We start from the raw sequence: 57223 nt of genomic DNA, 5'->3' as shown, positions 1-57223 counted from the left end.
GCATCCAGCGGACCTTCGCCTTCGTGAAAGCCGCCGACGGCTGGCGCTGCCGCGAGGACGAGCTGGCGCCGGTGAATTCCGGCAACGCTGGCGGGGGATCGTAGGCTGTCTTCTTCCTTCTCCCCTTGCGGGAGAAGGTGGCGCGAAGCGCCGGATGAGGGGTTCTCACCACGCGCAAGTCTGCTCGTGAGGATAGATACCCCTCACCCGGCTCGCCGCTTCGCGTCGATCCACCCTCTCCCGCAAGGGGAGAGGGTGCACCGTCCTCGCGGCGAAACATCAAAACATCAGATTGTCCTTCACGAGCACCCAGCGACCGCCCTTGACCTGCTGCACCTGGGTGATGGTGTTGGCGAGGTGGTCGGTCTTGGAGAACTTGGTCGGCGGCGAGTTGAAGATGTCGAGGAACTTCTCACCCGACTCCAGTGAATCGAGCATCTTCTGCCCGGTGAGGTCCTTGCCCGCCTTGTCGGCGTAGAAGGCGAACGTCATCACCGCGTTGTAACCGATGATCGCCTGCGGATTGGCGTCGGTGCCGAACATCTTCTTGTAGTTGACGACCCAGTCCTTCACTTTTCCCTTGGCGGTGTCCTCATAGGGAATCTCGAACAGGCTTGCTGCGTAGAGCCCTTCGACGGCGTCCTTGCCGAGCGCCGGCACTTCGGGGACGTTGGTCGGCGAGGCACCGAGAAAGGTGACATCCCAGCCGAGCTTCTTCGCCTCGCTCATCGCGCCGATGGTCTCGCGAAGGATGGTGCCGAGCACGACGAGATCGCAGCCGTCCGACTTCATCTTGGCGACCTGCGCACTGAAGTCCGACGCACCACGCTTGTAGCTCGTGATCGAAGCAGGTTGCATCTTCATTGCGGCAAGCTGCTGGTTGAAGCCGTCGAGCACGTTCTTTCCGTACTCGTCATCCTGATACATGAGGCAAGGCTTCTGGAAGCTCTTCCACTGCACCATGTATTTCAACGCGGCGCGCGTACTCTCGACATAGGGCAGCAGATTGTTGAACTTGAGCCGCTCCTGCGGCTTCGCCGGATCGAACTTGTAAGTGAACTCGGCCGCCGTCAGCGGGAAGAGCTGGAATACACCCGCATCGAACAAAATGTCCTGGGCAGCGAGCGTCGGCGCCGATCCCATCGAGCCGATCATCGCGAAGATCTTGTCGCGCTCGACCATCTTCTGCGACGCCAGCACGCCCTTCTTGGGATCATAGCCGTTGTCCTCGAGGATCATCCTGATCTTGCGGCCCTGGACGCCGCCGGCCGCGTTGACCTCCTCGACCGCCATCTTCATGCCGTTGGAGACAGGCACGCCCCAGCCCTTGATCGGGCCAGACAGATCCTGATGGGTACCGATGACGATCTCGCTCGCCGAGACGCCTTCATTGGTGACCTTGGTTTGGGCAGCGGCCGGCAGACAGGTGAGCGCCACCGCACCCACCGCAAGGCCGAACGCTTTCAACGATCTCGACATTGACGTCTCCTCTCCTTGGGCCCGTATGACGCGAAGGGCGAGGGCCATCACCGCTTCGCTGTTTGATATGCGCATCTGCTAAGCCACCGCCCGCGCGCGATACATCGCGTCGATCTCGGCGGCATAGCGCTTGTTCACGAAATTGCGCTTCAGCTTCATGGTCGGCGTCAGTTCCTCGTCCTCCAGGGTGAGCTGGCGTTCGATCAGGTAGAATTTCTTGATGGTCTCGACGCGGGCGAAGTTCGCATTGACGCCTTCGATCTCGTGCCAGATCAGATCCTGGATCTCGCCGGCCCGGCACAGGCTGGCGTAATTGGTGAAGGGGATGTCATGGTCCTGGGCGAACTTCTCGACATTCTCCTGGTCGATCATCACGAGGCAGGTGAGATAGGGGCGCTTGTCGCCGATCACGACCGCATCCGAAATGTAGGGCGAGAACTTGAGCTGGTTCTCGATCTCCGACGGCGTGATGTTCTTGCCGCCGGAGGTGATGATGATGTCCTTCATCCGGTCGGTGATGCGGACGAACCCCTCATTGTCGATGGTGCCGACGTCGCCGGTGTGCAGCCAGCCGCTGATATCGATGGTCTCCGCCGTCTTCGCAGGCTGGTTCAGATAGCCCATGAACAGGAAGTCGCCCCTGATCAGGATCTCGCCATCGGGCGACAGCGCGACCTCGCCCCAGGGCACCGCCGTACCGACCGAGCCGAGCTTGATGCGCGCTCCGGGCATCATGGTCGCGACGCCGCAGTTCTCGGTCTGGCCGTAGACCTCGTGGATGTCGATGCCGAGCGCAAGATACCAGCGGATCAGATCCGGCGCGATTGGCGCAGCACCCGTAAAGGCGATGCGGCAACGGTCGAGCCCGATCATGCGGCGGATGTTGCGGAAGGCCAGCTGGTAAGCGACCCGGTTGGCGACACGCAACGCCGGCGACGGCGCCTTGCCCTCGATCCGGCAATCGACCATGCGATAGCCGATCTCGATGGCGCGGCGATAGACCCATTGCTGGAGCGGAGTCGCATCTTTCAGCGCGATGGTGATGGCGGAATAGAATTTTTCCCAGATGCGCGGCACCGCGAGGAACACGGTCGGCTGCACTTCGCGCAGATTGTCCGGCACGGTCTCGGGACTCTCGGCAAAGTTCATGACGGAGCCGAGCGCGACCGAGATGTAGTAGCCGCCGATGCGTTCGGCGACGTGGCACAGCGGCAGGAAAATCAGCCGGTCCTCGTCCTCGCGCGCCGGAATGAAGTCGTTGGCGTGCCGCATCTGGTGGACGACGCTGCGGTTGGCATGCATCGCGCCCTTCGGCGGGCCCGTGGTGCCGGAGGTGTAGACGAGAACGGCAAGATCGCCGGCACTGCGGCTGTTGATCATCTCCTGCCACAGCGCGTCGCGGCCGACCATGCTATTGCGACCGAGCGCGCGAAACTCGTCGAGCGACATCACCATGTCGTCGGAGAAGCCGCTGAGGCCCTCGATGTCGAACACGATGATCCGTTGCAAGTTGGGACAGCGCACCCGGCAGGCCAGGATCTTGTCGAGCTGCTCCTCGTCTTCGGCGAAGATCACCCGCGTTGCGGAATCATTGATGAGATATTCGACCTGCGCCGCGGCATCGGTTGGATAGATGCCTGACGAGACACCGCCGGCGCAGAGGATGCCCATGTCGGCGTAGATCCACTCCGGGACCGCGTTGGCGATGATGGAAGCGACGTCGCCGGGCATGAAGCCGATGGCGCGAAGGCCGTAGGCGATTTCTTTCGAGACCTGCAGCCATTCGCGCCAGCTCGTCGGCTGCCAGATGCCGAACTTCTTCTCACGGATCGCAGGCCTGTCGCCGCGCACCTCTGCTGCGCGCAAAAAGCTCCTCGCGATCGTATCAGCGACCGTCAGCACCGCCGGTCGGGCCATGCGCGTCTCCTCGTTGCCGTCCTAACGCAGTTTCTTCATCTCCAAGTTCTTGAGCAGTAAGTTCTTCATCTCCAAGTCTTCTTCTTTTTCCAACGCCGCTCGCCGCGTGCGCCTTGCTCCTTGGCGCCAAGGTAGAATTCCTGGATGTCCTGGGAATGCATCAAGCGGTCGCAGCTGTCGTTCATCACGACGCGGCCGATCTCCAGCACGTAACCATAGTGCGCCGTCTCCAGCGCCACGCGCGCATTCTGCTCGACCAGCAGGATCGACATGCCCTGCTCCTCGTTGACGCGGCGGATGATGGTGAAAATCTCCTTCACCAGGATCGGCGACAGGCCGAGCGAGGGCTCGTCGAGCAAGAGCAGCGTCGGCCGGTTCATCAGCGCGCGCCCGATCGCGAGCATCTGCTGCTCGCCACCGGAGAGCTGGCCGGCCGGCTGGTTGATACGCTCCTTCAACCGCGGGAAATAGCCGTAGACCCGCTCCAGGTCCTCCGCCACGCCGTCGCGATCGCGGCGCGGATAGGCGCCCATCATCAAATTCTCGCGCACCGAGAGGAACGGGAACACCTCGCGCCCCTCGGGCACATGGCTGAGGCCGAGCCGCACGATGCGGTCGGCCTCCATGCGCTGGATCGGCTTGCCCATGAACTCGATCGAACCCTTTTGCGGATCGAGAATGCCCGAGATGGTCTTCAGCACCGTGGTCTTGCCGGCACCGTTGGCCCCCAGCAGCGTGACGATGCGGCCGCGCGGCACCTCCAGCGAGATGCCGCGGATCGCCATGATCGGCCCGTAATAGCTCTCGATGTTGGAGAGTCTCAGGATGATGTCGGGCGCCGGGGTCGCATCCATGCATCACGCTCCCAGATACGCGGCGACGACGTCGGGATGCTGCTGCACCTCGGCCGGCGAGCCCATCGCCAGCACGCGGCCGTAGTTCAGCGCGATGACGCGGTCCGAGACGCGGCTGACCAGCGACATGTCATGCTCGACCATCAGCACGGTGACGCCGAGCTCGCTCTTCATGTCGCGGATCCAGAACGACATGTCGTCGGTCTCCTCGACGTTGAGGCCCGAGGACGGCTCGTCGAGCAGGATCAGTTTTGGTTCCGAGCACAGCGCGCGCGCCAGCTCGATCACCTTGCGTACGCCGTATGGCAGGCCCGAGATCAGCTTGTCGCGGTAAGGCTCGAGGTCAAGGAACTCGATCACCTGTTCGACCCGGCGGCGATGCACCTTCTCGTTGGCGCGCACGCTCGGCAGGAACAGCAGTTCCTGCCACAGCTGCGTGGTCGAATGGCGGTGGCGGCCGACCAGCAGGTTGGACAGCACCGTCGCGTTCTCGAACAGCTCGATGTTCTGGAAGGTGCGGGCTATGCCGAGCTTTGCGATATCGTAAGGCGGTTCTTCGGTGATGTCCTGATCCTCGAAGAAGATGCGGCCCGAGGTCGGCCGGTAGATCCGCGAGATCAGATTGAAGATCGAGCTCTTGCCGGCGCCGTTCGGCCCGATGATCGAGAGGATCTCGCCCTTCTCGACCGCGAACGACACCGCATCGACGGCCCTGAGGCCCCCGAAATGCAGCGACAGGTTTTCGGCGCGGAAATAGCTCATCGGTTCCGCTCCGACTTCACGTAGATCTTCTGCCGCTTGAAGGTCGCGCGCTTGTAGAGCGGGAATAGCTGGAAGAAGAGTTTGATCTTCAGCCAGCGGCCGTAGATGCCGAGCGGCTCGAACAGCACGAACAGCATGATGATGATGCCGTAGATCGCGCCCTTCAGCCCGTTGAGCGAGGCAAAGGCCGCGACCTTGGACTGGATGTTGGCCACAGTTGCTGCGCCCGCCCCAAAGGTCGCGGCAACACCGGCGATAATGCCGGGCATATCGTCCTTCAGATAAGTGAGGAATGGATCGATCATCACGATGAAGATCGCGCCCAGCACCGCGCCGTGCAGGCTGAAGGTGCCGCCGATCAGGATCACAATGATGAACTCGATCGAGAGCTGCAGCGTGAACATCTCCGGCGAGATGAAGGAGAGCTTGTGCGCGAACAGCACGCCGGCAAAGCCGGTGATCGCCGCCGAGATCGCAAACGATTTCACCTTGTAGAGCGCGACATTGACGCCCATGCTGCGCGCCGCCGTCTCACTGTCACGGATCGCGACGAAGGCACGGCCGGTCGGGGAGCGCAGCAGATTGAGCGTACCGACGATGGTCAGCACCAGCACCGCAAGGCAGAGGAAATAGAAGGTCGGACTGTCGCGCGAGACCGTCACGCCGAGCAGCGACACCGCCTTGATCCGCAGGCCCTCGTTGCCGTTGGTCACGCTTTCCCAGCGCGCCAGGATCTCCTCGACGATGAAGGCGAAGGAGATGGTGGCGATGACGAGATAGATGCCCTGCAGCCGCAGCGCGGGGAAGCCGACCAGTGCGCCGATGCATCCGGTCAGGACGCCGGCGGCGAGGAAGTAGACCGGGAACGGCACGTTGTATTTCTGCAAGTAGGCGGCCGTGTAGGCGCCGATCGCGAGGAACGCGGCATGCCCGAGCGAGGCCTGCCCGGTAAAGCCGGTCAGGATCATCAGTGCCACGCCGACGGTCGCATAGATGCAGACGAAGACGAGCTGGCTCATCAGATAGCTGGAGAGCACATAGGGCGCGATCAGCAGCACCGCGAGCAGCAGGCCGTATGAGACCACATAGCCGGAATGCGGGAAGAGCCTGATGTCGTCCTCATAGTCGGTCTTGAACAGGAAGCGCATGCGCTCAGACCTTCTTGCGGGCGTGAAGGCCGAACAGGCCTTCGGGCTTCAGCAGCAGCACGGCCAGCAGCACGAGGTAGGGCGCGACATCTTTCCAACCCTCGGCCAGATAGAATCCGGCCATGCTCTCGATCACGCCGATCAGCACGCCACCGACGACCGCGCCGGGGATCGAGCCGAAGCCGCCGAGCACCGCGGCCGGAAATGCCTTGAGGCCGAGCACGAGGCCGACATTGGAGTGGATGAAGGTGATCGGCGCCAGCAGCACGCCGGCGCAGGTCGCGACCGCCGCGCTGATGGCCCAGACGATCGACACCACGCGCTTGACCGGGATGCCCATGTAATAGGCCGCAAGCATGTTCTCGGAGCTGGCGCGCATCGCGGTGCCGAGCGTGGTCTTGTTGAAGAACAGCCAGAGCAGCGTGCAGAGGATGATCGTCGCGGCGATCACCGAGAGCTTGTCATGCGCGAGCACCAGCGAGCCGATGCGCAGCACGCCCTGGCTGAACGGCGTCTCGATCTTGAAATCGTCGGTGCCCCAGATCATGCCGGCGACCGAGCGCAGGAAATAGCCCAGCCCAATGGTGGCCATGATGATGGAGAACTGCGGATAGCCGAGGATCGGCCGCACCACGATCCGCTCCGCCAGCATGCCGAACAGCGCCATCGCGGCCACCGCACCGGCAAAGCCGATCCAGTAGTTCAGGCCCATCATGCCGATGAAGGTGAAGGCGAAGAAGCCGCCCAGCATCATCAGGTCGCCCTGGGCGAAATTAACGACTTCGGTGGCCTTGTAGACGAGCACGAAGCCAAGTGCGATCAGGCCGTAGACACAGCCGAGCGCAACACCGCTGACCAGCTGCTGAACGAAATCCAGCATCGCCGCGTCCTCCCGATGCAACCAGCGGTTCTTGACGACCGCCTTGCCGCATCTTGTGTCCAGCCGCTACGCAGTCGTTTCGCCGCGTGAGCCGCCATTTGTCCCGTCACCAATTCAGCCTGAACGCCCCTGCCCTGTCAACAAACGGTGACTTGCTAGGGGGCCTTGCCTTTAGTCCAAGATGGATGCCGGAATTTACGGCAGCGCGATTCACCGTGCCGAAACATCTTCGGGTCATGGTCGCGACCGATGCAAAACCGGATGGTGTGGCCGTCATGAAGCCGGACAGCTCGGCACTGGAAGTCCGAGGGTTAACGAAGCGTTTTGACCGTTTGGCGGTCGACAGCCTCGATCTCACCATCCATGCCGGCGAATTCTATGCGCTGGTCGGCCCCAACGGGGCCGGCAAGACCACCACTTTGCGCATGGTTGCAGGCCTGCTGCGGCCCGACGACGGCGGCGTCTCGATCTTCGGCATCGATGCGCTCAAGAATCCGGTCGCGGCCAAGCAGGTGATGGCGTGGGTCTCCGACGAGCCCATGATCTATGACAAGCTCACCCCGCTCGAATATCTCGAATTCGTCGCCGGCCTCTGGGGCATCGCACCGTCCACCTCAAAGCCGGTCGCCGAGGAACTCCTGAGCTCGCTCGGGCTCGAGCCGCACCGGCACGAACGCTGCGAAGGTTTCTCCAAGGGCATGCGCCAGAAAGTGGCGCTCGCCGGCGCGCTGGTGCACGATCCCCGTCTCATCATCCTCGACGAGCCGCTGACGGGCCTCGACGCCGTCTCCGCCCGCCATGTGAAGGGCCTGTTGAGCGAGCGCGTCCAGGCCGGCTGCACCATCATCATGACCACGCATATTCTCGAGGTGGCGGAACGCATGGCCGACCGCATCGGTGTGATCGCCGCGGGCCGCCTGGTCGCCGAGGGCACGCTGACCGAGTTGCGCCAGCAGAACGGCCATGGCGACACCAGCCTGGAAGACCTCTTCATCGCGTTAGTGACGCTCCAGGAAGCTGCATGAGCTCGGCGACCGCCCTGTCGTGGTTTGCCCGCCACGAGCTTCGGCTCGCCTGGCGCGAATGGTTCGCCATGATGACGGGCGGCCGGCGCCGGCGCGCCCGCGCCGCCGTGGTCGGCCTGCTGTTCTTCGCCGCGCTGCTGCATGTGCCGGCCTGGGCCGTGATCGGCCGCTTCGCCAATCTGCAACTGCCGCTCGACAAATCCTCGCTAATCGTGATCTCGGCGACGATCTTTCTCGCCTGGACCTTGATGCTGTCGCAGGCGATCGAATCCGTGACGCGGGTATTTTACGCCCGCGCCGATCTCGACCTCATCATGTCGTCACCGGCGACACTGGCCAATCTGTTCTCGGTGCGTATCGCCGCGATCGCGCTCACCGTCACGGTGATGGCGCTGTTGTTCTCGACACCCTTCATCGACGTGCTGGTGATCGGCGGCGGCGCACGGTGGCTCGCCGCCTTCGGCGTCGTCATCGCGATGGGCCTGTCGGCCGCGGCGATCGCGATTGCCGTCACCATCCTGCTGTTTCGCCTGATCGGCCCGGCGCGCACGCGCTTCGTGGCCCAGATCCTGGCCGCGATCATCGGCGCGGGCTTCGTCATCGCGCTCCAGGTCGCGGCGATCATATCCTACGGCACACTGTCGCGCTTCACCATCCTGACGTCAGGCACCCTCGCCGCCCATGCGCCCGACGTCGACAGCATCTGGTGGTGGCCCGCGCGGGCGACCATGGGCGACAGCGAGGCGCTGCTGTTGCTCCTCGCGCTCGGGCTGGTGCTGCTCGGATGCGTCATGGCGATCTTCTCGGGCCGCTTCGCCGATACCGCGATCGATGCCGCGGCCTACGGCACCTCGAACCGCAAGCGCGCGAAGGACCGTCCGTTCCGCGGCGGATCGCGGCAGCAGGCGCTGCGGCGCAAGGAATTCGTGCTGCTCTGTCGCGATCCCTGGCTGATCTCGCAGACCCTGATGCAGCTGCTCTATCTGGTGCCGCCGGCGCTGTTGCTCTGGCGCAGCTTCGGCGACAGCTCTGCCGCGCTGACGCTGATCTCGCCCGTCATCGTGATGGCCGCGGGTCAACTCGCAGGCGGGCTCGCCTGGCTGACGATCTCCGGCGAGGACGCACCCGATCTGGTCGCGACCGCGCCGCTGACGCCTGCGAGCGTCATCCGCGCCAAGATCGAGGTGGTGCTGATCGCGATCACCGTCATCTTCGGCCCGCTGGTGGTCGCGCTCGTCTTCGCCTCGCCATTCCAGGCTGCCGTCACGGCAGCTACGATCCTGATCAGCGCGGCCTCCGCCACCGCGATCCAGCTTTGGTTCCGCGTCCAGGCCCGGCGCAGCCAATTCCGCCGCCGCCAGACCTCGTCGCGGCTCGCCACCTTCGCCGAAGCTTTCTCCTCGATCGGCTGGGCCGCCACCGCCGCGCTGCTGCTCACGCTTCCGACCGCCGGCATCGTCAGCGGCCTGATCACGGCAGGCCTGGTTGCGATCACCTGGAGGTTCAGCCCGCGCAGGGAGTAAGGGTGCGACACTGACGCGCTGTTGATCGCGTCGTGTTGGCCACGCGCTGCATTGCACGCTAGACTTTCCCCTGGAAGTCATCGGGGACTGGATATGTGGCGACTAGCTTCGGCGGCGTTTGCGCTGTTCAGCGCATGTCTCTCACCTGCCCTCGCCCAGCAGCCACCTCAACGCAGCGAGTGCCTGGCGATGGCGAACGCTGCGCCCCGCGCCATGCCGGTCGCTCTCCGACAGGCGGCTGCCGCGGCCGAGGTCGAGATCACCTATGCCGGCCATTCCACCTATTTCATCGACACCCCGGGCGGCGTGCGCATCGCGACCGATTACAGCGGCGCCTACCAGGTCGGACGGCTGCCCGATGTCGCCACCATGAACCGGGCCCACAGCACGCACTATTCACTCAATCCCGACAAGCGCATTCCCCATGTGCTGCATGGCTGGGGCGAGGACGGCAAGCCCGCCATCGTGTCGGAACGCATCGGCGACACCTTCATCCGCAACGTCACGACCGATATCCGCCGCTACTTTGGTGATGATTCCGGCGCGGACATGATCCGCGACGGCAACTCGATCTTCATCTTCGAGGTCGCGGGCCTCTGCATCGGACATCTCGGCCATCTCCACCACAAGCTCGACGACAGTCATTTCGCCCAGATCGGACGGCTCGACATCGTGATGGTGCCGATCGACGGCACCTACACCATGTCGCTCGACGGTGTCTCGGAGATCACCAAGCGGCTGCGCGCCTCGGTGGTGTTGCCGATGCACCGCTTCGCCACCCCGCTCGACGAGTTCATGCAGCGCATCGGCAAGCAGTTCGAGATCGACCGCCGCACAGAACGCACCTTGCGAATCTCGCGGGACACGCTGCCGACGACGCCGACGGTGATCATCCTCGACGGGGTCTGACGCGCAATTTTCTCCAAGTCGACCGCCGACCGGTCGTGCTGATCTCCTTGGCAACAGGAGATCGACATGACCGACTTTGCGAGATTGTTGCACGCGGACGGACCCAACCCCGAGCACGCGGCGGCGCTCCAGCTCTACGGCCGCTTCGTCGGCGACTGGGATGCCGGGATCACAGCCCACGGCGCTGATGGGACCAAACACACCGCGCCCGGCGAAATCCATTTCGGCTGGGTGCTGGAGGGGCGCGCCGTCCAGGACGTCTGGATCATCCCGCGTCCCGCGGGTGCCATGGCCTTCCCGATCGCCGGCAATTGGTACGGCACGACGCTTCGCGTTTACGATCCCTCCATTTCCGCATGGCGGATTTCCTGGTTCGATCCTGGGCGCTCGGTGTTCCGTCAGCAGATCGGCCGCCCGCGCGGCGAAGACATCGTGCAGGAAGGCACGACCGAAGCCGGTGACCTCACGCGCTGGAGTTTCGTTGAAATCACGGATGATTCCTTTCACTGGCTCGGCGAAGTCAAACCCGCCACGACCGCCGATTGGCGGCTGGTGGTGGATGTGAGGGCGACGCGGCGCAAGAACTGACTCAACCGCTGCCGCGCTCGCGACGAGGGGCGCAGTTGCGCAACCCGCGCTGCTGCGTGGCAAGATCAGGTGCTAGGCTCCCACGACAAAAAACAGAGGGAGCGAATTTCGATGGCTGCAAGCGGTCTGCCCGCCAACACCAGTGGGCTATTCGTCGAACCGCGCGAGGATTGGCTCGCGCAATATCAGGAAGAGATCATCGATCCGGCGCGGCCGGTCGTCGATCCGCATCATCACCTCTGGAATCGCGGCCATCGCTATCTGATCGAGGAGATGGCTGCCGACATCGCCTCCGGCCACAACGTCATCGCTACCGTCTATGTCGACTGCCGCTCGATGTATCGTGCGCATGGACCCGAGGCGTTCCGGCCCGTCGGTGAGGTCGAGTTCGCCAATGGCGTCGCCGCGATGAGCGCGAGCGGCGGTTACGGCAACGCCGCGATCTGCGCCGGTATCGTCAGCCACGCAAACCTGCTGCTCGGCGACGCCGCAAAGCCGGTGCTGGAGGCGGAGATCGCCGCCGGTAACGGCCGCTTCCGCGGCATCCGGCATTCGTCCGCCTGGGACCAGGACCCCGTCGTCGCCGGCATGTACGCGAACCGGCCGAAGGGACTGTTGCAGGATCCGACCTTCCGCAAGGGCTTTGCCTGCCTTGCACCCCTGAACCTCAGCTTCGATGCCTGGCTGTTTCATCCACAGATCGGCGAGCTGACCGAGCTGGCGCGCGCCTTCCCCGACACCCAGATCGTGCTCGACCATTGCGGCGGACCGGCCGGCGTCGGCCGCTTTGCCGGGCGACGCGAAGAAGTGTTTCCGCAGTGGCGCACCTCGATCCAGGAGATCGCGAAATGCGAGAACGTGGTGGTGAAGCTCGGCGGGCTCGCGATGTGCCTGCTCGGCTACGACTTCCATCTGCGCGCCAAGCCGCCGTCATCCGAAGAACTAGCCTCGGCATGGAAGCCCTATGTCGAAACCTGCATCGAAGCGTTCGGGCCCAAGCGGGCGATGTTCGAAAGCAATTTCCCGCCGGACAAGGGCCAGTGCAGCTATCAGGTGATCTTCAACGCCTTCAAGCGCATCGCGGCCCCCTTGAGCGAGGCGGAGAAGACGGCGCTGTTCTCGCAAACCGCGACCGATGTCTACCGGCTTGAACTGCCGTCATGATGCGAAAGAGGGGCCGGGATGTTGGTCCCGCCCCCTCTTCCGTCGTGGCCGCTGGGAAGCGTCCTTTAAAGAGATAAAGAGACTAGCCGGCACCCATCAGGGTTGCGGGACGGCGCTCGCCGGGCGAGAGGAACATCCGCTTCAGCTTGTTGACGACGCGGACCATGAAGCCGATGACGGCCGGGTTGGTCTTGCGGCAGAAGGCGATCTTCTTGACGTGGCCCTCGACATGCCATTTGGCGTGCGCGCCATCGCGGAAGAAGATGACATCGCCGACGCCGTAGCGCTTCGGCGGCATGCCGTCGCTTTCGAGCACGATCGACCCTTCCAGGATCATGATCGTCTCGTCGAAATCATAATACCAGTTGAAGCGGCCCTCGGTGCAGGACCAGATGATGGTCGAGGAGGTGCCGTCGGAGCTGGTCGACAGGATGTGCGAGCGCGAGACCGGGTTGCCCTCGATGATCCAGGCCGGCTCGATCGGCCGCAGCTCCAGATCCACGTTGCAACTACCGATTTCAATCAACGCCCGCGACATCTGCTTCCCCAGGGGTACAATATGATTAACCGGGCTTAACCCCGGATTGTTTCCAAAGATGCTGGGAACGCTAGTAGCCGGTTTTTAATTCTTCCTTACGCAGGCCCCGACAATCAGCCGCAAGTTGCAGATGCGAAGCAGTTAACGTCGCGATTTCCCTGCAAATTCGCGCACATGAACCTATCTTTTCCGGGGTGCGACAAAGTCGCGCGGAACGACCTAGAAGGAGCCCCATTGATGCCCCTGACCCCAGAGGTTCTGACAGCCAACGGCGAGGTCGTCGCCTGGCTCGGCAGCCTCGATGTCTCCTTCGCGCCGGACGAGGAGCCCTGGTTCACGATCGACGGCGTCGAAAGCCCCCGGCAGATCGGCAGTGACGGCTCAGGCGGCGCCTTCGTGCTGCTGCCGGCTCAGAATGTGCTGTACGTCTCATCGGAGGGGCGCGCCGGCGTCATCGCCGAGAGTTTCGAGGCGTTCATCCGCCTCGTCGTCGCCCGCCCCTATTGGCTCGACATCCTGAAATTTTCCGCCGGCGGCGATCTCCAGGAAATGCGGCGCGCCGCGGATGCGCTGGAAGCGACGCTCGACGACGAGGACGACATCAACGAGGCGAGAGAGGAAATCCGCGAAAGCCTCGACCTGCCGGACGCGGACGATCCGGTCGGCGCGCTTTACGAAGCGGTCGCGGCATCCGACGCCATCGTGCGGGCCACCGACGGCAGCCCCTTCACGACACTGTTCAACCGCTTCAGCATCGACAACAACCCGATGCTGCGCGAGGCGGCGGCGTGATCTGGTGAGTTGAGGAAAGATCGTCGCCGCGAGCTTACCTCTCCCCGACGGCGAGAGGTCGGATTGCGCCTGGCGATGCGAAGCATCGTCCAGTGCTATCCGGGTGAGGGGCCGCGGCACCCAGTGAGACCAGACGCCCTCACCCGGATCGCATCTTCGATGCGACCCGACCTCTCCCTACGGGAGAGGTGAAGAGCCGCCGGGGCGCGATTCGGCCTTACTTCGCCCACTCGCCCTTGCGGAACACCGGCACCTTGCTGCCGTCGGCCAGAATGCCGTCGATGTCGGTCTCGGCCGAGCCGATCATCCAGTCGATATGGATCAGGCTCTGGTTGCCGCCCTGCGCTGCGATCTGCTGCGGCGTAAGCTGCGCGCCGTTGATGAAGCACTTCGAATAGCACTGGCCGAGCGCGATGTGGGACGCCGCATTCTCGTCGAACAGCGTATTGAAGAACAACAACCCGCTCTGCGAGATCGGGGAGGAATGCGGCACCAGCGCCACTTCGCCGAGCCGGCGTGCGCCCTCGTCGGTGTCGAGCACCTTGTTCAGCACTTCCTCGCCGCGCGAAGCCTTGGCGTCGACGATCCTGCCGTCCTCGAAGCGCACCGCGATGTTGTCGATCAGCGTGCCCTGGTAGGACAGCGGCTTCGAGCTCACGACATGGCCGTAGACCCGCCGGCAGTGCGGCGTGGTGAAAACCTCTTCGGTCGGGATGTTGGCGTTGCAGCTGATGCCATTCTTGGCGAGCGAGGCGCCGCCTTCCCACTCATGACCGTCGGCAAGCCCGATGGTGAGATCGGTGCCGGGCCCCGAATATTGCAGCGCGCGGAAACGCTGGCCGTTGAGCCAGTTGGTGCGCTCGCGCAGCACCGCATTGTGGCTCGCCCAATTGGCCGTGGCGTCCTCGCGATCGACGCGGGACGCCGCGAAGATCGCGTCCGCAAGCTTGCCGATCGCAACCTCTTCGGGATCGTCCGGAAACACCTGCTTCGCCCAGGACGGGCTCGGATAAGCGATGATGTTCCAGTTGGTGTCGAAATTGACGATCTTTTCCAGCGCCGGCTGATAGGCAATCGAATTGGCTTTGCTGGCGCGCGCGACCTTGGAAGCATCTTCGCCCGACAGCAGCATCGGATTGTCGCCGACGATGGCGAGACGCGCGGTGTTGTTCGAGAACGCCGTCGCCATGCCCTCGTAGAGCCAGTTGGCGGCGCGATCAAAGCTGTTGTCGTGGCCATGGCGATAGCGCGCCAGCGTCATCTCTTCGTCGGAGAGGATCGGCGTCACGATGCCGGCGCCCGCCTTGTAGGCGTGAACGGCGATGCGCCGCACCAGCGGCAGCGCGATCGCCGGCGCCGTCAGAAGCAGATCCTGCCCCGGCCGCAAGCCCAGTCCCACCTTCACCGCCACCTCGGCCAGCCGGTCGAGTTTCACGGGATCGATGGAAGTGGCGGAATTGCGTTGATCGGTCATGCGGGGTCCTCTGCGGGAATCTCTCGTTCAATCTAAGTCTAGCATCACGGGACACAAGTGCGCGAGCGCCTTGCGAGACCTGAAAGATACGGAGTTTTACGCAGTTTGGTTTTCAACGCGTTGCCGATTTCAGCACCCGGTCGACCATGGCCGGCGCAAGACCGAGGTAATTTTTCGGTGAAGTCAGGGCCTCGATGGTCGCGCGATCGATCTGGGTCGCGACGCGCGGATCGGCGGACAGCGCATCGGCAAGGCTGATGCCCTTCTCGTTGGCGAGCCGGCAGGCGTCGTAGACCACGTCGTGCGCATCCTGCCGCCCCATCTGCGGCGCCAGCCCCATCATGACCGCTTCGGCCACAATCAGACCCCGACTAAGGGCGAGGTTGTCGTTCATCTTCGCCTCGTCCACGATGAGGCCGGCGAGCGCGAACTTCGCCTGATGAAGCGCGCCGGCGGTCAGCACGAAGCTCTCGGGGATCGCCATCCATTCTGCGTGCCACGGACCGGTGGCTCGCTCGAAATCCTGCACCATGGCGTCGAGCATCAGTCCCGCCTGCTGGCGCACCGCCTTGCTTGCCGCGAGCATCAGCTCCGAGGAGATCGGGTTGCGCTTCTGCGGCATGGTCGAGGAGGCGCCGCGCCCCTTGACGAACGGCTCGTAGACCTCGGCGAACTCGGTCGAAGCCATGATCATGATGTCGAGCGCGATCTTGCCGAGCGAGCCGGTGACCAGCGCGAGAAAATTCACGGCTTCTGCGAAACCGTCGCGCGCGACGTGCCAGGTCGAGACGGGAATGCCGAGCTTCAGCTCGGCGCAGAGCGCCTCCTGCACCTCAAACCCCTTGTCGCCCAGCGAGGCCAGCGTGCCGGCGGCGCCGGCAAACTGCCCGACGAGAACCCGCGGCTTCAATTGCTCGAGACGCTCGGCGTGGCGGTCGAACATCGCGAGCCAGATCGCCGTCTTGTAGCCGAAGGTCACCGGCAGCGCCTGCTGGAGATGGGTGCGGCCGGCCATCGGCGTGTCGCGATGACGCTGCGAGAGGCCGGCGAGAATTTTTCGCAGCTCGGCGATATCGCGTTCGACGATCCCGAAAGCGGCGCGCAACTGAAGGACCACGGCGGTGTCCATGATGTCCTGCGTGGTCGCGCCCCAATGCACGTAGCGGCCGGCCTCGCCGCACTGCTTCACCATCTGATGCACCAAAGGGAGGATCGGATAGCCGACGATGTCGGTCTCCTGCCGCAACAGATCGAAATCAAACGCTGTGACATCGGTCCGTGCCGCGATCTGGTCAGCGGCTTCCTGCGGGATCACGCCGCATCGCGCCTCCGCCTTCGCCAGCGCCACTTCGACCTCGGCATAGCGCGCCACCAGCGCGACATCGGAAAACACCTCGCGCATCGCAGGCGTGCCGAAGGCATCGCGAAACAGCATGGAGTCGAGCACGGTGGTCGAGGCGGGAAAAGCGGGCATGGGCGTTTCTTTGCGGCTGTTGTGATGTGTGGGAGGCAGCTTACGCGGGCGGTGGTGTTCGGCAATGGACATTCATCGTTCGTCGTGCGAACGATGGCTTCGCCGTCGCGCTGCAGAACCTCAGCTCCGTCATCCTGAGGTGCGAGGCGCGCGATGCGAAGCAGCGTGCGCAGAGCCTCGAAGGATGCACGGCCGCGATACAGCCGGGCCGTCTATCCTTCGAGGCCTCCGCTACGCTTCGGCGCCTCCAGCGACAATGGCGTAGCCATTGCGCGGGGATGACGGTGATAAATTCCTGTCCAAATTTTAATTCAGCGCGCTGCTCTCGCTGCACTATCACTTGTTGCGCGGCGCGAGAGCCGCCGCATGGCGAGGAGAGCACAATGTTGAAATCGTTTCGCTTCGTTGCTGGCGGTTGTCTGCTGGCGAGCCTGTCGGCCGCGACATCGACCGCGGCGTCGGCGGCGCCGATCGGACAGCCGCTTGCGATGACGCAGGCTGCGCCAGATCAGGTCGAACACGTGCGCTGGTACGGGCATCGCGGCTGGGGCTGGGGCGGCGGCGCGTTCGTCGGCGGGCTTGCGGCCGGCGCGATCATCGGCGGCGCAGTCGCGGCGCCTTACTATTACGGCTCACCTTATTATTACGGGCCGGGCTATGGGCCGCCGCCCGCCGGCTATGGGCCACCGCCCGAGGGCGACGTGCAGTACTGCATGCAGCGCTACAAATCCTACAATCCGAATACGGGCATGTATCTGGGCAACGACGGCAGGCGCCATCCCTGCCCATGACGATCCATGCGGCGGCATCCGGGTATCGCCCGGACGCCGCGACAATCTGACCAAAGCCGCAACATTCTAATTCGAGTTGTATTCCTCCGCGCAATTCACATGGCAGCCATCCGGCGGCTGCAATGAACCGGGCCGACCTTACGGCGGACTTACAGACTTCACGGCGAAATCCATTTTGATTTCATCATTGCCTGAAGTCATTGTGAGGCCCGAGTTTCCGACGTGCAGTTTCTGTTCCGGGACCACCTTCTCGATACCGACTTGCGCGAGCTGAGCCGCGAGCAGGTTCCCGTGTCCGTGGAACCGCAGGTTTTCGACCTCGTCGTCCATCTCATGGAAAACCGCGACCGGGTCGTCAGCAAGGACGAGCTGATCGACAAGATCTGGCACGGCCGCAGCGTCTCCGAATCGACCCTGACCAGCCGGATCAATGCCGCGCGCAAGGCGATCGGCGACAGTGGCGCGAACCAGACCTTGATCCGCACGATCGCGCGAAAAGGCTTTCGTTTCGTCGGCAATGTCGAGACCAAGTCCGGGGCGGCGACGATGGAACCGCGCCGCAGCGTCACAACGTCGCACGCGACGCCTGCGCCGCCCGACCGCCCCGCGATCGCCGTGCTGCCCTTCACCAATATGAGTGGCGACCGCGAGCAGGATTATTTCTCCGACGGCATCAGCGAAGACATCATCACTGCTTTGTCGAAGCTGCGCTGGTTCTTCGTCGTCGCCCGGAACTCCTCCTTCGTCTACAAGGGCCGCGCCGTGCATCTCCACGAGATCGCGCGCGAGCTCGGCGTACGCTACGTGCTCGAGGGCAGCGTACGACGCAGCGGCGACCGCGTGCGCATCTCGGCCCAGCTCAACGACGTCTCGACCGGCGGCCATCTCTGGGCCGAGCGCTACGACCGCGAGCTTGCCGACATCTTTGCCGTGCAGGACGAGATCACCGAAGCCATCGTCGCCGCGATCGAGCCGCAGCTCTACGCCGCCGAAAACTTTCGCGCCCAGCAGAAGCCGCCGGGCAGTCTCGATGCCTGGGACTTCGTGATGCGCGCGCTGTCGCATTACTGGCACATCACGCGCGAGGACAATGCATCGGCGCAGGCGCTGCTGGAGCAGGCGATCGCCATCGACCCCGCCTATGGCAAGGCGCTGGGCCTGCTCGCCACCAGCCACATTTTTGGTGCGCATATGGGCTGGGCCGATATGGCCGCGACTGTCCCGGTGGCCGAGCGCGCGGCGCTTGCCGCGGTCGAGGCCGATCGCGACGACGCCTGGGCCCATCACGGCCTGGCCTATACCTATCTGTTCCGCCGCCGTTTCGACGACGCGCTGGCGGAGTTCGAGCTGGCCTTGAAGCTCAATCCGAATTTCGCGATGGCGCACGCCTTCTACGGCGTCACGCTGTGCTACGCGGGACGATGGCAGGACGGCGATGCGGCTGCACGCCGCGCGCTGCAGCTCAGCCCGCGCGACCCGCTCGCGGCGATCTATTGCGGCGTTGCCGGCTACGCCCAGTTCATCGGGCGCAATTACGAGGACGCCATGCATATGGCGCGCGAATCGATGCGGCAGCGCGCCGATTTCGTCGGTGCGCATCGCGTGCTCACGGCGGCCGCCGGCATGTCTGGCGACCCCGCACTTGCCGCCGCAGCGCTGGAAGGATTGCGGCGCACCCAGCCCGGCATCTCGCTTGCCTGGATCACACAGGAGCTGCCGATGCTGCGCGAAGAGGACCGCGCGCATTATCTCGAAGGATTTCGGCGCGCGGGAATGAGGTAGAGCCGCATTGTCGGTGCACCCTCTCCCCTTGTGGGAGAGGGTGGATTCGATGCGTAGCATCGAAGCCGGGTGAGGGGTCTCTGTCCTCACGAGCGATCTCGCAAGCGGAAAGAACCCCTCATCCGGCGCTTCGCGCCACCTTCTCCCGCAAGGGGAGAAGGAAGAGCAGAGCACATTACTCCTGCATCATCTCGCCGCTACCACCGAACTCGGCGGGAAAATCCTTCAGCTTGGGCAGGCCGTCGCGCATCGGCAGCACCGTCTCGGAATAATTGACGTGGACGCCAGGCGTGAAGCCGAGCGTCGGTATCGTGGCGGTGAAGACGTCGATCAGATCGAGCGGCGGGTGATTGGTCATGAGATGACCGCCGCACTTCCCGCAATATTTGCGCTGGCTGAGCGGCGTCTTGACGAAGGTCTCGACGTTCTGCGCGCCTTCGGTGATGCGCACGGCTTCCGGCTTCCACAGGCTGAAAGCGTTGACCGGTCCGCCCGACCACGACCGGCAGGAGCGGCAATGGCAATAGCCCATCGCCGCCGGTTCGCCCGTGACCTCGATCGTGACCGCGCCGCAGAAGCAGTGTCCGACATGTTTCATCTTGATCGTCTCCTGAGATGGAAATTGGGATTGAAATCCTTGAGTTGCAAATCAAGTTCCGCCGCGCGTCCTCCGATTGGCGGACGCGCGACGGAGCGCGCGGCGGCTAGACTGACCGGCGCCAGGGAATAAGCATCGACACCCGTTGTTTGTACTGCCGGTATTCGTCGCCGAAGAGATCGATGAGATCGTGCTCCTCCAGCGCGATGCCGACGAAGATGTAGGCCGTGGTCACGGCCGCAAACAGCAGATGGCCTGCGGTCATGGTCGGAGCCGCCCAGAAGGCGATGATGAAGCCGAGATAGATCGGATGACGGACGAATTTGTAGAGCAACGGCGTCTTGAATCGCGGCGGCGCAGCCTCCTTGCCGACGAGATGGTTGGTCACCTGATTCAATCCGAACAATTCGAAGTGATTGATGATGAAGGTCGAGGTGAACACCAGCACCCAGCCCGCGAAGGACAGCGTGACCAGCGTCACGGCAAGATCCGGATTGGTGACGTCCCATATGACCGACGGCAACGGACGCCACTGCCAGAACAGGAGAAGCAATGACAGGCTCGCGAACAGCACGTAGGTCGAGCGCTCGACCGGCTTGGGGACGAATTGCGTCCACCATGCCTTGAAGCGCTGCCGCGCCATCACGCTGTGTTGAACGGCGAACAGCGTCATCAGCAACAGATTGATGATCACGGCTTCGACCGTCGGCGTGTCGGGCCCGGTGTCGATGGCTTTCGGCACCACCAGCCCCATCACAAAGCCGATCGCGTAGACAATCGTAACGAAAAAAACGAGATACGCCGCAATTCCGTAAAGAAAGGCGATGAACTTGAAAAAGCGTGAGCCCGCAATCTCCGGGCTAATGGAATGCACCTGATGATCGAGTTGGGTCATAGAAAGCTCCGTTGTGCCGAGGCATCGGCACTGTTTGGTCTCTGCACCATGCCGGACCGGACGGCGGAAGACTTTCGCGGACGGTTGATTTTCGCCTGAGACGACTTTGATTTTTGCTTGAGACGACAGAAACGTGCGATTTCTCTTTGAAAACAATGTGCTCGATGGCGACCTGCGCGAACTGACCTGCGCCGGGACGACCGTGCCGCTGCAGCCGCAGGTGTTCGATCTCCTGCTTTACCTCGTCGCGGAACGCGCCCGCGTCGTCACCAAGGACGATCTGATCAGCCAGATCTGGAGCGACCGGATCGTCTCGGATTCGGCGTTGAACAGCCGGATCAACGCCGCGCGCAAGGCACTCGGCGACGACGGCGCGACGCAGCGGCTGATCAAGACGATTCCGCGCAAGGGTTTTCGTTTCGTCGGCGACGTCCGGGAAGAAGCGGCAGCAAAGCCTGCGCCGGCCGAGGCCGCGCCGGGTTCCCCGCGGGTGGCGACCGACCGTCCGGGCATCGCGGTGCTCGCCTTCGAGAACATGAGCGGCGATCCCTCCCAGGAGTATTTCGGCGACGGGATCAGCGAGGACATCCTGACCGCGCTGTCGAAGCAGCGCTGGTTCATCGTGATCGCCCGCAACTCGTCCTTCACCTACAAGGGGCGCGCGGTCCACCTCAGGCAGATCGCCGAGGAGCTGGGCGTCCGCTACATCGTCGAAGGCAGCGTGCGCAAGGTGGATAACCGCGTGCGGATCACCGCGCAGCTCAACGACGCCACCACCGGCGGCCATCTCTGGGCCGAGCGCTACGACCGCGAGCTGGTCGACGTCTTCGCCGTGCAGGACGAGATCACCGAGCGAATCGTCGCGGCGATCGAACCACAGATCCATGCCGCGGAGAATTTTCGCACGCATCGCAAGCCGCCATCGAGCCTGGATGCCTGGGACCTGCTGATGCAGGCGCTGTCGCACTACTGGCGGATCACGCCGCAAGACCACGCCGCGGCGCAGAAGCTGCTCGAGCGCGCGATCGCGATCGATCCGGATTACGGCCAGGCGCTGGCGGTCCTCGCGGCAAGCCACATGTTCGGCGTGCATCTGGGCTGGGCCGAGCTCGCCACGACGGCACCGATCGCGGAGAACGCCGCGCTCGCCGCGATGCGCTGCGACCATGAAAATGCCTGGGCTCATGCCGCCCTCGGCAGCGTCTGTTTCTCGACGAGCCGGCTTGCGGATGCACTGTCCGAGTTCGAGCAGGCGCTCGCGCTCAATCCAAACTTCTCGCTGGCGCAGGGCTATTACGCGCTGGCCCTATCCTATGCCGGACGCCCCGGCGATTCGTTCGAGGCGGCGCAAAAGGCGATCAGGCTCTCGCCGCGCGATCCGTCGCTGGCGATCTATTACGGCATCGCCGGCTATGCGCGCTTCACCGAGCGGCAGTATGACGAGGCCATCGCGCTGGCGCGCGAGGCGATCCGCCATCGCGGCGATCTCACCGGCGCCTATCGCGTGCTCGCCGTCTCCGCCGGCATGACCGGTGACGGCGCGCTTGCGGACATGGCGCTGGGCGAGCTTCGCCGCACCCAGCCCAATATCTCGCTGGACTGGATCGCAACGCAGCTGCCCTGGGCCAATGACGCGGACCGCGAGCACTATCTGGAAGGATTTCGGCGCGCAGGGCTGCAGTAATCCAGCGCAGGTCGCCCCCTACTTCGCCTTGGCCGGTATCGGCTTCGGTGGCAGCACTTGCGCCCATTCCTTGTCGGCACGGGGACCATTGAGATCGCCGGTGAGGCCGATCAGCTGACCGGGCTGGGCGTCGAGGGTCTGCTGCCAGGTCTGGGTCTGGCACAACAGCTTGATCAGGCAGCCCTTGAGCTTGAGGCGGTCGGCGGATTCGCGCCACAGCGAGACCGAATAGAACTTGCCGTCCTCGGCATTGTAGATGTCGCCGGCGAACCGGCCATCGGATGTCGCCTGCAGGCCCATGATCAGCTGGTGGCCGAGCAGCGCGCGGGCGCGCTTGTCGGGGTCGGGATTTTCCTTGTCGCGATAAGGCTGTCCGCGCTTGTCGGCCGGCTCCTTCATCCAGACGATGAAGCCGCAGATGCGGTCGCGCGACGGGCCGCAGCGCTCGAGCCTGATGCGGGCGCGGCCATCCTCGACGAGCCAGGTGCCGCTGGGGTCGTTGGGCGGGACGGCGCCGACGCGACCGCCGAGGACCATCATCACGATGGTGACGGCGACGCGCAGCACGAAGCGAATCAGAAAATTCATCAGCGGCACCTTTCGTTCGGAAGATTGCGGCGTCAGTTCAATTGCGCCATCAGCGCATCGGCGCCCTTGTCGACGCCGGCATTGGCGGCCGCGAGCGCGCCGACGCTGGCCTTGATGTCGTAGGCGCCCGGGTATTGCTTGGTGACGTAGGCGCTGATCAGGCGTGAAGTCGACGCATCGAAGATCTCGACGCCATAGATGACCGATCCGGTCATCATGCCCTCGCCGTCGCGCGCCGCCTGCACGCCGTTGTAGACCGCACCGGCCATATCGAAGCGGGAGAGCGTGCCGAGCACCGGCGTGTTGGCGACGGCGCCGGTCAGCGTTAGCCGGATCCGCAGCGTGTTCGGGGCGCGCTCGCGCACCAGCATGAAGCGGCCACGCAGTCTCTCAGCGAAGCGGGTCTGCATGTAGGCGGCGAGCGTCGCCTTGTCCTGGTCGGACATGTCGCCGAACTGATGATCCTTGCCGCGATAGACCACGACGGGTTCGAGGATCACTTTATTATAGGCACGCCAGTCGACCGGCGTGGAATAGCGGTAAGGCACGCGGCCGGATGCGTCCGACTTGTCCGGCGCCATATAGGCCGAGGACGCCATCTCCGCATAGGGCACGGGCGCGACCGAGGCGCAGCCTGTCACGGCCGCCCCAAGCATCAGCGTTCCCAGACCGCGCAGGGCGATCGAGCGATCCATTCCAGACTCCTCTTGCGGCTTGTCGAACGGCAAAGGCGACCGCAGCCGCGTGCGGGACCAGACGCGGCTGCGGCGCTCACCTTTGCCAACCCAAGGCATCGTCCGGGGCCAATTCAGAAGCCTTGGGCCGTCTCAGTGCTTGGAGTTATAAAACCGACCAGTTGGTTTGTAAAGTCTAGAAATAGTGAGCTGGCGCATTTGGCCGCAGGCGCGGCTTTGTGCAGACAACGATTGGATTTTGTTAACGACGAATCAGGCCCGTTTGCGCGGATTTGCGGCCTTTGCCGCTCCGGACTTGGCGCTGCGTGTGGCAGCCGGCTGTTCGAGGCCAGTCCATTGCGCATCATCCAGCAGACGCGCGAACAGGCGCCTGTGTTCGTCCGCGCTCAGCGGCGACATGCCGAACAGATTGCTCAGAAGCAGCCCGCGCGCGGCCGCCCAACGCAACATCGCGAGATCTGGGTCGGTCGCCTCCGCCTTGATGGCCGCGACCCGCTTCATTTCGCGATCGCGCGGCAGTGACATCAGGCCGGGGTTCTCGACCATGGCCGCGACCAACGCCAGCGCGACCGAATTCACGGACAACGCCGCCTCGCGCACGGTGGCGAGCTCGGTCGCCAGTTCCGGCGTGGCCGAGGTCGTGCTCACCTTCGCCATGACCCCTTTCGAGAACTCCTCGAAATGCACCATCTGCCGCTCGAGCAGCGCCTTCAGCACCGCTTCCTTGGTGCGGAATTGATGCATCACGCCGCCCTTGCTCAGGCCGCTCTCGCGCGCGATCGCGTCGAGCGTCAGCCGGCCGGGTCCGTCGCGCGCAATGATCGCGATGGCCGCTTCGAGCGCGGCATTGCGGGATCGTTCGGAACGGCTGGCATTGTCCATGGGCCGACTTGTCTCCGTGACAAGGCAATGAATCAAGTGAAAACAGGACGCGCTGTACATTTTTTGTGCGAACGGTGTCGAGACTTTCATCTTGCGGCGCGGAAGGGGACCGTGTGAGCCTCGCGCCCGGATGGGGACTGGGATGGGTCAGCCGTCGCTTTGCGCGCGAGGACGTCGCAAAGCGGTGACGGCTGGTCTCGCTTGAGAAAGATACGAGATGTCGAAACGCGTGTTGCTTGGTCTCCTCCTGGCTTGCGGCCTCACGGCCTCGGCATTGGCGCAAGAGCCGAAGACGGGAGGCGTGATCAATGCGGTGATCCAGCCCGAGCCGCCCGGCCTGATGCTTGCAATGATCCAGAACGGTCCGACCCAGATGGTGTCGGGCAACATCTTCGAAGGCCTGCTGCGCTACAGCCCCAAGCTCGACCCGCTTCCGGAGCTCGCCGAGAGCTGGAGCGTCAGCGAGGACGCCAAGACCTACACGTTCAAGCTCAGGAAGGGGGTCACCTGGCACGACGGCAAGCCCTTCACCGCGGCCGACGTGCTGTTCTCGGTCGAGATGCTGAAGCAGACCCACGCGCGTGCGCGCAACAACCTCGCGCAGGTCGACAAGGTCGAGGCGCCCGACGATTACACGGTCGTCTTCACGCTGAAGCAGCCGTTCGGCCCGTTCCTCGGCATTTTCGAGGTCGGCTCGATGCCGATGGTGCCGAAGCATCTCTATGAAGGCACCGATTGGAAGACCAACCCCTACAACAACGCGCCGGTCGGCACCGGCCCCTTCATGTTCAAGGAATGGCAGAAGGGCTCGTTCATTCGGCTGGTCAAGAACCCGAACTATTACGAGAAGGGTAAGCCCTATCTCGACGAGATCTACTGGCAGATCATCCCCGATGCCGCCGCGCGTTCGGTGGCCTACGAGACCGGCAAGGTCGACGTACTGCCCGGCGGCTCGGTCGAGAATTTCGACGTGCCGCGACTGTCCAAGCTGAAGGACACCTGCGTCACCGGCGCGGGCTGGGAGTTCTTCTCGCCACTGGCCTGGCTGTGGTTGAACAACCGCCAGGGCCCGCTCGCCGATAAGCGCGTGCGGCAGGCGATCATGTACGCGATCGACCGCGATTTCGCCAAGGACGTGATCTGGAACGGGCTCGGCAAGGTCGCGACCGGTCCGTCCGCCTCGACCATCAAATACTACACCGACGACGTGCCGAAATACGCCTACGACCCGGCCAAGGCCAAGGCGCTGCTGAAGGAAGCCGGCTACAAGGGCGAGAAGATCCGCATCCTGCCGCTCGCCTATGGCGAGACCTGGCAGCGCTGGGGTGAAGCCGTGAAGCAGAACCTCATGGACGTCGGCATGAACATCGAGACGATCTCGACCGACGTTGCCGGCGGCAACCAGAAGATCGGCGACTGGGATTACGACATCGCCTTCACTTATCTCTACCAGTACGGCGATCCCGCCCTCGGCGTCGGCCGCAACTACGTCTCCAGCGCGATCGCCAAGGGCCAGGTGTTCAACAACGTCGAGGGTTACTCCAATCCGGAGATCGACAAGCTGTTCGCCGACGGCGCGGTCGCAACGCCCGACTCCAAGCGCAAGGAGATCTACGAGAAGGCGCAGAAGATCCTGGTCGAGGACGTGCCGGTAGCCTGGATGCTCGAGCTGCAATTCCCGACCATCATGCGCTGCAAGGTCAAGAACCTGATCACCACCGGGATCGGCGTCAATGACGGCTTCAAGGACGCATGGCTCGACAAGTGATGGGGCTCGCTGAGGCATCGGCGGTGCCCACCTCTCCCATAGGGAGAGGTCGGGTCGCATCGATAGATGCGATCCGGGTGAGGGGTTTCGCCCTCTCTTGGCACCTGCGCCCCCTCACCCGCGCCTTCGGCGCGACCTCTCCCCGTTGGGGAGAGGTGTACCGCGACGCGAGAACACCTCAACCAATTGGCATTCGAGTCTAGATGCTCTCCTTCGTCGCTCAGCGTGTCGTGAAAGGCGTGATCGTCCTGCTCGCGATCGTCGTCCTCAATTTCTTCCTGATCCGGCTCGCACCCGGCGATCCCGCCGTCGTGATGGCGGGCGAGGCCGGCGCCAGCGATCAGGTCTTCGTCCAGCAGCTTCGGGAAAAGTTCGGCCTCGACAAGCCGCTGCCGGAGCAGCTCCTCATCTACGTCAAGGGCATCGCGACCCTCGACCTCGGCTTCTCCTTCCGCCAGCAGGCGCCGGTGTCGAAGCTGATCCTCGAGCGACTGCCGGCAACGCTGCTATTAACGCTGACCGCGTTTGCGATCTCGCTCGCGCTCGGTGTCCTGTTCGGCACCTTCGCCGCGCGCTTCGCCGGGACCTTCCTCGACACCGCCATCACCATCTTCGCGCTGATCTTCTACGCTATGCCGATCTTCTGGGTGGCGCTGATGGGCATCCTGCTGTTCTCGGTCACGGTCGATTGGCTGCCGAGCTTCGGTTACGAGACGGTCGGCGCCAACCTCACCGGCTTTGCCCATGTGGTCGACGTCGCAAAACACCTGATCATGCCGGCAATGACGCTCGGCCTGTTCTTCATGGCGACCTACACCCGCATGACGCGCGCCTCGATGCTGGAGGTGAAGCGGCTCGACTTCGTCAAGACCGCACGCGCCAAGGGCCTGTCCGACGGCGTGATCCAGCGCCGCCACGTGCTGCGCAACGCGCTGCTGCCCGTCGTGACGCTCGCCGGCGTGCATGCCGGCACGCTGATCGGCGGCGCCGTCATCACCGAGACCGTGTTCGCCTGGCCCGGCATCGGCCGGCTGATGTACGACGCGCTGCTGCAGCGCGACTACAATCTGCTGCTCGGCGTCTTCGTGACCTGCTCGGTCATGGTGCTGATCTTCAACCTCATCACCGACCTCGTCTATCGCCTGGTCGACCCACGCATCGAATTCGCCGCATGAAACAGTTCTGGAAATCGATGCTGAAGAGCCCGAGCGGCGTCATCGGGCTCGTCATCCTCCTGCTTGCCATCTCGGTTGCGGTGTTCGGGCCGTTGCTGTTCCCGAACTCACCCTGGCGCATGGTGCAGCGACCGTTCCTGCCGCCGTTCACGCTCTCGACCGTGCCGCTCGGCACCGACGCACTCGGCCGCGACGTGTTCGCCGGCATGATTTTTGGCGCACGCGTCTCGCTGCTGGTCGGCCTCGTCTCGACCCTGGTCGCACTCGTCGTCGGCGTTCCCATTGGCGCCATGGCCGGCTATTTCGGCGGCAAGGTCGACGATGCGCTGATGCGCTTCACCGAGTTCTTCCAGACCATTCCGAGTTTTGCGCTCGCGATCGTGCTGGTCGCGATCCTGCAGCCGTCGATCTATTCGATCGTGGCCTCGATCGCCGTGGTGAGCTGGCCGCCGGTCGCGCGCCTCGTCCGCGGCGAGGTGCTGTCGCTGCGAACGCGCGAATATGTCCAGGCCGCCGTGGTCACCGGACAGAGCAACACCTGGATCATCCTGCGCGAGATCCTGCCGAACGCACTGTCCCCGGTGATCGTGCTGGCCTCGCTGATGGTGGCGACCGCGATCCTGCTGGAATCCTCGTTGTCCTTCCTCGGCCTCGGCGATCCCAATCTGATCTCCTGGGGCTACATGGTCGGCGCCGGCCGCACCGTGATCCGCCAGGCCTGGTGGATCACCGTGTTTCCGGGCGTCGCGATCCTGATCTCGGTGCTCGGGCTGAACCTGATCGGCGAAGGCCTCAACGACGCGCTCAATCCGCGCCTGTCGCGGGAAGGACGCTGACGATGACCGCTCCGCCCGCCGTCTCCATCAAGAACTTGCGGATCGCGCTGCCCAAGGGCGCCGAGCGCCCCTTTGCCGTCGACGGCGTGTCGCTCGACCTTCGGCCCGGCAAGATCGTCTGCGTCGTCGGCGAATCCGGCTCCGGCAAGTCCATGTGCGCGCATGCGCTGATGGGTCTGCTGCCCGACACGGTGTCAGTCGCCTCCGGCGAGATCCAGTTCGAAGGCCGTGACCTGCTCAAGCTCGACGACGATGGATGGCGCGACCTGCGCGGCCGCCGGCTCGCGATGATCTTCCAGGAGCCGATGACGGCGCTCAATCCCCTGATGCGGATCGGCGACCAGATGGCCGAGATGTTCGAGGCCCACGGCCTGCTGACGCCCCGGGAACGGCGCGCAAAGGCGCTGTCGCTGGCGCGCGAGGTGGGCCTGCCTGACCCCGAACGCATCGTGCGCGCCTATCCGCACCAGCTCTCCGGCGGTCAGCGCCAGCGCGCCATGATCGCGATGGCGCTCGCGCTCGAGCCGGCCGTGCTGGTCGCCGACGAGCCGACCACCGCGCTCGACGTCACCACGCAGGCGCAGATCCTGAAGCTGATCCGCAACCTCCAGCGCAATCGCAACATGGCGGTGATGTTCATCACCCATGATTTTGGTGTCGTCGCCGACATCGCCGATCAGGTCGTGGTGCTCCGCCACGGCAAGGTTGTGGAGGAAGGCCCTGCCGCGACCGTCTTCAATGAGCCACAGCACGATTACACCAAGGCGCTGCTCGCCGCCGTGCCGTCGATGCACCCGCCGGCGCGGGCGCCACTGGACGATCAGGCCAGAGCGGTCGAGGTGATCGGGCTGGACAAGACCTACGTCACATCCGGTGGCTGGTTTCGCGAGGACCGTCGCGTCGATGCCGCGCGCGCGGTGAACTTCAACATCCTCAAAGGCGAGACGCTCGGCCTCGTCGGCGAATCCGGCTCCGGCAAATCGTCGGTGGCGCGCCTCGTCATGCGGCTGATCGAGGCCGATCGCGGCACGGTGCGGATCGGCGATACGGATCTCACGCAGCTCGCTGGCAAGGCGCTGCGCGCCGAGCGCCATCGCATCCAGATGATTTTTCAGGATCCGTTCGCCTCGCTCAATCCGCGCCGCAAGATCGGCCACATCATCGCCGACGGCCCGATCGCGGCTGGCACCGAGCCGAAAGTGGCATTCGATCGCGCGCGCGATCTCCTCAAGATGGTCGGATTGGACGCCGGCGCGCTCGAGCGCTATCCGCATGAATTTTCCGGCGGCCAGCGCCAGCGCATCGGCATTGCGCGCGCGCTTGCGCTCGAGCCCGAAATCATTGTCGCTGACGAAGCCGTGTCTGCGCTCGATGTCTCCGTGCAGGCGCAGGTGCTGCGGCTGCTCGAAGATCTCAAGGCGCGGCTCGGCCTTTCGATGCTGTTCATCACCCACGACCTGCGCGTGGCCGCCCAGATCTGCGACCGCATCGCGGTGATGCAGCGCGGCGCCATCGTCGAGCTGAAGCCGACCGCGCAGCTGTTTGCCGCGCCGGAGCATCCCTATACACGCGAGCTGCTCGCGGCCGTGCCGGGACAGAAGGAACGTGCGCCGGCGGCGTGAGGCGACAGATCGCGACTATCGCCTCGCCGGAGGGTTCGTGTTGTTCCAGGTGGGGACCGAGTTCGTCACGCCGACAGACGGCTGGGTCGACGTTCCGATCGATGGCGCGGTGACCGTCCCGACAGTTTGTCCCGAACTTCCATAGGTGCCTTGATTTGCCGGCACGCCCGGGCTCAAGCGCGTGCTGCTTTGTGCCCCTGCCGACGATTGGGCGCTTGCGGCGAGCGGCACAGCCGCCAATCCGAGGGTGACAAGTGTGGCGAAGGCGCGTCTTGTTTTTGCCATGACTGATCCTTTCGAGCGCTGTCACTCAGTCGCGCCAGCCGTTCGTCAGGTCGAACCGCTCGTGCACTGAACGACCTTTACAACTCCACGCGCGCGAAAATGTGCCGCGGCACGTCGGCGCGCGGGACTCATCCTGCATCACGATGCTGCGAAACGGCCTCCCATCAGGTCGACGCGCCGCTGCGGTATTCCCTTCCGCTCAGGAACGGGATTGTCACGGGCTTTTTATCCCTTGTGAACGCCTGCACGGCTGCAACGACGAAGCCGGCACACCATATCGGGATGGAATGATTTCCATCATCTGATGGTGGATCGAGGATCCATTTGGAGGCCGCCATGGGCGAGGTTATTCAGTTTGTCTCGAAATCAGAACGCGAGCGCATTCGCCTGATTCAGGAGGCGCGCGCGATTTACGACAGCATTTTCCCGCCGGCCGATCCAAGCGGCGAGCAGTCGAGCGGAGCCAATGCGCGTCAGAGCGACAGAGGCAACCTCGCATGATCAAGATCATCGCCGTGCTCTGCAGCCTCGCCTCTCCTTCGAATTGCCACGAGCAGCTCGTCACCAGCTCCGACTTTGCACAGGTCTCGGTGCAGTCCTGCCTGATGGGCGCGCCGCAGCTCGCCGAATGGATGAACCAGCATCCGGCAGAGCGCCTGGCGGCCTGGCGCTGCGTGATCGGTCAGCAGAACGGCCGCGGAATTTAGCGGCACAAGGCCGCCCGTTCGGGGCGGCGCGGTCCGGTTGAGCCGTGACGAGCAGGCGTCGCCAAGCTAGAGTGGCGATGCTGCTTGGCAAAGGGGGACACCGGATGGAGGTCGCCAGCCTCGTTCTTCCCGTCTTCGCGATCATCGTCACCGGCTGGTTCGCCGGCGAGTTCGGCTATCTGTCCCGTTCACTCGCCGACGCGCTGGTGCACTTCGCCTACAACGTCGCGATGCCGGCGCTGCTGATCGTCACGATCGCGCAGGAGCCGGCTCGCAATCTGCTGGAATGGCGTTTCCTGCTCGCGTTCGGCGGCGGCTCGCTCATCTGCTTCGCATTGGTCTTCCTGGCGGTTCGCGTTGGCGGAAAGCACGATCTCGCCAGCAGCACGATCCACGGCATGGCGGCGGCGATGACCAATACAGGCTTCGTGGCGCTGCCGATCCTGCATGCGATCTACGGCCAGCCCGCCGTCTTGCCGGCTGCCGTGGCGACGGTGTTCGTTGCTGCCGTGATGTTTCCGATCACGGTCATCCTGCTCGAAAGGGATGCGCGCGGACCTGCGCAGTCCGCGGGGCTGGTGAAGCAGATCCTGCTCAATCCGATGGTCCTGTCGACGCTCATTGGTCTCGTCTGGGCGATCACGGGCCTGCCGATTCCCGCGGCCGTCGCGGCCTATCTGAACATCATCGCCGCGGCACTCACGCCTTGCGCGCTGTTTGCCATCGGCCTCGGCCTGTCGGTCGAAGGCCTGAGGTCGAACCTCGGGGCATCTTTTGCGCTCGCGGCCGTGAAGCTGGTGTTGATGCCGCTGCTCGTCTACGGACTTTGCGTGATCATCGGCCTCAATCCGCTCTACACCGTCGCCGCCGTCATCTGCGCGGCCGTGCCGACGGCGAAAACCGTCTACGTGCTGTCGCATGAACACAAGGTCGAAGAAAAACTGGTCGCAGCCACGGTCTCGGTGACGACAATGCTGTCGGTCGCGACCCTGCTGGTTGCGCTGTATCTGCTCTCCGGTCTCGCGACCGTCACGCACTGAAGGGGGCTTTTGACTCGTACAATCCCCTCATCATATGATCTTTGTCATCTCATAGAGCTTTCCGGGGGTAGTGATGGTCGACGGCAGTTCCGGCAAGCAGGCACCCGAATTCGGCGTCGTGCCCCTTGAGGTGATGGCGTCGATGCCGGGGCTCGATTTCGTCCGCGCGATCTTCGCACGGCAATTGCCGGAGCCGCCGATCATGCAGACGGTCGAGCCGTTCGACTGCACGGCCGAGCCGGGCGTCGTGGTGATCCACAGCGTGCCGGGCCTGCGGCATTACAATCCGATCGGCTCGGTTCATGGCGGCTATGCCGCGATCCTGCTGGATTCCGCGATGGGCCTGGCGGTGCAGAGCACGCTGCCGGCGGGCACCGGCTACACCACGCTGGAATTCAAGATATCGTTCGTACGCGGCATGAGCGAAGCGAGCGGCACCGTCCGCACCGAAGGCCGCGTACTCAACGCCGGCCGCCGCGTCGCCACCGCCGAAGCGCGCATCACCGATGCGAAGGGCCGGCTGGTCGCGCATGCGACAACGACCTGCCTGGTGTTTCCGATCGGCGGCGCGGAAGCCTGACGCGCGCGACGACCGCCTCGCGCCTCACTTCGGATTGGTATTGCTCCAGGTCGGAACGGCATTGGTCACGCCGACCGACGGCCAATTGTAGGTTCCGATCGAGGGCGCCGTCACCGTCCCGACAGACTGACCGGAGGTCCCGTAATACGTCCTCGGCTGCACCGCGGTCGCTCCGGCGCCGCCATAGCTCGGCGCCATCACGCTCGTGGTGGTATGTCGGCTCGACCTGTGCTTCTTCGCTTCCGCCGCGAACGGCGTGGCAAGCAGTCCGGTCGTGACGAGTGCGGCAATGACGAGCCTGGTCGTTGTCATGACTGATCCCTTCATGCGCTGCGGGCCTGTTGAGCCATGTGTTCATTCATTGAAGAATTCCCAGAGGCTTCCGTTCATAACTCCGTGTGCGCGGAGACATGCCGGAGGCGCCATGTCGCCACACGATCAGCGCCGCTTGGGCCGGCACGCCGCCCGGCCGTGGCGCTCCTTCACGGTCGCGACGGAATGCATCAGCTCCTTGAAGGCGATAATCGCCTTGTCTAGTCCAAGCGCATGTTCAGGGTGCGCCTCCAGATGCTCGATGACCGCGAGCAGCGCATCCGCGACCTGGCCGATCTGCTTGCCGTAGCTCGCGACATCGGACAGCACGTCCTTCTCGACCTCGGGCGCCGAGGATTGCCCGACAGTGATGTTGACGAGACCGAACTGGCCGCCGGTAGGACTGAAGAACGACGGGTAGATGGACTGAACGACGTCTCCCGACAGGGGCAGCTTGAACACGGGCATGGGACATCCCTCGTTGACGCTGGACCGGCGCGGAGACACTAGCACAATCATGGCTGCCTTCGGATGGACCCGAATCAGCGCTAGTGCATTGGCTTCAGCCACTCTTCCGAATGCGATCAACATGACCGGCCCCGAACTGAAGCAACTCCGCGCCGACCTCTCCGACGCCATCGAACGCAAGCTCACCGCCGCCGACATGGCGAAACTGTGCGCCTTGCCGGAGAAGGGCGGCGCCGACACGATCCGGCGCTGGGAGGTGAGCGGGCCGACGCTGGCCGCGACCAAGGTGTTGCGCGTGCTCGCGATGGCGAGCGAGCGCTATCCGATCCTGGAGAAGTTCGACATCTTCGATCGCCACGACGTGCGCGTGGAAGACCGGCCGGCGAAGCGCGCGGCCTTCCGCGCGCAGATGCGCGACGAGGTGCTGCGGCGTCTTGGTTAACGAGACGCGCACGGAGGTTACCGCAACTCGCGCGAATTAAGCCTTCCTTCACCACTTCTTAAGCCGGCATTAATCACGAAAATCATTTAGCGCCCAATAAGTTAGGTTGGGCGTCGCTGTGCCATGCATGTGACAGCATTTTCGTCAAAAGGAAGCTATCTGCAAAACCAACGCGGCGCGGACAGCGCGCCTGCTGGGGACCTGAGTGTTGGAGTTCAAGACGATGAAGAAGATTCTGTTTGCGACCGTTGCGCTGCTCGCATTGAGCGCGGCTGCGCCGGCCCTCGGTGCCGATCTCGGCGCCCGCCCCTATTACAACAAGGCGCCGGCCTATGCCGCGCCGATCTACAACTGGACCGGCTTCTATATCGGCGCGCATCTCGGCGGCGCGTTCTCGAGCGACAACAATTTCAACGGCCTCTCCACCGGCAACAACGGCAACGGCCGTTTCCTCGGTGGTCTGCAGGCTGGCGCAGACTGGCAGTTCAACCCGAACTTCGTGGTCGGTGCTGAAGCCCAGTACTCCTGGCTCTCCGGCAGCGTCGGCGCGGTGTTCCCGGGCGGCGTGGCCTACACCAACGACCAGCGCGGCCTCGGTTCGATCACCGGTCGCGTCGGCTACACCTGGGGCCCCGGCCTGCTCTACGTAAAGGGCGGCTACGCCTATTCCGACAACAACGAGAAGGTGACGGTGGGCGGCGTGCCGACCGGCTTCATCATCTCCGGCGATCACCGCAACGGCTACACCGTCGGCGCCGGCCTCGAATACATGTTCGCGCCGAACTGGTCGGCCAAGGCCGAGTACCAGTACTACAATTTCGGCGACGCGCATTTCACCGCGGGTCCGCTGGTCGGCACCGGCAACTTCACCACCGACGACCACACCTTCAAGGCGGGCGTGAACTATCGCTTCAACTGGGCGAGCCCGATGGTCGCGCGCTACTGATCGCGCCTGACACGATCCTTTCGCATCAAGGGCCGGCAGCACTGCCGGCCCTTTCTTTTCGCTGTGCGGAACTAGCCAACCAATTGTGCAACTTGCGATTTTTTAACCCGCACCAAGGATACTCCGCGGCGAAAACATAAGAGTAAGGGCGTGGGGGAATTTTCGATGGCGATCCGACTCAGCGTGGGCCGTTTCAAACCTCGTTTCAAAATGCCGAAATGGGGCCTGCGCGGCAGCCTGTTCGCGGCATTCGCCGTGATCGCGGGCATGGGCCTGTTGATCGCAGCGGGCGCCGGCTTCGTGTTCAACCATCTCGGCTCGACCATGATGGATCTCAGCGGCCGCGACATCCCGCGCCTCTCCGCCAGCCTTCAGCTCGCCTCGCAGAGCGCGACACTGGCAGCGCAAGGACCCGGCCTGCTCGCCTCGCCCTCCGACGAGGCGCTGGCCGAGCGCACCAAGAAGGTTCAGGAAATCCAGCAACAGGCCATGGCCAAGGTCGGCGAGATCATCGAGCTCGGCGCCGACAAGCAGGTCGCCAGCGCGCTCGGCGAAACCGTCAAGAGCATCGATGAAGCCACCAAGAGCCTGGTGTCGGCGGCGAAGGAGCGCCTCGACACGATTGCGCTGCATGACAAGCAATACGACGCGCTACGCAAGGCGCAGCTCGCCTTCGTCGGCGCAGCCAACCCCGCAATGCTGGATACCCAGACACGGCTGAGCGCAATCCTGGCATCGACGAACGTGTCGGCAGACGATGCCATGGAGGCCGTCCGCTCCGTTGGTCAGATCAGCACGGTGCTTGCCAACGGAAATCTGATGGCCGCTGACATGATGGCCGCGTTGTCCGCGAACTCCAGCGACACGCTGGAGACGATCGAACACGAATTCAAGGCGGTCCGCGACCGCGTCAAGTGGAACCTGGAGGACCTGCCCGACAATCCCGCAACCACTGCGGTGAAGGTCGCAATGCAGAAGCTGCAGACGTTCGGCGAAGGCAAGACGGGCGTGTTCAAGCTCCGTCAGAAGGAGCTCGACTCCATCGACTACGGCCAGACCATCCTGGACGAGACCCGCAAGCTCAATGTCGGCCTCGGCATCAGCGTGCAGGCGCTCGTCGACGGCGTGCAGAAGGAGACCAACGCGTCGACCTTCCAGGCGCGCCAGGAGATCTCGCTCGCCACGACCGCAATGCTGGCGCTCGGCGGGCTCACACTGATCGGCTCGGCGCTGTTCGTCTGGCTCTATGTCGGCCGCAACATCCTGCGCCGCATCCGTGAGCTCCAGCGCGCCATGCAGCTGCTCTCGGCCGGCGACCTCGACACCGAGATCGTCCGTTCCCGGCAGAACGACGAGATCGGCGCGATGAAGGAAACGCTGACGGTGTTCCGCGACAGCATGATCGAAGCCCGGGCGCTTGCGAGCGATCAGGACAAGGATCGTGTCGTCAAGGCGGAGCGTGCCGCGCACATGGAGGCGAAGATCGCGGAGTTCGAGGGCACGGTGCGCAGCGCGCTCGACAATCTCGCGCAATCGGCCAATTCGATGCAGACGACGGCGCAAAGCATGTCGACCACCGCGGATCAGTCCAACGCGCTGGTGAACGCGGTCGCTTCCGCCGCCGAGGAAACCTCGGTCAACGTGCAGACGGTATCGTCGGGCACCGAGCAGTTGTCGTCCTCGATCGAGGAGATCAGCAAGCAGGTCGTCACCTCGGCTGCGATCGCCAAGAAGGCGGTGGATGAGGCCGGCGCCACCGACACCACGGTGCAGAGCCTTGCCGACAGTGCGAGCCGCATCAGCGTCGTGGTCGACCTGATCCAGACGATTGCGTCGCAGACCAATCTGCTCGCGCTCAACGCCACCATCGAGGCGGCGCGCGCGGGCGAGGCCGGCCGCGGCTTTGCGGTGGTTGCCTCCGAGGTGAAGAGCCTCGCCAGCCAGACCGCGAAGGCGACGGAGGAGATCCGCACCCAGATCGCCAGCATGCAGCAGGTCACGACCTCGGCTGTCGGCGCGATCCAGGGCATCGGCCGGATCATCGGCGAGATCAACGACGTCACCACGACCATCGCGGCTGCGGTCGAGGAACAGGGTGCAGCGACCCGCGAGATCGCCCGCAACATCCAGCATGCAGCCGGCGGCACCAGCGAGGTCTCCAGCAATATCGTCGGCGTCTCCACGGCCTCGGCCGAGGCCGGCGCCGCAGCGACCGAGGTGCTGAGCGCATCGGATGCCCTCCGCCGCGAAGCCGATATGCTGCGCGGAGAGATCGACGCGTTCCTCAACAACATGCGGGCGGCGTAAGGACGCCGTCCCGTAGCCCGGATTTCGCTGCGCTCTATCCGGGCTACGGAATACGGCCGGAATGACCGCTATGCGGCGACCGGCTGGCCTCGTTTTCGGCTGGCGCGGCGCCCGCGCTGGGTTTAAGCCGGTAGCATGAACGCAAAAACCGACATCGTGCAGTCTTCCGCCGAGGCCCTCCGCTATCCCTGGGACCAGCATCCCGGCCCCGAAGAGGTCGTGGAGGTCAGGCCCGGCGTGTTGTGGGCGCGGCTGAAGCTGCCGTTCCGCCTCAACCATGTGAACATCTATCTGCTCGCCGACGGCGACGGCTATGCGATGATCGATGCCGGCTTCGGCAACGAGGAGACGATCGAGGCCTGGACGAAACTGTTCGAAGGCCCGCTAAAGGGCGTCAACATCACGCGCCTGATCGTCACCCACTCGCACCCCGATCATGTCGGCCTTGCAGGCTGGATCGTCGAGCGGTTCAACTGTCCGCTGGTGATGTCGCAGGTCGAATATCTGCAATCGGTCTATCATCAGAACCGCGGCACCGAAGAGCGGCGCGAAGCGCAGCGGCTGTTCTTCCGTCGCCATGGCATGGACGAGTCGCTCACCGAAAAACTGCTCGGCCGCGGCCAGGATTATCTCAAGCGCGTCTCGGTACTGCCGCCGTCCTACCGCCGCATCTCGCATGGCGACGAGGTCGTGATCGGCACGCGCCGCTTCAAGGTGATCACCGGCGGCGGCCATGCGCTCGACCAGGTGATGCTGTATTGCGCCGACGACAAGCTGTTTCTGTCCGCCGACCAGGTGCTGAGCAAGATCTCCCCGAACGTCAGCGTGTGGGCCGTCGAGCCCGACCAGAATTCGCTCGGCGAATATCTGGCGTCGCTCGCAAGCCTCACCACCACCCTGCCCTATGATTTGCTGGTGCTGCCCGGCCACGGCGTGCCGTTCTACGGACTGAAGACCCGCATCAAGCAGCTCGCCGACCACCACGAGGAGCGCTGCCGCCTGATCGCGGAAGCCTGTCGCGAGGTGCCGCAGACCTCGCGCGCCCTGGTGCCTGTCGTCTTCAACAAGCACGTGCTGGACGAGCACCAGATGGGCTTTGCCGCCGGCGAGCTCGTCGCCCACGTCAACTACATGATCGTCGAGGGCCGGCTGACGGCCGAGACCAAGGACGGCGTGCTCCAGTTCCGGACGACGTGACAGCAAGTGCCGGTTAACACCCGCATTTCGGCGAATGGTGCAGAGCAGCATCAAGCTCGCGCGGACTTGATCGGGATCAAGATTCAAATCGCACGATAGGGCATTTTGCCCAAATGCCCCTCACGCCCAAATGTGGGATAGCGCATAGACACTAGAGCTGGAAAAGCTCTAAGTAGATGCGCCCTTTTGGTCAGTTCCGTCTCAGGTTGCACCGATGGATTACGCTCAATTCTTCAATTCCGCCCTTGATCGCCTCCATACCGAGCGCCGCTATCGCGTGTTCGCCGACCTGGAACGCACGGCCGGCCGGTTCCCGCATGCGGTCTGGCACTCGCCGAAGGGCAAGCGCGACGTCGTGATCTGGTGTTCCAACGATTACCTCGGCATGGGCCAGCACCCGAAGGTGGTCGGCGCCATGGTCGAGACCGCAACCCGCGTCGGCACCGGGGCAGGCGGCACCCGCAACATCGCCGGCACGCATCATCCGCTGGTGCAGCTCGAGGCCGAGCTCGCCGACCTCCACGGCAAGGAAGCGGCGCTGCTGTTCACCTCGGGCTATGTCTCGAACCAGACCGGCATCGCCACCATCGCAAAGCTCATTCCGAACTGCCTGATCCTGTCGGACGAGCTCAACCACAATTCGATGATCGAGGGCATCCGCCAGTCCGGCTGCGAGCGGCAAGTGTTCCGCCACAACGATCTCGCCGATCTCGAAGCGCTGCTGAAGGCTGCCGGTCCGAACCGGCCGAAGCTGATCGCCTGCGAGAGCCTCTACTCCATGGACGGCGACGTCGCCCCGCTCGCCAAGATCTGCGATCTCGCCGAGAAGTATGGCGCGATGACCTATGTCGACGAAGTCCACGCGGTCGGCATGTACGGCCCGCGCGGCGGCGGCATTGCCGAGCGTGACGGCGTCATGCATCGCATCGACATTCTCGAAGGCACGCTGGCCAAGGCGTTCGGCTGCCTCGGCGGCTACATCGCCGGCAACGGCCATATCATCGACGCCGTGCGCTCCTATGCGCCGGGCTTCATCTTCACCACCGCGCTGCCGCCGGCGATCTGCTCGGCCGCGACCGCCGCGATCAAGCATCTGAAGTCCTCGAGCTGGGAGCGCGAGCGCCACCAGGACCGCGCCGCCCGCGTCAAGGCGATCCTCAATGCCGCCGGCCTGCCGGTGATGTCGAACGACACTCACATCGTGCCGCTGTTCGTCGGCAATCCCGAGAAGTGCAAGCAGGCCTCGGACATGCTGCTTGAGGATCACGGCATTTACATCCAGCCGATCAACTATCCGACCGTCGCCAAGGGCACCGAGCGCCTGCGCATCACGCCCTCGCCCTATCACGACGACGGCCTGATCGATCAGCTCGCCGAAGCCCTGCTGCAAGTGTGGGACCGCCTCGGCCTGCCGCTGCGCGAAAAGTCGCTGGCGGCGGAGTAGGCGTTTCTTCCACCCTCCCCTGGAGGGGGAGGGTCGCTATGCATGTAGCGAAGCGGAATGCGTAGCGGGGTGGGGTGACAGTCCCTCCGCATGCCACGCCGCCCATGTTGAGAGATCACCCCACCCCGCTCGCGCTTTCGCGCGATCGACCCTCCCCCTCCAGGGGAGGGTAAGCGACAGCACCGCCCCCTTAACGACAACCCCAGTTCCCGCCCGCCTGGGGCATTTCGCTGTCGCCTCGTCCCGCCCAACGCGCTAGATTTGCTGAGAAAATGAGAGCGGGCGCCACGCGCGCCTCGAGTGGATCTGGCGCTACCGCGCCTTGGGAGAAGCACGCTCGCCATGCTGCACGACTGGGGCGTGATCGCTGCCGCCTTCGGCTACATCGGGTTCCTGTTCCTGGTTGCGAGCCATGGCGACCGCCGCTCGCAGGCCAAGGCCGGCCGCGCGTCCGGGCTGATCTACCCGCTGTCGCTGGCGATCTACTGCACCTCATGGACCTTCTTCGGCTCGGTCGGCTTCGCCACCCGCACCTCGACCGACTTCCTCGCGATCTATGTCGGCCCGATCCTGATGATCGGCCTCGGCGCCGGCGTGCTCCGCCGCGTGATTCAGCTTGCGAAAGCGCACAACATCACCTCGATCGCCGACTTCATCGGCGCGCGCTACGGCAAGAGCCAGGCCGTGGCGGCAACCGTGGCGCTGATCGCGATCATTGGTTCGGTTCCCTACATCGCGCTCCAGCTCAAGGCGGTCGCCTCCTCGCTCGAAGTCATCCTGAGCGAGGACCAGGCGTTCTCTCACATCCCGATCCTCGGCGACATGGCGCTGATGGTGACGCTGGCGATGGCGGCCTTCGCGGTGCTGTTCGGCACGCGGCAGACCGACGCCACCGAGCATCAGCACGGCCTGATGCTGGCGGTCGCGACCGAATCCATCGTCAAGCTGGTCGCCTTTCTCACCGCCGGCATCTTCGTCACTTTCTGGATGTTCTCGCCGCACGAATTGATCGAGCGCGCGATGAAGACGCCGGAGGCGGTGCGTGCCATCGATTATTCGCCGTCGATCGGCAACTTCCTCACCATGACGCTGCTGTCGCTGTGCGCGGTCATGCTGCTGCCGCGCCAGTTCCATGTCAGCGTGGTGGAGAACTCCTCGGACGCCGAGGTCAGCCGCGCGCGCTGGCTGTTCCCGCTCTATCTCGTCGCCATCAATGTGTTCGTGATCCCGATCGCGCTCGCCGGCCTTGTCAGCTTCCCGTTCGGCGCGGTCGACCCCGACATGTACGTGCTGGCATTGCCGATGGAGGGCGGCGCGGGCCTCCTCAGCGTCGCCGTCTTCGTCGGCGGCCTGTCGGCTGCCACCGCAATGGTGATCGTCGAGTGTGTCGCACTCTCCATCATGGTCTCCAACGACCTCGTGGTGCCGCTGGTGCTGCAACGACGGCCCGAGGGACGCGCCGGCAGCTCCGATTTCGGCGACTTCCTGCTGCGGTCGCGGCGGCTCGCGATCTTCGCCATCATGGTGATGGCCTATTTCTACTACCGCGCGCTCGGCAACACCCAGCTCGCGGCGATCGGCCTGCTGTCCTTTGCCGCCATCGCGCAACTCGCGCCCGCCTTCTTCGGCGGCCTGTTGTGGCGGCGCGCCACCGCGCGCGGCGCCATCGGCGGCATGATGGTCGGCTTCGCCGTATGGCTCTACACACTGTTCATCCCGAGCTTCATGGATTCCTCGACCGCCGGCATCCTGCTGCTTCAGCACGGCCCGTTCGGCATCGAGGCGCTGCGGCCGCAGGCGCTGTTCGGCGCCGATCTGCCGCCGCTGATGCATGGCGTGGTCTGGTCGCTCTCGCTCAACGTCCTCACTTACGTGCTGCTGTCGCTGGCACGGCGGCCCTCGTCCATCGAGCTGGTGCAGGCCGATCTGTTCGTGCCCAACACGCTCGCGCCCATCGCCCCGAATTTCCGCCGCTGGCGCACCACCATCACGGTGCAGGACATCCAGACCACCGTCGCCCAATATCTCGGACCCGATCGTGCCCGGCATTCGTTCGAGGCGTTCTCGGCACGGCGCAATATGCGGCTGGAATCCGGAGCGCCCGCCGATTTCGAGCTGCTGCAGCACGCCGAGCATCTGATCGCCTCGTCGATCGGAGCTGCGTCCTCCCGCCTCGTGATGTCGCTGCTGCTGCGCAAGCGGACCGTATCCGCGAAGGCCGCGCTGAAACTGCTCGACGATTCCCATGCGGCGCTGCATTTCAACCGCGAGATCCTCCAGACCGCGCTCAACCATGTGCGCCAGGGTATCGCGGTGTTCGACGCCGATCTGCAGCTGATCTGCTCCAACCGGCAGTTCGGCGATCTGCTCAACGTGCCCCCGCATTTCATCCAGTTCGGTACGCCGCTCCGCGAGATCCTGGAGTTCATGGGCGTCAGCGATCCCGCCGATCAGGCCGACCGCGAGGCAATGATCGAGCAGCGGCTCGTGGCCTACACCACCGACAGCGAGCCCTATCTCGAACGCCTGCCGGAACGGCACATGGTGATCGAGGTGCTCACCAACCGCATGCCCGGCGGCGGCTTCGTCATCACCTTCACCGATGTCACGCCGACCTTCGAAGCGGCGGAAGCGCTGGAGCGCGCCAACGCGACGCTGGAGAAGCGCGTGCGCGACCGTACCGAAGAGTTGACCCGGCTGAACTCCGAGCTGGCGCTCGCCAAGAGCAGCGCAGAGGATGCCAGCATCTCCAAGACGCGCTTCCTCGCGGCCGCCAGCCACGACATTCTCCAGCCCCTGAACGCAGCCCGGCTCTATGTCACGAGCCTGGTCGAGCGCCAGCACAATGGCGAGGAGACCCGGCTGGTCGAGAACATCGACGAATCGCTGCAAGCCATCGAGGAAATCCTCGGCGCGCTGCTCGACATCTCCCGGCTCGATGCCGGCGCGATGACCACCTCGATCTCGAGCTTCAAGATGGCCGATCTGATGCGCTCGCTGGAGATCGAGTTCGCACCGATCGCACGCGCCAAGGGCCTCGACCTCGCCTTCGTGCCCTGCTCGCTGCCGGTCGAGTCGGACCGGCTGCTGCTGCGGCGGCTGCTGCAGAACCTGATCTCGAACGCGATCAAATACACCCCACGCGGACGCGTGCTGGTCGGCTGCCGCCGCCAAGGACCCTCGCTCAGGATCTGCGTCTACGACACCGGCGTCGGCATCCCCGCGGTCAAGCGCGGCGAGATCTTCAAGGAATTCCACCGCCTCGAGCAGGGCGCGCGGATCGCACGCGGACTGGGGCTGGGACTGTCGATCGTCGAACGGCTGGCGCGCGTGCTCAAGCATGACATCGCCATCGACGCCAATGCCGGCGGAGGCTCGTTGTTCTCCGTGACGGTCCCGACGGCGAAGGCCGTGACCCTCACCGCGGCGGTGACCAGCGCAACGCCGCTGGCGCGCACATCAATCTCCGGCGCGCTGATCGTCTGCATCGAGAACGACGCCGCGATCCTCGACGGCATGCGGACGCTGTTGATGGCCTGGGACGCCGAGGTGATCGCTGTCGCCGATCCCGAAGGCGCGATATCAGCGATCGAGGCCGCAGGCCGGCGCGTCACCGGCCTGCTCGTCGACTATCACCTCGACCGCGGCAACGGCATTGCCGCGATCCGCGAGATCCGCCGCCGCTTCGGCGACACCATCCCTGCGATCCTGATCACCGCCGATCGCAGCCCCGCCGTGCAGATGGCCGCGCGCGACGAGAACATCGCGGTGCTGAACAAGCCTGTGAAACCGGCCTCGCTGCGCGCCCTGCTCGGGCAATGGCGGACGCAGCAGATGGTCGCGGCGGAATAGGACGCGCAGCCGTTCAGTAATCCGTCGAGACGCTGAGCCCGCGCCATTTCTCCAGCTCGTCGAGGCGTTGCCGATCCGTCGCCGCGATGGCGTTCACGGCGTCGCTGCCGAGCGCGATCCGCAGAGGCGGACGATCCATGCCAACAAGCTGCAGCACAGCGGCAGCAGCCTTGGCGGGATCGCCGGGCTGGCGGCCATCGTATTCGCGTTGCATCCTGACGGCGGCGCCAACGACGGCGTCGTACTCCGCGCGCCCTTCGTCCGTGTCATGTGCCGTTTGGGCAAAGCCGGTCCGGAAGCCGCCGGGCTCGACGATCGTCACATGCACGCCGATCAGCGCCATCTCGCGCGCCAGCGATTCCGAGAAGCCCTCGATTCCCCATTTCGCAGCCGAATAGGCCGCGCGGGCCGGCGCACCGATCCGGCCGCCGACCGAGGAGAATTGCACGATATGTCCGCGCCGCTGCCGGCGCAGCACCGGGATCGCCGCTTTGGTGACGATGATGGTGCCGATCAGATTGGCTTCGATCTGCTGACGGAATGACTCCAGGCTCGTGTCCTCGACCGAGCCGAGCTCGCCGTAGCCGGCGTTGTTCACCACCACATCGACGCCGCCGAAGGCCTCGACGGCAAGCCCGATCGCGGCTTGCGCGGCCGCCTCGTCGGTGACGTCGAGCGTTGCGAGCCGCAGCCGTTCACCGAAGCGCCCACGCAATGGCTCGAGCGGGCCGATGCCGCGGGCGGTCGCAACCACCTGATCTCCGGCCGTAAGCGCAGCTTCCGCGATCGCACGCCCGATCCCGCGCGAGCTGCCGCTGATGAACCATGTCTTCACGATGAGACCTCCTTAGGGCGCGAGCCGCGTGAAGACGTAGTCATGGCCCTTGGCGCGCGCTTCGTGGCACGCGAAACAGGTGCGATGTTGCGCTTCGTCCACCGGTTTGCCGTTGATGAAGCGGCCAAAGCCCCAGCCGCCGGTCGCGGCATATTTTTTGGAGTCCTTGACCATGACCTGGACCGTTGTGGCGGCGCCCGGAATGGTCGCGGATGCGAAGTCGGGGGACTGCGTGCGCTTCCAGGCGCGCTTCACCAGGATGGTGCCGTCGGGAAACGGCAGCTTACCACCCTGATAGGCATCGATCGCGGTCTGGTTGCCCACGACGGCACGCAGCTCATTCAGCGGCGCAGCCTCCTCGGCCGGCGCGATCAGCTCCCACTGCTTGTAGCCCGATGGAATCGTGACGCCGAAGATCGGCGAGGCAGCTTCCGCCGCAGGGGCTTCCGCCAGCGCGATCGAGACCAGATAGGGCACGCAGGTCAGGAGAACGACGAGCAGCAGCACGGTCAATGTGATGACCGTGATAGTGGACGATTTTTTCTTGTCGGATTCGATGGACGGCATGTCTTTTCTTCAAGCTGGGATCGCGGCATCGCCTCGGTCCGGCGCAGGCCGGACCGAGGTCTTGAACGGGCGCTCAGGCACCGCCGTCGGCGTCGATCACGGCCTTGGCAAAGGCCTGCGGTGCTTCCTGCGGCAGATTGTGACCGATGCCGCCGGTGATCAGGCGATAATCGTAGCGGCCGGAGAATCTCTTGGCGTAGGCGCTGGGGTCGGGATGCGGCGCGCCGTTGGCGTCGCCCTCCATCGTGATGGTCGGCACATCGATGACCGGTGTTGCCGCGAGCTTCTTTTCGATCTCCTCGTACTTCGCCTCGCCCTTGGCGAGCCCGAGCCGCCAGCGGTAATTGTGGATCGTGATCGCGACGTGATCCTTGTTCTCGAACGCCTTCGCGCTGCGATCGAAGGTGGCGTCGTCGAACTTCCACTGCGGCGAGGCCAGCTTCCAGATCAGCTTCGCGAAGTCATGCGTGTACTTCTCGTAGCCGGCACGGCCGCGCTCGGTGGCGAAATAGAACTGGTACCACCATTGCAGCTCGGCGGCCGGCGGCAGCGGCGCGTTGCCCGCGGCCTGGCTGGAGATCAGATAGCCGCTGACCGACACCAGCGCGCGGCAGCGCTCCGGCCACAGTGCCGCAATGATATCGGCGGTACGCGCGCCCCAGTCGAAACCGGCAACGACCGCCCTCTTGATGTTGAGCGCATCCATCAGCGCGATGATGTCGACGGCCAGCGCGGCCGGCTCGCCATTGCGCAGCGTCTCGCCGGAGAGGAAGTGGGTCGAGCCATAGCCGCGCAGATAGGGGATGATGACGCGATAACCGGCCTGCGCCAGGATCGGCGCGACATCGACGAAGCTGTGAATGTCGTAGGGCCAGCCGTGGAGCAGGATCGCCACCGGACCGGTCGCGGGGCCGGCTTCGGCGTAACCGACGTTGAGCACACCGGCATTGATCTGCTTGATCGCGCCGAATGAGGCGTTGGAGGAGCGCGGCGTCTCGGTTTCGGCGCGCGCGAGGCCGATCACGCCGAGACCGACGGCGACGGTCCCGGCGGCCACGCCGAGGAACTGGCGGCGATGCTGATCGATAATCTGTGTCATGGTCGTGATCCTTGTTGATGGTCGTCGAAATTGTCAGAGCAGATCGACTGTCACGTCGATGTTGCCGCGAACGGCTTTGGAATAGGGACAGGTCTGGTGCGCCTCATCGATCAGATCGCGCGCGACATCGCGATCGAGGCCGGGCAGGCTGACGCCGAGGCGCGCTCGGAGCGCGTAAGCGCCTTCGTCGAGGACGAGATCGATTTCCGCATCGATCGCGCTTTTGCTTGGAAGCACGATTTTCCGCTTGCGCGCTGCGATCTCCATCGCGCCTTCGAAGCAGGCAGACCAGCCGGCGGCGAACAATTGCTCGGGGTTGGTACCGATGCCGGCGCTGCCTGGCGGCGACAGCCGCACATCGAGACGGCCGTCAGAGCTGCGGGACATGCCGTCCTGACGCCCGCCGGCGGTGCGGGTCCGCGCCGTGTAGAGCAGTTTTTCCGTTTGGCTCATGATGAAGCCTCCTCGTCGTTACGCAACTGACTATCAGCGTGTTACGCGGGGCGCCCGTTTGGAGTTGTGAGATGTTGTGAGGCTGGCCGGGAACCCGATGGCGAGGCCTGCAAACGCGGCCTGATGCCGCTGCAAGCGGCGGCCTTGCCGGATCGCTGCGCGCTCGCTATCCGGTTCTGCAAATGAGCAAGATTTCGTGATGACCGCGCCGATCGGACCTGCCGCAGGAACACTGTCGTTCGGGCCATTCATCGTGACGCCGCATGGGCGGCTGGTGACGCGCGACGGCGTCGCGCTGCCGATGGGCGCCAAGAGTTTCGATACGCTGATCGCGCTGATGTCGCGGCCGAACGAGGTCGTCAGCAAATGGGACTTGATGGGCCTGGTCTGGCCCGGGATGGCGGTCGAGGAAACCAATCTGCGATTCCATATCGCGGCACTCCGGAAGGCGCTCGGCGACGGCAAGGACGGCGCCCGCTACATCACGACGCTGTCGGGCCGCGGCTACTGCTTCGTGGCGCCGATCTCGCAAATCGGCGCTCGGGCTGAGCCGCGCCTGGCGCCGCGCGCGGAATTGCCGCCCGTAAAACTACCTAACCGATTGCAGCGCATGGTCGGACGCGCCGACGCGGTCGGCACTGTGTCGGACAAGCTCATCACCTCCCGCTTCGTCACGATCGTCGGCCCCGGTGGCGTCGGCAAGACCGCTGTTGCGGTCGCGATCGCGCACGACCTGCTCGCAACATTCGCCGACGCTGCACACTTCGTTGATCTTGCCGCACTCAGCGATCCCGATCTGGTGATCACCTCGCTGCTGCTGATGCTCGGACTGCCGGCCCAGGCCGACGATCCGATGCCGGCCTTGCTCGCGCATCTGCGCGACAAGCGCATGTTGCTGGTGCTGGATAATTGCGAGCATGTGATTGCGGCGGCAGCACCGCTCGCAGCCGAGATCTTTCAAGCCGCGCCGCAGGTCCATATCCTCGCCACGAGCCGAGAGGCGCTGCGCGTCGAGGGCGAGCAGGTCTACCGGCTGGCGCCGCTTGGCGTGCCGCCCGATGAGTCCGGACTGACGGCCGCGGTCGCCCGGACCTACCCCGCGTTCGAACTCTTCCTCGAACGCGCAAAGGCCGGCGGCGCCCAGATCGTACTCGACGATGCCAATGCCGTCATTGCCGCTCGAATCTGCCGCAAGCTCGACGGCATGGCGCTCGCGATCGAGCTCGCAGCCGGCCGGGTCGAAGCCTATGGCCTGGAGCAGACAGCGACGCTGCTTGACGAGCGCCTCAACCTGCTCTGGCAGGGGCAGCGCACCGCGCCGCCCCGACAGAAGACGTTGCAGGCCACGCTGGACTGGAGCTACGGACTGCTGTCCGAGCTGGAACGCCTGGTGCTGCGCAGGCTCGCGGTCTTCGCCGGGCATTTCACCATCGACGCCGCACTCGAGGTCGTGCCTGACGAGCAGGTCGACCGCTCGCGTCTGTTCGACGCCATCGACAGCCTGGTCGCCAAATCGATGGTCGCGCCGCGGCCGATCGGCGCCATGATGCGCTACCGCCTGCTCGACACCACGCGCGCCTATCTGCTCGCGATCGAGGACGACGGATCGGCCCTCGCGGCCCGCCACGCCGCCTATTACAGGCGATGGCTGCAACAGGCCGGCACCAAATGGGCGAGGGTACCAAGCGCCGACGAGCGCGCCATCCATTTCTCGGCACTCCACAACGTCCGTGCCGCGCTCGACTGGTGCTTTGGCCCCGCCGGCGATGTCGGCATCGGCATTGCGCTCGCGGCGGCTGCAGCGCCCATCTTCCTCGCGATGTCCCTGTTGACCGAATGCCGGCGCTGGTCCGAGCGGGCGCTGGCGGCGATCGATTCCGCCTCGCGCGGCAGCGCAGACGAGATGCATCTGCAGGCCGCGCTCGGATTGACCCTGATGTTCACGCGCGGCGGCAGCGAAGCCGCGCGCAACGCCCTGACCCGGGCGCTTGCCATCGCGGAAACGCTCGGCGATGCGCCGAACCAGCTGCAATTGCTCGGCCGCATGCACATCTTCCACGAGCGCATCGGTCAGTTCGAGGCTGCGCTCGACTATGCGCAACAGAGCCTCGTCGTCGCCGAAGCACTGGGCGATCCTGCCTCGCTCGCGCTTGCGCAGTCGCTGCTCGGCGTCTCGCTGCATCTGGACGGCGCGCATCGCGACGCACTGAAGATGCTGGAGGCGGCCTGGCGCGGGCCCGGCACGGAGCGGATCAGCACGGTCTATGGCTTTGACCATCGCAACCGGGCCGGCATCTCGCTGGCGCGCGAGCTGTGGTTGCAGGGCCGCCCCGAGCAGGCACGGCAGCTGGCGCAACAGACCGTTGCCGAGGCCGCACAGATGGATCATCCGATCACGCTCTGCATCGCGTTGATCTGGGCGGTCTCGATCGACCTCTGGACCGGTGACCTCGCCGCTGCGGACGAGAACATCGACCGCTTCATCGCTCACGCCTATTCGCGCTCGATGGGACCCTATCTCGCGGCCGGCCGAGGCGTCAAAGGCGAGCTCGCGATCCGGCGCGGCGACGCAGAGAGCGGTGTCGCGACGATCGAGCGCTGCCTGCAGGAGCTCCACGAGTCCGGCTACGAGCTGCTCACCACGACGTTCAACATCGCGCTGGTGCAGGGGCATCTCGCGCTCGGACAAATCGAGAGAAGCGCGCATCTGGTCAACGACGCGATCCGTCTGGTCGAACGGAGCGGAGATCATCTGTACATGCCCGAGCTGCTGCGCATGAAGGGCAAGGTCCTGCTCTCGCGGCCGCAGCCGAACATCGAGGAAGCGGAGGACCTTCTCCAGCAGTCGCTGGCGCAGAGCCGCCGCGCCGGCGCGAAAGCCTGGGAGCTGCGCGCGGCGATTGATCTCGCAACGCTCATCGGCGAGCGCGGGCGGCGCGAGGACGCCAAGCGAATGCTGCAATCGGCGCTCGAAGGTTTTGTCACGGGCTCCGACACGGCAGACATCCGGGCCGCAAACGGTCTGCTCGATATACTGTAGCCATCTCCGCGTCATTGGGAGCGCGGCGAAGCAATCCAGAATCCCTCCGCGGGAAAGACTCCCAACGCTAGCTGTTTTGCCCGACGCGGAGCGCAAGAACTTGGGATGATCACCTCCCTGGAGTGCCGCCGGGCAGATCGGGCTAGTGATGAGTGCCGACAAATATAAATACCCGCAGCAAGTACCAGATGATGATGGCGCCCCAGACGCCGCCGGAGAGCCAGCGGAGAGCAAGGATAATGCGGCCGCGTAAGCTAATGTTTGGCCGGATCCGGCTAAACATTTCGCTTCCCCAGATGTGCAGGAGATTTTCCTCCAGCTCCCTGGCGATCTCGTTATAGGCGTGCGCTCCGGAGGCCGGCGAAGACCATCGGTGGACGATCAGTTCGCGAAAGCTGTTCATAGTCCGCCCATCGAACGTCGCCCGACTGCTGTAGTCGATACCGGGCGCTTCTAGCCGGCGTATCCAGCCATCACCGGGCCAGCGTCGCGGCATATTCACTTTGATCAGATTGGTGATCTTGCGTGGCCGGCCCAGGAAGATCTCGTTCTCGCGGCGCAGTTCTGCGAGCGGATGAAGCTCGTGCACCGTCGCCATGTCGGCAATGGGGAACACCAGCGGCGAATTGGCTCCGCCAGTCTTCCAGCCGCCGGGAATAGTGAGCTTCAGAACCAGCGAGACCGTGTTGCGGACGCGATCATCCTGAACTTCGATCGGCGCGGCCTCGGCAACACCGGGCCAGACGGATTGCCATTCCCGCAGCATGCCTTCGACGTATCCGCCGGTCCCTTCGTTGGCGATCCGATTGCGCATGCCATCGGCACACCAGAACGAGTAGTCGATCGTTCGTTCCACGGTTGCGGGCGACTCGCGCTTCGGTCCCAGCGTGATCTCGTCTTCCCAATGGATGACGTGAAGCGGCTCTTCGCTTCCCATCCACTCCAGTTCGATCGTCTCGCCCATGAGCGGCAAGGCCCATCCACGATGCGGCTGGCCGATATCCTTCAGGCGACCGCCCTGCATCGACACCGTCGGATCGAGCCAGTAGCTGTGACCATCGAGCCGCACGCGCGCAATGCAGTGATTGAAGAGGCCAGCGCTCGGAAGGGTATCTTTCAGGACAAAGCCGTGGGTCGTCGAAACCAAGGCTGCACAGGCGTCGAGGCCGAGCCGGCGCGCGCCCGCCACGTAGAGCGTCGAGGAATCCTTGCAATCGCCGAAGCGCGTATTCCAGATGGTCTCGACCGGTCGGGGTGTCAGCCCGCCTTCACCCAGCGAAAAGGCGAAATAGCGGAGCTCACGCTGCACGAATCGCAGCCATTCAACGGCCCGTTCGGCCGGCCCTGCATGCTCTCGCCCGATCCGATCGACCTCCTCTGCGAGCGCATCGGGAAGACCGCCCGCCTCGTAATAAGGCGACAACAGCGATGCCACCTCGTTCCAGCTCCCGAATTCGCTGAGTTGCAGCGAAGGATGGAAGAGGACCCACGAGGGCGTCAGGATTTCCGCATCGCGCCGCTTCTGACCGACGAGTTGCCATCTCAGATCCTCGATACCGTCAGCGGTCGTGCACTGCGACGGCGGCGGATCGTTGAACTCCTTCATGTGAATGTTGCGGGCAAGCGGCCTGAGCAGGCGCTGGCGCCGCTCGAAGAAGGGATTGAAACGATCGAACGTGATCCAGGACTGATACTTGCCCTGCAGAACCGGAGCGCTGCCATAGATCGTGAGGCTGAACTCCACGATGTCGTCGATCCGCACATCTGGAATAAGCAGCGACACGGTCAGGCATCCGTCGAACACCAGCCGTTCCAGATTGGTTTCACGTCGCAAGACCTGGAAGGCATCAGGCTTGGCGTGCTCGATCCGCTCGCCGCCGCGGACAACGCTGATGAAATGCACTTCGAGCCGCTGATAGCCTGGATCGAAGTCGACCATGAAGTGCGCGGTCCGCTCCGCGCCTTCGCGGGTCAGCACCCGGTTGGCGACCCGATAGTGCCAGGCCACCGTGCCGGTGCTGAGATCGGTTTGAATGTCGGACAGCAACCGGCATACGCCGTTTGCGATGCAGGAGACCTCCGTGTCAGGGATAGGAAAGCGATAGGGCTGGTGATCCACCCAATCCGGCACCGCCGCGCAATGAACGAGATCGCGCGCATTCCATTCCAACCCCACGTACCTGCTCCAGCCCGTTGACCAGCCCGACGCACAGGTTGTAGCAAACGGCCGTCGCAACGCAACATTCCAAGCGGGAACGCAGCGGCAAGGAGTGGATGTAACGAGTCGGGACGAACAAGCGCCCTACCCCGTCGGCGTACCCTGCCTCCACTGGCCGCCGGCGATCTTGGCGGCGGCGATCACGGCCTGCGTCCGGCTCTCGACGCCGAGTTTCTGCAGGATGGCCGAGACGTGCGCCTTGATGGTCGCCTCGGAGACGCCGAGCTCGTAGGCGATCTGCTTGTTGAGCAGTCCCTCCGACAGCATCATCAGCACCCGCACCTGTTGCGGCGTCAGCGTCACCAGGCGATCGCGCAGCTTTGTCATGTCGGGATCGGAAGCGGCCGACAGGTCGGTGTCGGCGGGAACCCAGACGTCGCCCTCCATGACCTTGAGGATGGCGTCGCGCAGCGTCTCGACGCCGAACCGCTTCGGGATGAAGCCGGAGGCGCCGAAATCGAGCGAGCGCCGGATCGTGGCGCTGTCGTCGGAGGCCGAGACGATCACCACCGGGATCGCCGGATATTGCGCGCGCAGATAGATCAGGCCGGAGAAGCCGGAGATGCCGGGCATCGAGAGGTCGAGCAGGACCAGGTCGACGTCGGAGGTCTGTTCCAGGAGTTTCGTCAGATCCTCGAACGACCCGGCCTCGTCGATCTTCGCCGTCGAGAGGACGCCTGCCACCGCCTGCCGCAGCGCATCGCGGAACAGCGGATGGTCATCGGCAATGACGAGATGGGTGGAGGGAGCGCTCATCGATCTCATGCTGTCGTTCACGTCAGCGCCAGTAGTCCGGACCGGCGCAATGGTCAATTCTTCCCCGGCCGGCCGTGGCATGCAAGGGCACATTATTCCTTTGCGGGAAAGGGGTTAATCCGCAAGCCGGGCGCCGCAGCGCGGCACTATAGGTCAGCACCGTCAGTTGCGTGTCAGTGCGCAAGGCCGAAAGTCGTATTGGGGCGGGTTTCACGCCGATGTTACCTTGGGGGCAAGACCCAGGTTGATCCGGCATGCCCGGACAGCCGGGACGCGAGGAAACGAATTTCGGGGAGCGCATTCACGATGTCCACACTAGCTGCAACGTCGGCACGGTCGACCGGCATGACGAAGGACGAGAGGTTCGTCATCCTCGCTTCGTCCCTCGGCACCGTCTTCGAGTGGTACGACTTCTATCTCTACGGATCGCTGGCCGGCATCATCGGCACGCAGTTCTTCACCATCGCCGGCGCCGACGGCAAGCCGATGTTCGACCAGGCCACGCGTGACATCTTCGCGCTGCTGGCCTTTGCGGCAGGCTTCCTGGTCCGCCCCTTCGGCGCGATCGTGTTCGGCCGCGTCGGCGACATCGTCGGCCGCAAATACACCTTCCTCGTCACCATCCTGATCATGGGTCTGTCGACCTTCATTGTCGGCCTGCTGCCGGGTGCCGCCCAGATCGGCATCGCGGCTCCGATCATCCTGATCGGCCTGCGCCTGCTGCAGGGCCTCGCCCTCGGCGGTGAATATGGCGGTGCGGCAACCTACGTCGCCGAGCACGCCCCGCAGGGCAAGCGCGGCTACTACACCTCCTTCATCCAGACCACCGCGACGCTCGGCCTGTTCCTGTCGCTGCTGGTGATCCTGTTCACCCGCTCCGCGACCGGCGAGGCTGCCTTCGCCGGCGCGCCCGGCTCCTATTGGGGCGGCTGGCGCATTCCGTTCCTGGTGTCGGTCGCGTTGCTCGGCATCTCGGTCTGGATCCGTCTGCGCCTGAACGAATCGCCGGTGTTCCAGCGCATGAAGGACGAGGGCAAGGGCTCCAAGGCGCCGCTGACCGAGGCCTTCGCCACCTGGAGCAACGCCAAGATCGTGATCCTGGCGCTGTTCGGCCTGACCATGGGCCAGGCGGTGATCTGGTACACGGGCCAGTTCTACGCGCTGTTCTTCCTGCAATCGATCCTGAAGGTCGACGGCTACACCGCCAACCTGCTGATCGCCTGGTCGCTGCTGCTCGGCACCGGCTTCTTCCTGGTGTTCGGCGCGCTGTCCGACCGGATCGGCCGCAAGCCGATCATCCTGGCAGGCTGCCTGATCGGCGCACTGACCCTGTTCCCGATCTTCAAGATGATCTCCTCCAACGCCAACCCGGCGCTGGAAAAGGCCTATGAAACGGTCAAGGTGCAGGTGGTGGCGGATCCCGCAAACTGCGGCGATCTGTTCAACCCGGTCGGCACCCGCGTCTTCACGGCGCCTTGCGACACGGCACGCGCCTTCCTCGCCCAGTCATCGGTGAAGTACTCCACCGTTCCGGGACCGGCCGGCGCGGTGAAGATCACGGTCAACGACAAGGAAGTGCCCTACACCGACGCCAAGACGTCGAACCCCGCGATCACCGCGGCGGTACAGGCGGCGGGCTATCCGAAGGTAGGGGACGCGGGCATCATCAAGATGGCGCACCCCTTCGACATCTTCCGTCCGCAGGTGTCGGCCGTCATCGGGCTGCTGTTCATCCTCGTGATCTACGTCACCATGGTGTACGGCCCGATCGCGGCCATGCTGGTCGAACTGTTCCCGACCCGCATCCGCTACACCTCGATGTCGCTGCCCTACCATATCGGCAACGGCTGGTTCGGCGGCCTGCTGCCGGCGACCGCCTTCGCGATCACCGCGTCGACCGGCGATATCTACTCCGGCCTGTGGTATCCGGTGGTCTTCGCGTTGATCACGGCCGTGGTCGGCTTCCTCTTCGTCCCCGAGACGAAGGACGTCGACATCACCAAGATGTAAGTCGCTACGCAGACACTGACAAAACAACCGGCCGCGGAGCGATCCGCGGCCGGTTTGCTTTTCTGGCAGCGCTACTTGTTGCTGCCGATGAATTGCAGCACGATTTCGCGCCGGTGCGGACGTGCGCGATGCTCGACCAGATAGATTCCCTGCCAGGTGCCGAGCGCGAGCCTGCCACCCAGCACCGGCACGTGCAGCGATGTCTGCGTCAGCATCGTCTTGACGTGCGCGGGCATGTCGTCAGGCCCTTCGGTATCATGTGTCCACGGCACGTTTTCCGGCGCCAGCCGTGACAGCGCGGTGGTGAGGTCGACGAGCACGGAAGGATCGGCGTTCTCCTGAATCGTCAGCGACGCCGAGGTGTGCCGGATGAACAGCGTCAACGCGCCCTCGGCTGCGCGGGCCTCGTTGATGAACTTCGCCACCTCGCTGGTGAAATCTGTGAAGCCACGCCCGGACGTCTGCACGGTGAGCAGCGAGGATACGATCGCGATGGCCTGCACGGTCGATGGCGCCGAGCGCGTGACGGATTTGGCGGATGTCATCAAACGTCTCTCAACTCGAACGCTGCCGTAGGGTGGGCATGTGGATAGATCAAATCTTCCCCGACACGTCCCTCTGCACGCGGTTGGCCATGTCGATCAGCCGGCGCCACGCCTTTTCGAGGAACGACATCGCCCGATCGAGATCCTGGTCGCTGGGCAGCGGGATCTCGAGCTTGCGATCACCCTCCGCGACCTTGGGCTCGCCCTTCTTCAGGGAATCCGATTTCGGCAAGGCCTCGTCGATCTTGCCGGAGACGGTCGGACCGGCGGCGATCTGCCCCTTCAACTTCTCCACCTCGGCCTGGAGGCGGCCGATCTCGGCATCGAGCGCGGAGCGCTCGTCAGGCACGGCGTAGCAGGCCCAGCCGGCGCCATTCTTGGTGCAGGTCGAGACCGTGCCGGTGCGGGTGTCGAGCCGCAAGACGCCCTCGGGAATCGGGGTCATGCTGTAGCGGCCGTTTTCCCCGTCGGGTGCCGATTGCGCGGCAACCAGGCCGCCACTGACCGTCATCACGGCAACGATCGCCGCAGCACACCATGATGTTGTGGATGATTTCGCCGGTCTCATCGCGCTCTCCGCCACGCCGCGCAGGTGGCACATCCCGAAATTCTACACCCGGGCGGGCGACGGCGCACCGCCCGCGCGTTCGAATCCGCCGCCAAAACCGCATCCGCGGAATCAACGATGGCGGCACCTCCTTTGATCCCGAAGCCACGGCGAAATGTCGGTCCTGTCGGCAGATCGTGCGGAGAGCTGCTGCGGTGCGGCGTCACGCTGTGTGCAGCGCTGGCGCAAAAGCCAATATCATCAATCAAATCAGATACATAAACGAACACGACGCGATCGTGACTTGGCTTGACTTGATTATGAGCGGTCAGTATGGTCCGCGCGGCTTTTGAGGGTGGCGGGCGTAATTTCCATTCAACCGCGGCGTTTCTGGTCTTCGTGGCATGGCTCAAGACACGGGACACGGCGAGAATGGAGATCGCGATAGATCGCCCGAGGAAGCTGCGCTTTCCGAACGGCTCGGAAGTCTTGATAAGCGGTTGTCCGAATTTCGCGACCGCAAGATCAAGACCGAGCAACCCGCAGGTGACGGTGGAGACGGAGCGGCCAGAGCCTCGGCGATGGCGCTTGGTTTTCGGTTATCCTCCGAGTTGGTCGCCGGTGTCGCTGTCGGAGCGGGGATTGGCTGGGGGTTCGACCGCTTGCTGTCGACGTCGCCTTTCGGATTTATCGTGTTCCTGCTGCTGGGCTTCGTGGCCGGCGTGGTGAATGTGGTGAGATCGGCGGGCGCGGGTCAGAACAGGCGCGGTGGTTCTTAGGGCCGATCCGAACAGGAGAGGAATTTTCGCACCGGCTCCGCCGGTGCGGGCCGGCCCGGCCGGCAGACCGAGACACGCCGGCTAGCCCGGCAGACCAAGAGATGCCGCGCCGATGAAAATCGATCCGATCCACCAGTTCAACATCGAGCCTCTCTTCACGATCGGCCATATCGGCAATCATACGATCGCCTTCACCAATTCATCGCTCTACATGCTGGTGGCCGTCGCCATCATCTCGATCCTGATGCTTGCCAGCGGCACGCAGCTGGTTCCGGGGCGCCTCCAGTCGGTCGCCGAGATTTCCTACGAATTCGTCGCCTCGACCATCCGTTCGACGGCCGGCGCGGAAGGCATGAAGTTCTTCCCGCTGATCTTCTCGCTGTTCATGTTCATCTGCGTCTCGAACCTGGTCGGCATCATCCCCTATACCTTCACGATCTCGAGCCATCTGATCGTGACCGTCGGACTCGCGCTGCTGGTCTTCTTCACCGTGCTGATCTACGGCGTCGCCAAGAACGGCCTGAAATTCTTCTCGATTTTCGTTCCGCATGGCGTCCCCGGCTACATCCTGCCGCTGGTCATGTTCATCGAAATCCTGTCGTTCTTCCTGCGCCCGGTCTCGCACAGCATTCGTCTGTTCGCCAACATGCTGGCCGGCCACATCGCGCTGAAGGTGTTCGCGGGCTTCGTCGCCATGCTGGGCTTCTCCCTCGGTGCCCTCGGCTGGGTCGGCGGCGTGCTGCCGCTGGCGCTCACGATCGCGCTTTACGCTCTCGAGATCCTGGTCGCGTTCCTGCAAGCCTATGTGTTTGCGATCCTGACCTGCATCTATCTCAACGACGCCATTCATCCGGGACACTGAGCGGTCCGGGGAATTTCCACCCACAACCCAATCTTTCTTCCAAGGAGTCTAAAATGGATCCGGCAGCAGCAAAACTTATCGGCGCGGGC

General features: G+C 64.4%; 53 protein-coding genes (2 of these 53 cut by a window edge). 29 read left to right on the top strand and 24 right to left on the bottom strand.

Annotated elements, in window-relative coordinates; genetic code table 11:
- Nucleotides 1–104: the 3' end of a hypothetical protein gene (locus QA645_RS03890; RefSeq protein WP_283048307.1), read on the top strand. The gene continues 1021 nt to the left of window position 1, outside the view; 104 of the gene's 1125 nt are visible here — the last part of the coding sequence; its start codon lies off the left edge, out of view; it ends in the stop codon at nt 102–104.
- A gap of 175 nt (nt 105–279) precedes the next feature.
- Here the strand turns inward: QA645_RS03890 and QA645_RS03885 are convergent, their stop codons facing one another.
- The 6 genes from QA645_RS03885 to QA645_RS03860 all read right to left on the bottom strand — a co-directional run bounded on the left by QA645_RS03885 (nt 280) and on the right by QA645_RS03860 (nt 7040).
- A complete protein-coding gene (locus QA645_RS03885) occupies nt 280–1479 on the bottom strand; it encodes an ABC transporter substrate-binding protein (RefSeq protein WP_283048305.1) in 1200 nt (399 codons plus the stop codon).
- A 78-nt stretch (nt 1480–1557) separates the two neighbouring features.
- Nucleotides 1558–3396, bottom strand: a complete 1839-nt coding sequence (locus tag QA645_RS03880; protein ID WP_283048304.1) for an AMP-dependent synthetase/ligase — start codon at nt 3394–3396, stop codon at nt 1558–1560.
- Nucleotides 3397–3461: 65 nt separating this feature from the next.
- Entirely contained in the window at nt 3462–4250 is a 789-nt protein-coding gene (locus QA645_RS03875; protein ID WP_254134814.1) for an ABC transporter ATP-binding protein, read from the bottom strand.
- 3 nt (nt 4251–4253) lie between these two features.
- Nucleotides 4254–5012, bottom strand: coding sequence for an ABC transporter ATP-binding protein (locus tag QA645_RS03870; RefSeq protein ID WP_254134815.1), 759 nt, complete (start codon nt 5010–5012; stop codon nt 4254–4256).
- Complete coding sequence (locus tag QA645_RS03865) at nt 5009–6160, bottom strand: branched-chain amino acid ABC transporter permease (RefSeq protein ID WP_283048300.1); 1152 nt, start codon at nt 6158–6160, stop codon at nt 5009–5011. The genes QA645_RS03870 and QA645_RS03865 overlap by 4 nt, the downstream gene beginning before the upstream one ends.
- Before the next feature lie 4 nt (nt 6161–6164).
- A complete protein-coding gene (locus QA645_RS03860) occupies nt 6165–7040 on the bottom strand; it encodes a branched-chain amino acid ABC transporter permease (protein WP_254134817.1) in 876 nt (291 codons plus the stop codon).
- A gap of 275 nt (nt 7041–7315) precedes the next feature.
- Here QA645_RS03860 and QA645_RS03855 point away from each other — a divergent pair, with 275 nt between their 5' ends.
- The 5 genes from QA645_RS03855 to QA645_RS03835 all read left to right on the top strand — a co-directional run bounded on the left by QA645_RS03855 (nt 7316) and on the right by QA645_RS03835 (nt 12249).
- The gene (locus QA645_RS03855) at nt 7316–8065 is read left to right on the top strand and encodes an ABC transporter ATP-binding protein (protein WP_254196345.1); all 750 of its coding nucleotides are present in this window, start codon (nt 7316–7318) and stop codon (nt 8063–8065) included.
- Complete coding sequence (locus QA645_RS03850) at nt 8062–9588, top strand: permease (protein ID WP_283048298.1); 1527 nt, start codon at nt 8062–8064, stop codon at nt 9586–9588. Before QA645_RS03855 ends, QA645_RS03850 begins: the two co-directional genes overlap by 4 nt.
- 93 nt (nt 9589–9681) lie before the next feature.
- Nucleotides 9682–10497 carry an MBL fold metallo-hydrolase gene (locus QA645_RS03845; RefSeq protein WP_283048296.1) on the top strand — a complete coding sequence of 272 codons (816 nt, stop codon included), beginning with the start codon at nt 9682–9684 and terminating at the stop codon, nt 10495–10497.
- 66 nt (nt 10498–10563) lie between these two features.
- Nucleotides 10564–11085, top strand: coding sequence for a hypothetical protein (locus QA645_RS03840; protein WP_283048294.1), 522 nt, complete (start codon nt 10564–10566; stop codon nt 11083–11085).
- 111 nt (nt 11086–11196) lie between these two features.
- Nucleotides 11197–12249 carry an amidohydrolase family protein gene (locus QA645_RS03835; protein ID WP_283048292.1) on the top strand — a complete coding sequence of 351 codons (1053 nt, stop codon included), beginning with the start codon at nt 11197–11199 and terminating at the stop codon, nt 12247–12249.
- A gap of 82 nt (nt 12250–12331) precedes the next feature.
- Here the strand turns inward: QA645_RS03835 and QA645_RS03830 are convergent, their stop codons facing one another.
- Entirely contained in the window at nt 12332–12787 is a 456-nt protein-coding gene (locus QA645_RS03830) for a cupin domain-containing protein (protein WP_254134822.1), read from the bottom strand.
- Between the two features lie 237 nt (nt 12788–13024).
- Here QA645_RS03830 and QA645_RS03825 point away from each other — a divergent pair, with 237 nt between their 5' ends.
- Nucleotides 13025–13579, top strand: coding sequence for a hypothetical protein (locus tag QA645_RS03825; RefSeq protein WP_283048290.1), 555 nt, complete (start codon nt 13025–13027; stop codon nt 13577–13579).
- A gap of 217 nt (nt 13580–13796) precedes the next feature.
- Here the strand turns inward: QA645_RS03825 and QA645_RS03820 are convergent, their stop codons facing one another.
- Nucleotides 13797–15053 carry an aminopeptidase gene (locus QA645_RS03820; protein ID WP_254134824.1) on the bottom strand — a complete coding sequence of 419 codons (1257 nt, stop codon included), beginning with the start codon at nt 15051–15053 and terminating at the stop codon, nt 13797–13799.
- 112 nt (nt 15054–15165) lie between these two features.
- Nucleotides 15166–16527: a 3-carboxy-cis,cis-muconate cycloisomerase gene (gene pcaB, locus QA645_RS03815; protein ID WP_283048289.1), complete on the bottom strand. Its 1362-nt coding sequence runs from the start codon at nt 16525–16527 to the stop codon at nt 15166–15168.
- 383 nt (nt 16528–16910) lie between these two features.
- Between pcaB and QA645_RS03810 the strand changes: the two genes are divergently transcribed.
- Both QA645_RS03810 and QA645_RS03805 read left to right on the top strand, forming a co-directional pair.
- Nucleotides 16911–17318 carry a BA14K family protein gene (locus QA645_RS03810; RefSeq protein WP_254134826.1) on the top strand — a complete coding sequence of 136 codons (408 nt, stop codon included), beginning with the start codon at nt 16911–16913 and terminating at the stop codon, nt 17316–17318.
- A gap of 222 nt (nt 17319–17540) precedes the next feature.
- Nucleotides 17541–19100, top strand: coding sequence for a winged helix-turn-helix domain-containing protein (locus tag QA645_RS03805; protein WP_254134827.1), 1560 nt, complete (start codon nt 17541–17543; stop codon nt 19098–19100).
- A 175-nt stretch (nt 19101–19275) separates the two neighbouring features.
- Here QA645_RS03805 and QA645_RS03800 read toward each other — a convergent pair whose 3' ends face one another.
- Together QA645_RS03800 and mddA are read right to left on the bottom strand one after the other, a co-directional pair.
- A complete protein-coding gene (locus QA645_RS03800; RefSeq protein WP_254195894.1) occupies nt 19276–19698 on the bottom strand; it encodes a GFA family protein in 423 nt (140 codons plus the stop codon).
- A gap of 106 nt (nt 19699–19804) precedes the next feature.
- Entirely contained in the window at nt 19805–20593 is a 789-nt protein-coding gene (gene mddA, locus QA645_RS03795) for a methanethiol S-methyltransferase (RefSeq protein WP_283048287.1), read from the bottom strand.
- Nucleotides 20594–20726: 133 nt separating this feature from the next.
- Between mddA and QA645_RS03790 the strand changes: the two genes are divergently transcribed.
- On the top strand, nt 20727–22277 hold the full coding sequence (locus tag QA645_RS03790; protein WP_283048285.1) for a winged helix-turn-helix domain-containing tetratricopeptide repeat protein: 1551 nt from the start codon (nt 20727–20729) through the stop codon (nt 22275–22277).
- An 18-nt stretch (nt 22278–22295) separates the two neighbouring features.
- On the opposite strand, the gene QA645_RS03785 is transcribed toward QA645_RS03790, so the two are convergent.
- The 3 genes from QA645_RS03785 to QA645_RS03775 all read right to left on the bottom strand — a co-directional run bounded on the left by QA645_RS03785 (nt 22296) and on the right by QA645_RS03775 (nt 24442).
- Entirely contained in the window at nt 22296–22865 is a 570-nt protein-coding gene (locus tag QA645_RS03785; RefSeq protein WP_254195897.1) for a DUF2147 domain-containing protein, read from the bottom strand.
- A gap of 32 nt (nt 22866–22897) precedes the next feature.
- Complete coding sequence (locus QA645_RS03780) at nt 22898–23560, bottom strand: DUF3313 domain-containing protein (protein ID WP_283048283.1); 663 nt, start codon at nt 23558–23560, stop codon at nt 22898–22900.
- Between the two features lie 252 nt (nt 23561–23812).
- The gene (locus QA645_RS03775; RefSeq protein ID WP_254134833.1) at nt 23813–24442 is read right to left on the bottom strand and encodes a TetR/AcrR family transcriptional regulator; all 630 of its coding nucleotides are present in this window, start codon (nt 24440–24442) and stop codon (nt 23813–23815) included.
- 217 nt (nt 24443–24659) lie between these two features.
- Between QA645_RS03775 and QA645_RS03770 the strand changes: the two genes are divergently transcribed.
- From QA645_RS03770 to QA645_RS03730, 8 genes are all read left to right on the top strand, one after another.
- Nucleotides 24660–26210 (top strand): ABC transporter substrate-binding protein, encoded by a 1551-nt coding sequence (locus tag QA645_RS03770; protein ID WP_283048280.1) that lies wholly within the window; start codon nt 24660–24662, stop codon nt 26208–26210.
- Between the two features lie 203 nt (nt 26211–26413).
- The gene (locus QA645_RS03765) at nt 26414–27385 is read left to right on the top strand and encodes an ABC transporter permease (protein WP_283048279.1); all 972 of its coding nucleotides are present in this window, start codon (nt 26414–26416) and stop codon (nt 27383–27385) included.
- Nucleotides 27382–28221 carry an ABC transporter permease gene (locus QA645_RS03760; RefSeq protein WP_283048278.1) on the top strand — a complete coding sequence of 280 codons (840 nt, stop codon included), beginning with the start codon at nt 27382–27384 and terminating at the stop codon, nt 28219–28221. Before QA645_RS03765 ends, QA645_RS03760 begins: the two co-directional genes overlap by 4 nt.
- A 2-nt stretch (nt 28222–28223) precedes the next feature.
- Nucleotides 28224–29843: an ABC transporter ATP-binding protein gene (locus QA645_RS03755; RefSeq protein ID WP_283048277.1), complete on the top strand. Its 1620-nt coding sequence runs from the start codon at nt 28224–28226 to the stop codon at nt 29841–29843.
- 621 nt (nt 29844–30464) lie between these two features.
- Nucleotides 30465–30629 (top strand): hypothetical protein, encoded by a 165-nt coding sequence (locus QA645_RS03745; RefSeq protein ID WP_283048273.1) that lies wholly within the window; start codon nt 30465–30467, stop codon nt 30627–30629.
- The gene (locus QA645_RS03740) at nt 30626–30835 is read left to right on the top strand and encodes a hypothetical protein (RefSeq protein ID WP_212327671.1); all 210 of its coding nucleotides are present in this window, start codon (nt 30626–30628) and stop codon (nt 30833–30835) included. Before QA645_RS03745 ends, QA645_RS03740 begins: the two co-directional genes overlap by 4 nt.
- A gap of 77 nt (nt 30836–30912) precedes the next feature.
- Nucleotides 30913–31875: an AEC family transporter gene (locus tag QA645_RS03735; protein ID WP_283048271.1), complete on the top strand. Its 963-nt coding sequence runs from the start codon at nt 30913–30915 to the stop codon at nt 31873–31875.
- Between the two features lie 73 nt (nt 31876–31948).
- The gene (locus tag QA645_RS03730) at nt 31949–32455 is read left to right on the top strand and encodes a PaaI family thioesterase (RefSeq protein ID WP_283048270.1); all 507 of its coding nucleotides are present in this window, start codon (nt 31949–31951) and stop codon (nt 32453–32455) included.
- Between the two features lie 24 nt (nt 32456–32479).
- Here QA645_RS03730 and QA645_RS03725 read toward each other — a convergent pair whose 3' ends face one another.
- Together QA645_RS03725 and QA645_RS03720 are read right to left on the bottom strand one after the other, a co-directional pair.
- Nucleotides 32480–32767 (bottom strand): hypothetical protein, encoded by a 288-nt coding sequence (locus QA645_RS03725; protein ID WP_254134842.1) that lies wholly within the window; start codon nt 32765–32767, stop codon nt 32480–32482.
- A 126-nt stretch (nt 32768–32893) separates the two neighbouring features.
- Nucleotides 32894–33235, bottom strand: coding sequence for a hypothetical protein (locus tag QA645_RS03720; protein ID WP_283048268.1), 342 nt, complete (start codon nt 33233–33235; stop codon nt 32894–32896).
- 121 nt (nt 33236–33356) lie between these two features.
- Between QA645_RS03720 and QA645_RS03715 the strand changes: the two genes are divergently transcribed.
- From QA645_RS03715 to QA645_RS03690, 6 genes are all read left to right on the top strand, one after another.
- Nucleotides 33357–33677: a hypothetical protein gene (locus QA645_RS03715; RefSeq protein ID WP_283048267.1), complete on the top strand. Its 321-nt coding sequence runs from the start codon at nt 33357–33359 to the stop codon at nt 33675–33677.
- 223 nt (nt 33678–33900) lie between these two features.
- Entirely contained in the window at nt 33901–34623 is a 723-nt protein-coding gene (locus tag QA645_RS03710) for an outer membrane protein (RefSeq protein ID WP_254134845.1), read from the top strand.
- Nucleotides 34624–34788: 165 nt separating this feature from the next.
- On the top strand, nt 34789–36930 hold the full coding sequence (locus QA645_RS03705) for a methyl-accepting chemotaxis protein (protein ID WP_283048266.1): 2142 nt from the start codon (nt 34789–34791) through the stop codon (nt 36928–36930).
- Nucleotides 36931–37065: 135 nt separating this feature from the next.
- Nucleotides 37066–38127 (top strand): MBL fold metallo-hydrolase, encoded by a 1062-nt coding sequence (locus tag QA645_RS03700; RefSeq protein WP_254134847.1) that lies wholly within the window; start codon nt 37066–37068, stop codon nt 38125–38127.
- Between the two features lie 214 nt (nt 38128–38341).
- Entirely contained in the window at nt 38342–39571 is a 1230-nt protein-coding gene (gene hemA / locus QA645_RS03695; protein ID WP_254134848.1) for a 5-aminolevulinate synthase, read from the top strand.
- A gap of 342 nt (nt 39572–39913) precedes the next feature.
- Nucleotides 39914–43423, top strand: a complete 3510-nt coding sequence (locus QA645_RS03690) for a PAS domain-containing hybrid sensor histidine kinase/response regulator (protein WP_254134849.1) — start codon at nt 39914–39916, stop codon at nt 43421–43423.
- A gap of 13 nt (nt 43424–43436) precedes the next feature.
- On the opposite strand, the gene QA645_RS03685 is transcribed toward QA645_RS03690, so the two are convergent.
- The 4 genes from QA645_RS03685 to QA645_RS03670 form a co-directional block, all read right to left on the bottom strand.
- Nucleotides 43437–44261: an SDR family NAD(P)-dependent oxidoreductase gene (locus tag QA645_RS03685; RefSeq protein WP_283053652.1), complete on the bottom strand. Its 825-nt coding sequence runs from the start codon at nt 44259–44261 to the stop codon at nt 43437–43439.
- 9 nt (nt 44262–44270) lie between these two features.
- On the bottom strand, nt 44271–44825 hold the full coding sequence (locus tag QA645_RS03680) for a cytochrome P460 family protein (RefSeq protein WP_283048261.1): 555 nt from the start codon (nt 44823–44825) through the stop codon (nt 44271–44273).
- 73 nt (nt 44826–44898) lie between these two features.
- Nucleotides 44899–45924, bottom strand: a complete 1026-nt coding sequence (locus QA645_RS03675; protein WP_283048260.1) for an alpha/beta hydrolase — start codon at nt 45922–45924, stop codon at nt 44899–44901.
- Between the two features lie 33 nt (nt 45925–45957).
- Nucleotides 45958–46377, bottom strand: a complete 420-nt coding sequence (locus QA645_RS03670; RefSeq protein WP_283048258.1) for an organic hydroperoxide resistance protein — start codon at nt 46375–46377, stop codon at nt 45958–45960.
- A gap of 199 nt (nt 46378–46576) precedes the next feature.
- On the opposite strand from QA645_RS03670, the gene QA645_RS03665 reads away from it, so the two are divergent.
- The gene (locus QA645_RS03665) at nt 46577–49417 is read left to right on the top strand and encodes a winged helix-turn-helix domain-containing protein (RefSeq protein WP_283048256.1); all 2841 of its coding nucleotides are present in this window, start codon (nt 46577–46579) and stop codon (nt 49415–49417) included.
- A gap of 142 nt (nt 49418–49559) precedes the next feature.
- Here the strand turns inward: QA645_RS03665 and QA645_RS03660 are convergent, their stop codons facing one another.
- Nucleotides 49560–51587, bottom strand: coding sequence for a DUF3857 domain-containing protein (locus QA645_RS03660; protein WP_283048254.1), 2028 nt, complete (start codon nt 51585–51587; stop codon nt 49560–49562).
- Between the two features lie 132 nt (nt 51588–51719).
- Nucleotides 51720–52391 carry a response regulator transcription factor gene (locus tag QA645_RS03655; protein ID WP_254134854.1) on the bottom strand — a complete coding sequence of 224 codons (672 nt, stop codon included), beginning with the start codon at nt 52389–52391 and terminating at the stop codon, nt 51720–51722.
- Between the two features lie 306 nt (nt 52392–52697).
- On the opposite strand from QA645_RS03655, the gene QA645_RS03650 reads away from it, so the two are divergent.
- Nucleotides 52698–54401 (top strand): MFS transporter, encoded by a 1704-nt coding sequence (locus tag QA645_RS03650; RefSeq protein ID WP_283048252.1) that lies wholly within the window; start codon nt 52698–52700, stop codon nt 54399–54401.
- 71 nt (nt 54402–54472) lie between these two features.
- Here the strand turns inward: QA645_RS03650 and QA645_RS03645 are convergent, their stop codons facing one another.
- Nucleotides 54473–54946 (bottom strand): secondary thiamine-phosphate synthase enzyme YjbQ, encoded by a 474-nt coding sequence (locus tag QA645_RS03645; protein WP_283048251.1) that lies wholly within the window; start codon nt 54944–54946, stop codon nt 54473–54475.
- 49 nt (nt 54947–54995) lie between these two features.
- Nucleotides 54996–55514: a hypothetical protein gene (locus tag QA645_RS03640; protein ID WP_283048250.1), complete on the bottom strand. Its 519-nt coding sequence runs from the start codon at nt 55512–55514 to the stop codon at nt 54996–54998.
- Between the two features lie 383 nt (nt 55515–55897).
- Between QA645_RS03640 and QA645_RS03635 the strand changes: the two genes are divergently transcribed.
- The 3 genes from QA645_RS03635 to QA645_RS03625 all read left to right on the top strand — a co-directional run.
- Nucleotides 55898–56272, top strand: coding sequence for an AtpZ/AtpI family protein (locus QA645_RS03635; RefSeq protein WP_254134858.1), 375 nt, complete (start codon nt 55898–55900; stop codon nt 56270–56272).
- A 112-nt stretch (nt 56273–56384) separates the two neighbouring features.
- Nucleotides 56385–57134, top strand: coding sequence for a F0F1 ATP synthase subunit A (locus tag QA645_RS03630; RefSeq protein ID WP_283048248.1), 750 nt, complete (start codon nt 56385–56387; stop codon nt 57132–57134).
- A 53-nt stretch (nt 57135–57187) separates the two neighbouring features.
- Nucleotides 57188–57223, top strand: partial view of a F0F1 ATP synthase subunit C gene (locus QA645_RS03625; protein WP_018643436.1) — the 5' end (the start) only. The gene runs 192 nt beyond the window's last position; the window shows 36 of its 228 coding nt (coding positions 1–36); its start codon is at nt 57188–57190; its stop codon lies off the right edge, out of view.

This window comes from Bradyrhizobium sp. CIAT3101 (genome assembly GCF_029714945.1).
In the GTDB taxonomy this organism is placed as follows: domain Bacteria; phylum Pseudomonadota; class Alphaproteobacteria; order Rhizobiales; family Xanthobacteraceae; genus Bradyrhizobium.
The sequence above is the reverse complement of the archived record's forward strand: the minus strand, read 5'-3'. Positions and strand labels throughout refer to the sequence as shown.

Excerpts from the sequence above, each read along its gene's own strand:
- QA645_RS03885 (WP_283048305.1), bottom strand. The coding sequence starts at position 1,479 with ATGTCGAGATCGTTGAAAGCGTTCGGCCTTGCGGTGGGTGCGGTGGCG.
- QA645_RS03880 (WP_283048304.1), bottom strand. The coding sequence starts at position 3,396 with ATGGCCCGACCGGCGGTGCTGACGGTCGCTGATACGATCGCGAGGAGC.
- QA645_RS03875 (WP_254134814.1), bottom strand. The coding sequence starts at position 4,250 with ATGGATGCGACCCCGGCGCCCGACATCATCCTGAGACTCTCCAACATC.
- QA645_RS03870 (WP_254134815.1), bottom strand. The coding sequence starts at position 5,012 with ATGAGCTATTTCCGCGCCGAAAACCTGTCGCTGCATTTCGGGGGCCTC.
- QA645_RS03865 (WP_283048300.1), bottom strand. The coding sequence starts at position 6,160 with ATGCGCTTCCTGTTCAAGACCGACTATGAGGACGACATCAGGCTCTTC.
- QA645_RS03860 (WP_254134817.1), bottom strand. The coding sequence starts at position 7,040 with ATGCTGGATTTCGTTCAGCAGCTGGTCAGCGGTGTTGCGCTCGGCTGT.
- QA645_RS03855 (WP_254196345.1), top strand. The coding sequence starts at position 7,316 with ATGAAGCCGGACAGCTCGGCACTGGAAGTCCGAGGGTTAACGAAGCGT.
- QA645_RS03850 (WP_283048298.1), top strand. The coding sequence starts at position 8,062 with ATGAGCTCGGCGACCGCCCTGTCGTGGTTTGCCCGCCACGAGCTTCGG.
- QA645_RS03845 (WP_283048296.1), top strand. The coding sequence starts at position 9,682 with ATGTGGCGACTAGCTTCGGCGGCGTTTGCGCTGTTCAGCGCATGTCTC.
- QA645_RS03840 (WP_283048294.1), top strand. The coding sequence starts at position 10,564 with ATGACCGACTTTGCGAGATTGTTGCACGCGGACGGACCCAACCCCGAG.
- QA645_RS03835 (WP_283048292.1), top strand. The coding sequence starts at position 11,197 with ATGGCTGCAAGCGGTCTGCCCGCCAACACCAGTGGGCTATTCGTCGAA.
- QA645_RS03830 (WP_254134822.1), bottom strand. The coding sequence starts at position 12,787 with ATGTCGCGGGCGTTGATTGAAATCGGTAGTTGCAACGTGGATCTGGAG.
- QA645_RS03825 (WP_283048290.1), top strand. The coding sequence starts at position 13,025 with ATGCCCCTGACCCCAGAGGTTCTGACAGCCAACGGCGAGGTCGTCGCC.
- QA645_RS03820 (WP_254134824.1), bottom strand. The coding sequence starts at position 15,053 with ATGACCGATCAACGCAATTCCGCCACTTCCATCGATCCCGTGAAACTC.
- pcaB (WP_283048289.1), bottom strand. The coding sequence starts at position 16,527 with ATGCCCGCTTTTCCCGCCTCGACCACCGTGCTCGACTCCATGCTGTTT.
- QA645_RS03810 (WP_254134826.1), top strand. The coding sequence starts at position 16,911 with ATGTTGAAATCGTTTCGCTTCGTTGCTGGCGGTTGTCTGCTGGCGAGC.
- QA645_RS03800 (WP_254195894.1), bottom strand. The coding sequence starts at position 19,698 with ATGAAACATGTCGGACACTGCTTCTGCGGCGCGGTCACGATCGAGGTC.
- mddA (WP_283048287.1), bottom strand. The coding sequence starts at position 20,593 with ATGACCCAACTCGATCATCAGGTGCATTCCATTAGCCCGGAGATTGCG.
- QA645_RS03785 (WP_254195897.1), bottom strand. The coding sequence starts at position 22,865 with ATGAATTTTCTGATTCGCTTCGTGCTGCGCGTCGCCGTCACCATCGTG.
- QA645_RS03780 (WP_283048283.1), bottom strand. The coding sequence starts at position 23,560 with ATGGATCGCTCGATCGCCCTGCGCGGTCTGGGAACGCTGATGCTTGGG.
- QA645_RS03775 (WP_254134833.1), bottom strand. The coding sequence starts at position 24,442 with ATGGACAATGCCAGCCGTTCCGAACGATCCCGCAATGCCGCGCTCGAA.
- QA645_RS03770 (WP_283048280.1), top strand. The coding sequence starts at position 24,660 with ATGTCGAAACGCGTGTTGCTTGGTCTCCTCCTGGCTTGCGGCCTCACG.
- QA645_RS03765 (WP_283048279.1), top strand. The coding sequence starts at position 26,414 with ATGCTCTCCTTCGTCGCTCAGCGTGTCGTGAAAGGCGTGATCGTCCTG.
- QA645_RS03760 (WP_283048278.1), top strand. The coding sequence starts at position 27,382 with ATGAAACAGTTCTGGAAATCGATGCTGAAGAGCCCGAGCGGCGTCATC.
- QA645_RS03755 (WP_283048277.1), top strand. The coding sequence starts at position 28,224 with ATGACCGCTCCGCCCGCCGTCTCCATCAAGAACTTGCGGATCGCGCTG.
- QA645_RS03745 (WP_283048273.1), top strand. The coding sequence starts at position 30,465 with ATGGGCGAGGTTATTCAGTTTGTCTCGAAATCAGAACGCGAGCGCATT.
- QA645_RS03740 (WP_212327671.1), top strand. The coding sequence starts at position 30,626 with ATGATCAAGATCATCGCCGTGCTCTGCAGCCTCGCCTCTCCTTCGAAT.
- QA645_RS03735 (WP_283048271.1), top strand. The coding sequence starts at position 30,913 with ATGCTGCTTGGCAAAGGGGGACACCGGATGGAGGTCGCCAGCCTCGTT.
- QA645_RS03730 (WP_283048270.1), top strand. The coding sequence starts at position 31,949 with ATGGTCGACGGCAGTTCCGGCAAGCAGGCACCCGAATTCGGCGTCGTG.
- QA645_RS03725 (WP_254134842.1), bottom strand. The coding sequence starts at position 32,767 with ATGACAACGACCAGGCTCGTCATTGCCGCACTCGTCACGACCGGACTG.
- QA645_RS03720 (WP_283048268.1), bottom strand. The coding sequence starts at position 33,235 with ATGCCCGTGTTCAAGCTGCCCCTGTCGGGAGACGTCGTTCAGTCCATC.
- QA645_RS03715 (WP_283048267.1), top strand. The coding sequence starts at position 33,357 with ATGACCGGCCCCGAACTGAAGCAACTCCGCGCCGACCTCTCCGACGCC.
- QA645_RS03710 (WP_254134845.1), top strand. The coding sequence starts at position 33,901 with ATGAAGAAGATTCTGTTTGCGACCGTTGCGCTGCTCGCATTGAGCGCG.
- QA645_RS03705 (WP_283048266.1), top strand. The coding sequence starts at position 34,789 with ATGGCGATCCGACTCAGCGTGGGCCGTTTCAAACCTCGTTTCAAAATG.
- QA645_RS03700 (WP_254134847.1), top strand. The coding sequence starts at position 37,066 with ATGAACGCAAAAACCGACATCGTGCAGTCTTCCGCCGAGGCCCTCCGC.
- hemA (WP_254134848.1), top strand. The coding sequence starts at position 38,342 with ATGGATTACGCTCAATTCTTCAATTCCGCCCTTGATCGCCTCCATACC.
- QA645_RS03690 (WP_254134849.1), top strand. The coding sequence starts at position 39,914 with ATGCTGCACGACTGGGGCGTGATCGCTGCCGCCTTCGGCTACATCGGG.
- QA645_RS03680 (WP_283048261.1), bottom strand. The coding sequence starts at position 44,825 with ATGCCGTCCATCGAATCCGACAAGAAAAAATCGTCCACTATCACGGTC.
- QA645_RS03675 (WP_283048260.1), bottom strand. The coding sequence starts at position 45,924 with ATGACACAGATTATCGATCAGCATCGCCGCCAGTTCCTCGGCGTGGCC.
- QA645_RS03670 (WP_283048258.1), bottom strand. The coding sequence starts at position 46,377 with ATGAGCCAAACGGAAAAACTGCTCTACACGGCGCGGACCCGCACCGCC.
- QA645_RS03665 (WP_283048256.1), top strand. The coding sequence starts at position 46,577 with ATGACCGCGCCGATCGGACCTGCCGCAGGAACACTGTCGTTCGGGCCA.
- QA645_RS03655 (WP_254134854.1), bottom strand. The coding sequence starts at position 52,391 with ATGAGCGCTCCCTCCACCCATCTCGTCATTGCCGATGACCATCCGCTG.
- QA645_RS03650 (WP_283048252.1), top strand. The coding sequence starts at position 52,698 with ATGTCCACACTAGCTGCAACGTCGGCACGGTCGACCGGCATGACGAAG.
- QA645_RS03645 (WP_283048251.1), bottom strand. The coding sequence starts at position 54,946 with ATGACATCCGCCAAATCCGTCACGCGCTCGGCGCCATCGACCGTGCAG.
- QA645_RS03640 (WP_283048250.1), bottom strand. The coding sequence starts at position 55,514 with ATGAGACCGGCGAAATCATCCACAACATCATGGTGTGCTGCGGCGATC.
- QA645_RS03635 (WP_254134858.1), top strand. The coding sequence starts at position 55,898 with ATGGCTCAAGACACGGGACACGGCGAGAATGGAGATCGCGATAGATCG.
- QA645_RS03630 (WP_283048248.1), top strand. The coding sequence starts at position 56,385 with ATGAAAATCGATCCGATCCACCAGTTCAACATCGAGCCTCTCTTCACG.